Here is a 57,671-nt window from a genome sequence, read left to right as displayed (position 1 = left end):
CAGTGAACAATGAACAGTGCATAATTTAAATGCTCCCTGTTAGTTGTTCACTGTTAGTTATTAGTTGTTAGTTGTTAGTTGCTCCCTGTTCCCTGTTAGTTGTTCACTGCCCTATCTGCCTCTTCTCCACCATCTCCTTCAGCCCCTTCTTATAGCTGTCGCTTACGGGCAGGAAGATATTCCCGATCTGTACTTTCTCTTTGTCGAGGGCGTCAATAGCCTGCAGCGCCACAATGTAAGAATTGTGGATCCGCATAAAGCGGCTGGCAGGCAGTAGGGCCTCCAGCGACTTCATGGTCTGCAGGCTGACAATCTTTTTTCCTGAGGTGTGAATGGCCACATAATCTTTCAGTCCTTCGATATACCGGATATCCGCCAGGTCGACCCGGACATACCGGGTGCCGTCTTTTACAAAAATATAATCTTCCTTCGGCGCCTCTTCAGCAGGTGCTGCCGGGGCCGTTTTATTCAATCTCAGGGCGGCTTTTTCCACACTCTTCAGGAAACGTTCAAAGCTGATGGGCTTGATCAGGTAATCTACCACATCCAGGTCGTAGCCCTCAAGCGCATATTCGGAATAAGCCGTGGTAAAAATCACCAGGGGCAGGTTCTGCACGATCTTCAGGAGCGAAATGCCGGTGACCCCCGGCATCTGGATATCCGAGAACATCAGGTCTACCGTGTTTTCGCGCAAAAACGCTATGGCCTCGACCGGGTCAGAAAAGCTACCCCTGAGATCCAGGTAGGGTACCTTCCCCACGTGGTTTTGCATAAGGCTCATTCCCATGGGTTCATCTTCTACAATAATGCAGGTGATTTTCATGAAAGATCAAGGGTTAAGTGAACTTTATAGGTGTGCTTGTCTTCGGTAATGTCAAGTGTATGTTTCCCGGGATAGCTCAATTCCAGGCGTCTTTTAACGTTTTGCAGGCCTATCCCTGATTTTTCCTTTATATCCGGGCTTTCCGGCTTGCTGTTCTCTGCAACAAACGTAAGATGTTCCGGGTCAGCATGTATTTTCACCCGGATAAAGCCGTCTGAGCTGTGGTTGTTCAGGCCGTGCTTAAAGGCATTCTCCAGGAATGTGTTGAGAATCAGGGGTACAATATAAATGGAAGAAAGCGGGCCTTTGGTATCAAACGTGATGGGAACCGGCTTGCCGATCCGCATTTTTTCCAGCTCAATGAAATTCTGCATGTATTCAATCTCCTGCTGCAGGGTTACTTTTGCCCGGTTGGAGTCGTACAGCATGTACCGCATCATGCGTGAGAGCTTGACAATCACTTCCGGTGTATTGGGCGACTGGATGGTGGCCAGGTAATAAAGGCTGTTCAGGGTGTTGAAAAGGAAATGAGGGTTGATCTGCTCTTTCAGGAAACGGAGCTCGGTATTCAGCTTTTCATTCTCTATTTCCCGTTTCCGCGCTTCAATGCCGAACCACTCTTCCACAAACCGGAACATGCTGATAAACACTACAATGAAAAGAACCGTGAGCGAATAATGCACCATAAACCGTACAGACGTGAAGAGCTCGTGTATCCAGGTACCTTCTGTTTCCACCCTTTTGATAAAGATATAGGTACCCGTTACCAGGCAGAAGAAAAAGGCGAAAGACAGGATATACTTCACAAAGCGATGATCTTTCAGGAAGCGGGGAAGAAGAAAGCTGTAATTAATATATACAATGATGACTACAAACAGCACATGCACGAATGCTTCACGCAGCGAGTCTGCGGTAGGACGCTCCTTGTCGCCGCCGAAGCTGATCTGGTAAAAGAAGAAAGAGAAATAAACCGCCCAGAAGGCCAGGTGGATAATGGTGATCTTGTGTTTTTTAAAAAAATCCTGCATTGTTGTCATAAATTATATCGAAAGTAACACTTTTCGGGTAAAAATGTTTTTGATAATCAAGGTATTATTTACCGATGCCCGTAAACATTCGACAGATCCCCCTTTTTGATCTGCCGATGCCCCGAAAGGCGTAAAAAGCCCAACGGTAGAGAATTTCAGCCCGGAGGTCTAAAAGAAAATTCCGGCGTATTTTTTATGCTTTGTTTTGTGCTGAAATTAAAAAGGACCAAAAAAATGAAACGATTGATTCTATTCATGACACTGGCGTCACTGTCTGCATTTGCACAGGGACCTCCGATGGGAGGAATGCCCGCCGGCAGAAACAGGGAAAGTGTTCTGACTACACTCCAGGACAGCCAGCCAAAAGGAAATTCCAAGATTACAGGTACCGTAACCGACAGCCTGAGCGCTGAGGCGGTAGCCTATTCTACGGTGTCACTGATCAACCGGGAAACCGGGAAGGTGGTAGACGGCACCATGGCCAACGATAAAGGAGAATTCACACTGGCGCAGGTGGCCGCCGGAGAATACACCGTGCTGATTTCTTTTGTGGGATACCAGGACAAGCGGATCACGGATGTGAAAGTACAGAAAGGAAAAAATGTGGACCTGGGGAATATCCTGCTGCCGGTCAATGCCCGTGCGCTGGAAGAAGTGAAAATCACCGGGGTGAAAGCGCTGATCGAGGAAAAAGTAGACCGCCTGGTCTATAATGCCGAAGGAGACATCTCTGCCAAAGGGGGTGATGCATCTGACATCCTGAAGAAAGTGCCTATGCTGTCGGTCGATCTCGACGGTAACGTTTCGCTGCGGGGTTCCTCCAATATTAAGGTGCTGATCAATAACAAACCTTCTACCATAGTGGCCAGCAGCATTGCCGATGCGTTGAAGATGATCCCGGCTGACCTGATCAAGACCGTGGAGGTGATCACCTCACCCTCGGCCAAATACGATGCCGAAGGCAGCGGTGGTATCATTAATATTATCACCAAAAAATCAGATATACAGGGGCTCACGCTGAATGTTGACTCGGGAGCGGGCCTTCGGGCCTCTAACCTGGGCCTTAACGGAAGCTACCGGAACGGTAAGTTCGGGATGACCCTGGGTGGCTTTGGGCGGGTGTTTTATAACAAGTCGGGCGGTACACTGGACCAGACCACCTTCGGAAGCCCTTCGGTAAGTACCCGTCAGACCAACAGCGGTAACGACAACGGGATGTTTGGCCGGTATAACCTGGGATTTGATTACGACATCAGCCAGAACCAGTCGCTCTCGGCCGGGGTAGCCTTCGGTACGCGGAACCTCCGCCGTGACCTGGATTATACCACGAAGCTGTTTACCGACAATGCCCTTACCTCTACGTCGCTTCGTGAGGTAGACGGGAAAGACAATTCAAATAACGTAGACCTGAACCTGGACTATATCCGGATATTCAAGCCGCGGCAGGAGCTGTACGTATCTACCTACTATAGCCAGAATAACCTGATCAACAATTTTGATGCGAATATCCTGAATAATTCCGGGGAAATTTTCAGCCGGATGCAGAACCGGAACGATAACACCAATAAAGAATTTACGGTTCAGACCGATTTTGTAACCCCGGTAAGTACCAACCAGTCTTTTGAAGTAGGTCTGAAAGGCATTTTCAGGAACGTGAACAGTGACTACCGGTATCTTTCGGCTATCGGCTCGGGGGCCTTCTCGCTGGATCCGGCCAACCCGTCGGGATTCCTGGATTATTCCCAGAATATCGCTTCCGGCTATGCCTCGTATACCTATACTACGGCAGATAAGCTGACCCTGAAGCTGGGTGCCCGGTATGAATATACCACCATTGATGCACAGGATCAGATCAACCCCATTGCTATCCCGTCATACGGAAACCTGGTGCCCAGTGTGAATATCTCCAAGACGTTTGCCAACGGTTCTACCGTAAAATTAGCGTACAATAAGCGGATCCAGAGACCGGGGCTTCAGCAGCTGAACCCGAACTACAACGCATCGAACCCGCAGAATATCAGCATCGGTAATCCGAACCTGAGACCTGAGATCACCGATAACGTGGAACTGTCGCTGAGCACTTTTTCCGGGAAGAACTATTATAACTTCTCGCTGTTCGGACGCCAGACCAACAATGCCGTTACCCGGATCACCACGCCGTCAGACACCCTGGCCGGGGCCATGATCACTACCTTTGAGAACATCGGTACCCAGAAAGCCCTGGGCGGAAACCTCTTCGGAAACTTCTACCTCACCCCGAAATGGACGCTTAACGGCGGACTGGACCTTTACTACACCTATATGGAAGGACAGATTGCTGCGGCTGACGGAAGCTACCGGATGGCCGACAACTCGGGCATTGTGCTGGGGGGCAGGCTGCAGTCGCAACTGGTGCTGCCCAACAGCTGGACCGTACAGGCTTTCGGCGGATTCCGCGGCAAGCAGGTACAGCTGCAGGGAACCATGGGTAGCTTCTATATGTATTCGGTAGGCGTGAAAAAAGACTTCAACAACAAGAAAGGAAGCATCGGCCTGGCTGCTGAGAACTTCCTGGGCGGTATGAAGATGAACAGCACGGTTATTTCACCGCTGTATGAACAGTATAGCCGCAACAACATCTATAACCAGAACATCAAAGTAACTTTCAGCTACAAGATAGGCAAGATGGCCTTTGTGCAGAAAAAAACAAGGTCAGTGAAGAATGATGATGTGATCGGGGGCGGGAGTGAGAGCGGACAACAGCAATAGATAGTTAAAAACTAAAAGTGAAAAGTTGCGGTACAATTCTTTTATATAATGAATTATGTACCGCAACTTTTCACTTTTATCTTTTCACTTTTAACTTTTCACTTCCCTCACCGGTTCATCGTCGCCAGGAACTCCGCATTATCTCTGGTGCCTCTCATTTTGGAAAGCAGGAATTCCATGGTTTCCATCGGGTTCATGTCGGCCATATATTTTCTAAGCAGCCATACGCGCTGAAGCTCGTCTTTTTCCATCAGCAGATCTTCTTTCCGGGTACCGGAGGTCAGGATATCGATAGAAGGGAAAACCCGCTTGTTGGCCAGCCTCCGGTCCAGCTGGAGCTCCATGTTACCGGTACCTTTGAATTCTTCGAAGATCACCTCGTCCATTTTTGAACCGGTATCGATCAGGGCCGTAGCCACGATGGTCAGTGAGCCGCCGTTCTCGATCTTCCGGGCCGCACCAAAGAAGCGCTTGGGCTTGTGCAGGGCGTTGGCATCGACCCCACCCGAGAGAATCTTACCCGAAGAAGGCTGAGTGGTGTTATACGCCCGTGCCAGGCGGGTAATGGAGTCGAGCAGGATCACTACGTCGTGACCCGATTCTACCAGCCGTTTGGCTTTTTCAAGCACCATGCCCGAAACCTTCACGTGCTTTTCAGCCGTTTCATCAAAGGTAGAAGAAATCACTTCAGCCTTTACGCTGCGTTGCATGTCGGTTACCTCTTCCGGCCTTTCATCGATCAGCAGGATGATCAGGTAAATTTCGGGGTGATTGATGGTGATGGCATTGGCTATCTCTTTCAGGAGTACCGTTTTACCGGTTTTGGGCTGTGCCACGATCATCCCCCGCTGGCCTTTACCGATAGGGGAGAAGAGGTCAAGCACCCGGGTAGACATAATCTCGGGCCGCGTGCTGAGCCGGATCTTTTCCTGCGGGAACAGCGGCGTAAGGTATTCAAAAGGAATCCGGTCGCGGATTTCCTCGGTGGTTTTCCCGTTTACCGAGATCACTTTCAGCAGGGCGAAATATTTTTCCCCGTCTTTGGGCGGGCGGATGGTACCGTGAATGGTATCACCGGTTTTCAGTCCGAAAAGCTTGATCTGCGAAGGAGATACGTAAATATCGTCCGGACTGGCCAGGTAGTTGTAGTCGGCTGAACGGAGGAAACCGTAGCTTCCTTCACTCATGATCTCCAATACCCCGGTATTATCGATGAGTCCGTCAAACTCTTTGACCAGGCTATTGAACTGTTTTTTTATGTTTCTGCTGTAATCGTCTTTGCGTTTGGCATCCAGGGCCTGCTCTTTGGTTATCTCGTCTACAATTCCCAGGTCTTCGTCGGTGATGTCGGGCACCTCTTCCATGAGGTCAGACATGTCTATTTCTTCGTCGGATATCGCGGGTATAACTACTTCGTCTACAAAAGGTTCAGGTACCTGGATTTCCGGTTCAGGGAATGTTTCCTCAAAGGCGGGAACCGGGTTAAGATTGGGAGATTGCGTGGTATCGTCCGAAACTACTCGTGTAATTCTTTTCCTGACTCTGGGAGTCTTGGGAGCTTCTGTCGCAGGCTCAGCCTCAGAGGCTTTTGCTTTACTTCTGGTGGCTCTGGCCGGTTTTTTTTCTTCTTCCACTGAATTAAATTAATATTAGGTTTGTTCGAAAGTCTAAACCTTAAAGTCGGGCAATAGGCAGACAGTATCGGGTAAAGATTTGATATGAGATGTTCAGGATATACTCACCATCCACGGATATCACACTACAATTAAAGGTATATCTAAATTTCGAAAAAAATTGATTTGATGGATCGGGCGGATCTGGTTTTGCCGCCCGGATTTCCGGAAGTGACTTTGAAATCGGGTGCAAGATACAATACAAAAAGTATTTCCTCCAAAAAAATAAACGGCAAATTCTATATTTTACCGCTAAAAACCTGTTTTGCGGGGCCCGAAAGGACAATTCCGGAGATTTTAGGGCCGGTTTGGAAAGATACTTTCAGCTCGCCGCCCAGGGTGGTTACCCGGAGGTGATCACCGGCTGACCTGCGCAGGTGGCTTACAATGGCCGCTGCCGTTACGCCGGTTCCGCACGAGTAGGTCTCGTCTTCCACCCCTCTTTCGTAGGTGCGTACCTTCAGGGTACCCGCGTCAATGACCTGTACGAAATTCACATTCACTCCGCCGCGGCTTTTCCAGTAGTCGCTGTAGCGGATGGCCGCACCCAAAGTCTTCACATCCAGGCTGTCGGTATCGGTATGAAAGATGACCAGGTGGGGCGAACCCGTATTCAGGAAGTAGCCGTCCTGAACCTCTTCTATGCCATCCACGTCAATCATGTGCAGGAATACGTTGCCGTGCTCTATTTTCGATTCGTGCCCGCCGTCAACCGCCAGGAAACGGGTGCTGCCCTCAAAAATGCCCAGGTCTGCGGCAAACTGCACGGCACAGCGGCCCCCGTTGCCGCACATGCTGCCCTCGGCACCGTCAGCATTGAAATAACGCATCCGGAAGTCGTAGCCTTCGGCATTTTCAATGAGAATGAGGCCGTCAGCACCTACGCCGAAGCGGCGGTGGCAGATACGGGCAATGTTTGCCTGCGTGTCATCGAACTGCATGCCGCGGTTATCGATCATCACGAAATCATTTCCGGTTCCCTGGTACTTGAAGAATTCCATTGGTTGGAGTGTTTTGATCAACACACTCGAAATTTAACACATTTCGTCCTGAAAAAAAAAGTCATCTCAAAGAGATGACGTTTTTCTACAAATTATGAAAAAGCTATTACTTAAAATCTTTAAAGCAATCGCTGCTTATTTTTTCAATTCTTTGATTCTGGCGGCTTTACCGTGCTTACCTCTCAGGTAATACAATTTAGCTCTGCGCACCTTACCTCTCCTGATCACTTCAATTTTATCAATTGAAGGCGACAGTACAGGGAAAATTCTTTCTACACCCACACCGTTGGAGATTTTACGAACGGTAAATGATTCTCCCGGAGTTCCGTAGTTTTTTCTTTGGATCACTACACCCTGGTAAAGCTGTATACGCTCTTTGTTACCTTCGATAATCTTAACGTACACATTTACAGTGTCTCCAGCCTTAAAGTCAGGAAGGTTGGCATTGGTTCCGTTAACCTCTGACTCTACAAATTTAATTAAGTCCATTTAATAAAAAAAATTAATAGATAAATTTTATGTTTCAAAGAGGCTTCCTTTAGGCAAAAAGGAGGCGTTTGAGAAAAAGTGTGGCAAAGATAAGAAATATTTTTATAAATCCGTCAAGTTGTGTTTTTGTAAATTTGTTTTTCCGCTTTTCTAAAGGTCTGTGTCCTTGTTATTGCGAAAAACGACTTCACGAAAAAACGAAAAAACAAATTTATAAAAACACGAATTTACAAAAAAAACTAATTCACCTCGTCCTCACTTCACCTTCACCCGGCCCATTCCCAGGGCATTGATCATCCAGTTGGGCAAACGTTTGCCTGTTCCCCGTTCTTTCAGGTTAATGTACCAGCCCAGCTTTTTCAGTACGGGTACGCGGTGGGTTTCCACAAATTCCAGCAAAGTGCCGTCAGGGTCTTCAATATAGGTAAAACGGCCTGCCGCTTCGCCCATGTCAAACGAGTTGGCGCTATCTACCGTAAAGGGGTAGCCCTGTGCGTTTAAACGGGCCGCCAGGGCGTCCATGTTGAGGGTATCAAAACAGAGGTGTATGTACCCCAGGTCACCCCAGGTGCGTCCTTCCATAATTTTCCGGGGCGAAATATCCAGGGCCTGCACCAGCTCAATTTCGGTATTGCCGATCAGCCGGGTAAAGGCACCTTCCGGGCTTTCTTTTTTGCGGAGCAGAACGCGGCGGAACGTATTCCGGCTTTGCCCGGCATCGGGAAGATCTTCAAAGAAGCCCGTTTTGTCGTAAACTATTTCGTCCAGTCCGAGGGCTTCCGAATACAGGGGCAGCACTTTCTCGATATCGCTTACACCGATCACAGCACCGAGAACCCCGCCGGTGTTAGAGGCTTTGGGCTTGAACCAGGAGTCGTCTTCCACCACCACAATCGGGTTACGGTAGGGGTCTTTCAGCCATACCAGCGGTTTGCCGTCAGGGCCGGGCACGGCTTTCAGGTTGTTGGCATAGGCAAAATCGCCGAGATTCTGGCACTTGATCCGGGCAGCAAAAATGCCCAGGTCTCCGAAAGCCGGTTCAAAATCGGCGGCTAAGGGCAGCGGCCGTTTGGATTCCCAGATTTCTGCTCCGCCACCTCCGGCAATGTTTAACGCCATGATGGCCCGCCGCCGCCGGATGTTCCCGTTAGTGTACCTGACCATCAGCTTGGCGTCAGCCACATCATCAAAGAGCGGAATGTTCAGGTTGAAGGTCTTGTTGTACCATTGAAAGGCTTCCTCTGCGTTTACCACGCCTATTCCTATCTGCTGAATGCCGGTTATGAGATTTCCCATTGATTTGAAATATTGCTTGACTTCAAAGGTACAGAGGATTTTTAAAAGTGGCAACCGGAGCCGGCGCATTATCTTCAGATCCCGTCTGCCTTCCATTCATCAGGAATGGCTTTCAGCTGCTTCTTACCGGCCAGCATGATTTTCTGCATAGCGGCTATTTCCTGCGGGTTGGTGTAATCCACTTCCGGCACCAGCTTCTTAGCTTTTGCGAGGGCATCTGTGGTTTTTGATTTCAGCTCAAATTAAAATTAATTTACGGAGGAAACCCCACTCCTTGCATCGGTAGGAGATTTAGGCCTATTTTTGTTCCTGAAAGAAGATCAGCCGGGGCTGAAAAAGAATTGTTTATGTTAAAAGCAGTACATCATATTGCGGTCATTGTTTCGGATTACGGGCGCTCTAAAGATTTTTATACGAGGGTGCTGGGCCTGGAAGTGCTGCAGGAAGTATATCGGGCAGAACGCGGCTCATGGAAGCTCGACCTGGCCCTTAACGGACAGTATGTGATAGAGCTTTTTTCGTTTCCCGATCCGCCTGCGCGGGTCAGCCGGCCTGAAGCCTCGGGCCTGCGCCACCTGGCATTTGCGGTGGGAAACCTGGATGCCTGCGTGAAGGCCCTCGAAGAAAAAGGAGTAATTTGTGAGCCGGTACGTACCGATGAATATACCGGAAAACGTTTTACTTTTTTTGAAGATCCCGATAAATTACCGCTGGAATTGTATGAGCTGTGAATGTAAAAGAGAAACGTATATCGTGGCAAATGAACCCCGGAGCCAGGCGCCCGGATCTATATGCCCTGAACTAATTTATAACCCATGAACTACCGGAATCTTGACTCGCCCGCACTCGTTATTTTTAAGGACCGGGTGATTGAAAATATCGATGAGATGATCAGGGTGGCCGGAGGCACGGCCCGCCTGATGCCGCACGTGAAAACCCATAAGATGCCGGAGGTCATGCGCCTGATGATCAGCCGGGGCATAAGCCGTTTTAAGGCTTCTACCATTGCCGAGGCCGAGATGGCGGCTATGGCCGGAGCCTCTGCCGTGCTGATTGCGCATCAGCTGATAGGGCCAAAGATCGGCCGGCTGAAAGAGCTGACGGAGAAATACCCCGGAACCGCCTTCTCCACCCTGGTCGATTGCCGGGAAGTGGCCGGCGAGCTGGCGGCCGGAATGGACAAGGTATCGGTTTATCTGGATATCAATAACGGGATGAACCGTACCGGGCATGAGGTCAACGACGACCTGTGGCCGTTTTTTGAAGAGGTGCTGGCCCGGGAGAATATCACCATCAAAGGCCTCCATATTTATGACGGTCACATTACCGATGCCGACCTGGCCGAGCGGCAAAAACGGGTGAGCGCAGGCATGCAGCTCCTCGACGGGTTTGTCCGGAAGGCATCGGAAAAGGTGCCCGGCCTGGAGCTGGTATGCGGAGGCTCGCCGGCTTTTACGGCGCATGTGAGCGCTGAAAACCGAATACTTTCACCGGGTACCAGCGTTTTCTGGGACTGGGGCTATGGCGATAAGTTTACCGAGCAGCATTTTACACCGGCGGCCTTTGTGCTGACCCGGGTGATCTCCAGGCCTGCAGCGGGCATTATCACTACTGACATGGGCCATAAGGCAGTATCGGCTGAAAACCCGGTAGACTTCAGGATCCGTTTCCCGGAACATCCGGATCTGAAATTAAAAAGCCAGAGCGAAGAGCACGGTGTGCTGGAAACGGAACGTTATGACCGGTATACGGTAGGCGATGTGCTGCTGGGAATTCCGTATCATGTTTGCCCTACCGTGAATTTATACGACCAGGCGTATGTTTTTGATAAAGGAGAATATGCCGGAACCTGGGATATTACGGCGAGAAAAAGAAAGATTACAATATGATTTCAGTAACGAACGATAACAAGCTGAAGAAACTGCTGGTAGTGGGCGACAGGGTATTGATCAAGCCCAAAAATCCGGGTGAAAAAACCGGTTCGGGGCTGTATCTGCCGCCTACCGTTACCGAGAAAGAAGAAGTGCAGTCGGGCTACGTGCTCAAAGTAGGACCGGGTTACCCGCTGCCTGCTGCAGATGAAGACGAGGCCTGGAAAGCCAGACCCGTCAGGTATATGCCCCTGCAGGCGGAAGAAGGAGATGTGGCCATTTACCTGCAGCGCCACGCGGTGGAAATCCGCTACGGGGATGAAAAATATGTGATCCTGCCGCAGTCGGCCATCCTGCTGCTGGAACGGGCCGAAGATTTATTTTGAAATAGTCTAAACAAGTGTGGTAAGGCTTTAATTTTCTTCTTTTTAAGTCGTAACCGGCTTTTTAAAAGTATTTTTGTGGTTTATTAAATCAAATAAGCGGTAATGCTTCGTTCATATCTTGGGCAAATAGGCCATGCTTCGGCCATCCTGGCTTTTCTATCATCGGTTATTTCGGCTTATGTGTATGTGCTGGCCTCGCGGGAGGGGAGTGACAGTTACTGGAAAAAGCTGGCACCTAAAATTTTCATCGTACACGGGGTTTTCGTTATCGGGGTGGTGGCCACCCTGTTTTCCATCATCCTGAATAAATATTTTGAATACCATTATGCCTGGGACAACACCTCGCTGAGCCTCCCGGTGGGCTATGCCATTTCTACTTTCTGGCAGGACCAGGAAGGGAGCTTCCTGCTGTGGATGTTCTGGAACGTGCTGGTGGGCTTTGTGCTCATTTCCTGGTTCCGTAGCAAGGGAAAACGCTACGCCGGGTATGAGAACCCTATGATGGCTGTTTTTGCTGCCGTTCAGGCCTTTTTAACCAGCATGATCGTGGGGGCCGTGCTTTTCGCTGACTTTAAGCTGGGCAGTACACCGTTTCTGCTGCTGAAAGAATCTATGCCGAATGCCCCCATGTGGGCTACCAACCCTGATTTTATACCCAAAGACGGTAACGGGCTGAACCCGCTGCTGCAGAATTACTGGATGGTGATTCACCCGCCCACCACGTTTCTGGGCTTCTCCATGACTACCGTTCCGTTTGCCTTTGCGGTGGCTGCATTGTGGAAGCGCGACTATGAGGGCTGGATCAAAGTGGCTCAACCCTGGACCCTCGCCGCGGCTATCCTGTTGGGTACCGGCATCATGATGGGGGCCGTGTGGGCGTATGAAACCCTGAACTTTGAAAGCTACTGGAACTGGGATCCCGTAGAAAACTCGGTATACGTGCCATGGCTGGTGATGATAGGGGCCCTGCACACCATGATGATCTCCAACAAAAGCTCATCGGCGCTGAAAACCACCTTTGTGCTGACCATTGTGCAGTTTATCCTGGTATTGTACAGTACATTTTTAACCCGGAGCGGGGTACTGGGCTCGGCCTCTGTGCACTCGTTTACCGATCTCGGGCTTTCAGGACAGCTGCTGGTATACCTGTTTTTCTTTATCCTGGTATCGGCGGTGCTCCTGGCTGTTCGCTGGAAAGAACTGCCGCGGGACGAGAAAGAGGTTTCTACGTATTCATCCGATTTCTGGATATTCATCGGGGTTACCGTGCTGGTGCTGGCGGCTTTCCAGCTCACGGTTACCACGTCTATCCCGGTGTATAACAAAATAGGCGAGCTCTTCGGCCTTAAGCTGAATATGGCCATGCCTACTGATCCTGTAGCCCACTTTACGGTATTCCAGATGTGGCTGTTTGTGGGGGTAGTGATACTGACGGGCATTGCCCAGTATTTCTTCTGGAAAAACCGGGGGAAGCTCACCTGGAGCAAGCTGGTGAACCCGCTGGTGATCAGCCTGCTGCTGACGGCGGTTGTTATCTCGCTCACCGGCGTGAACAAGTGGCAGTACATTGTATTGCTGGCTGCGGGCATGTTTTGTATCACGGCCAATGTGAGCGTGCTTTTTCAGTTCAAAAAAGGAACCATCGCCGGGGGGGCGGTGTCGCACATGGGGGTAGCCCTGATGCTGGTAGGCATTATGTATTCTTCGGCCTATCAACGGGTGATATCGCTGAATTTTGACGGCAACCAGCTCTTCCGGAACGAAAAAGACAACCAGGAAAGTACCCTCCTGTATGTAAAGCGGCCTACGCGCATCCAGGACTTCAACCTGACCTACGGCGGCGAATTCCTGAAGATCCGCGGTATACCGGGCTATGTGGAAAAACGGTTTGTACAGCAGGTTATCAACAGCGACTACAAAGGGACCCTGCGTGCCGACCTGATGGACGGCGATAAGCTGCTGGCCAAAAAAGGCGATACTGTGGAATACAATGCCGAGAATACCTATTACCAGGTGAACTTTAAACGGGGAGAAAAAGAAGACTTTAACCTTTATCCCCGCTACCAGATCAACCGGCAGATGGGAAATGTGGTTTCTCCCGACATCAAGCACTACTGGAACAAAGATATATACTCGCACGTCAACTACGTGACCACTGGCGATGAAAAGCAGTGGACCCCCACGGAAGAATACTCCGTGGCGCTGAAAGATACCTTTTTCCTGAATGACCATATCGCTATTCTCGACGAAGTAAACCAGCTGAACGAGCTTGACGGCATGCCGCTCGGCGAGGGCGATGTAGCAGCCGAAGCCACCCTGCGCATCCTGGAGCGTGACGGCGAGCGTATCCTGAAGCCGGTATTTGCCATTAAAAACCGGGAGATATGGAGCATTCCGGTGGTCAGCAATGAGCTGGGGATACGGGCGCAGCTGCTCCGGATCGACCCGTCTACCGGCCTCTTTACTTTTGGAATCAACCGCGGAGAAAAAGAATACATTATCCTGAAAGCCATAGAAAAACCGTTTATCAACCTGTTGTGGACAGGTACGATCCTGGTGTTTACAGGCCTTGCGATCAGCTCCTTCCGGCGGTTTAAAATCATTTCATGAGAAAATGGATCACCATACTGTTTTATGCGGTGATTGCCGCTCTTCTTATCCTGATCTGGGAGAAGGTACGGTCTTTTAAGCTTTTTAAGGACAGGGAGGCCGTCACTACCCACAATATTGTACTGAAGGAAATCTCCGGGCTGGGCAACCTGGAACTGGTGAAATACGCCTACCGCGACGTGGTGGAGCAAAGTATTGCCCGTGATTTCCTGCCTGATCCGAAAGCCATTCTCATCATACAGGGAGAAGCCGTGGGCTGTATCGACCTCCGGAAAGTGACGGCCGATGACATTGTCGGCCGGGGTGATACCCTGGTAGTGAACCTGCCGAAACCGGAGATATGCTACCACAAGATTGACCACAGCCGCTCAAAAGTATACCACACCGAATACGCTTTTATGAACGAAGGGCTCCTCCTCGAAGAAGCCTATAAACGGGCGGAGCAACAAATCCTCCAGTCGGCGCTCGACTCGGATATCCTGGAGCAAACCCGTCAGAATGCCGACCTGGTGCTCAAACCCCTGCTGGAAAACACTACCGGTAAGAAAGTTGTGCTCAAATATCCTATGGAAGGAGAGCTCAGACGCCTGAAGTAATGCGGCTTTCCCGTTCTTTTTTTCCAGGTAAAAGATTATATTGCAGGTTAAAATTTAAACAAGCATACACGAATGAAAAAAACATTTTATGTATTTGCCCTGGCTTTGGCCATGGCAGCATGCAACCCCGGAAAAGAAAGCACGGAAACTACCGCTGAAGAGACGGTTCAGGCGGCAGGAACGGGCTTATTCGACAAGCAGTGGAACCTGGCCGAAATTAAGGGCAATGCGGTGGTATTAGACAGCAGCTTTCATGCCACTCCGCACCTTACTTTTACGGAATCAGACAGCAGCGTGGCCGGAAACGCCGGGTGCAACCAGATAGGTGGCGGCTTTATGTTGACCGGGAGTGACGGCATTACATTCACCAAAATGCGGTCTACACTCATGGCATGCCCCAACCTTGAAGTGGAGCAGCAGTTTGTGGCCGAGCTGGAAAACATTAAAAAATACCGGATCGAGGGAACTACGCTTTTACTGAACAATGAGAATAGCGAAACCCTGCTGAAGCTGGAAGGGATAGACAAGCCCTGAACCCGGGCAAACGTCACATAAAGACTTCCCGGATAGCCGGAGCTATTGAACGATTTGATAATCAGGGATAAAATGACCCAAAAGGAATTTGAAGATCTGGCCCTTTCATTCCCGGGAGCAGAATCACGCCCGCATTTTGACCGGACTGGCTTCCGGGTAACCGGTAAAAGAATGTTTGCCACCTACCTGGAACAGGACCATTCGGCCAATATATTTTTAACGCCCGGAGAACAGGCCGCCTTTTGCGCGGCGGCTCCGGGCATTTATCCTGTCCCGAACAAGTGGGGCGAAAAAGGCGCTACCACTTTTCTGCTAAGCCAAGTACCCCGCGAGATCGTCAGGGAGGCGCTTTTGTCGGCGTATGATAGTGTAGTAGGCTGATATCTTTTGCCCGGTTATGACCCCCTTCATATCCGCACCTGCCGCCCGTCATTTTCTGCTTCATGATATACGTTTAGCTTTAAACCATTAATCGCTGACAATTATGATAAAGAAAAGAACGCCGGTTGCTGCCATTATGAGCAGGGACCTCATTACCGCAGACGTCAACAGCAGTCTTCGCCACGTCAATACCCTGCTGAAAGAACATAATATACGCCATTTGCCTGTAGTTTCAGGTAAAAAGCTGGTGGGGATCATCAGCAAAACAGATATCCTGCGGCTGAGCTTCGGCGATATGTTTGAAGGACAGAAAGATGCCGATGAGGCTGTGTTTGACATGCTGAAGCTGGAGCAGGTGATGGTCAGCAGACCCATTGTAGTGGCCGAAGACCAGAGTATTAAAGAAGTGGCTGAAAAATTTACGCAGGTAGATTTCCATGCCATGCCTGTGGTCAGCGGGGAAGAGCTGACCGGGATGGTTTCTACAACGGACCTCATTAAATACCTGTTGGAACAGTATAATTAAGTTTCGAGTACCGAGTTCCGAGTACTTAGTTTCGGGTATTTAGTTTCGGGTATTTAGTTTCGGGTACTTAGTTCCGGGTGGTTGACTGTTGCTTTTACTCGGAACTCGGAACTCGGTATCCGGAACTAATCTGCCATTTTGTCCGTTTATCCCGATTTTTGTAATTACCGCATTATTATTGATAACCGAACGTTGTTATTAAATAAATTTGCAGTGTAATTAAAATACGACAGTACGTCATAAAAGTTTATGCTTAATTTTCTCACGAAAGGGGTTGCCAAGATATTTGGTACAAAATCGGAAAAAGATATTAAGGCCCTGAGTCCTTATGTAGCTGCTACCAACGAGGAGTATGCCAGGCTGGTTTCATTAAATAATGATGAATTCAGGCAGAAGACACAGGATCTGAAAGATTATATCCGTGAAAAGCTGGCCGATATCGACCAACAGATCGCCGAGCTGAAAGAACAGGCCGCCGGTGATTTGTCGATAGACCGCAAAGAAGAATTGTTTAAAAAGATCGATGAGCTTGGCCTCAAAAGAAATGAGGAGCTGGAAGTGGTGCTGCTGGAGATCCTGCCCAGGGCCTTTGCCATTGTGAAAGAAACGGCCCGCCGGTTCCTGGAAAATGACGAGCTGGAAGTAACCGCCACTCACCTCGACCGCGAGCTGGCCATGACCAAAAGCCATATCGAGATCAAAGGCGATAAGGCTGTCTGGAAGAACGAATGGTATGCGGCCGGTAACCTGCTGAAATGGGATATGCTGCATTACGATGTGCAGATCATCGGTGGTGCGGCCCTGCACAAAGGAAATATCGCCGAAATGGCCACGGGTGAAGGTAAAACCCTGGTGGCGACCTTCCCGGCATTCCTGAACGCCCTGGCCGGAAAAGGAGTACATATTGTAACGGTGAACGATTACCTGGCCCGTCGTGACTCTGAATGGATGGGACCCATCTTTGAATTTAACGGGGTTACCTGCGACTGTATCGATAAGCACCGGGCCAACTCACCGCAGCGGAAGAAAGCCTACAATGCCGACATTACCTACGGTACCAACAACGAGTTCGGCTTTGATTACCTCCGGGATAACATGGTAAGTGACCCGGAAGAGCTGGTACAACGCGAGCACCACTACGCTATGGTGGATGAGGTAGACTCCGTGCTGGTGGATGACGCCCGTACGCCCCTCATCATCTCCGGTCCGATGACCCGTAAAAACGACGATGAGCTGTACAACGCCCTGAAACCCCGCGTATCCCAGCTGGTAGAAATGCAGAAGCAGCTGGTGAGCGGCTACCTGGTAGAAGCCAAGAAGCTCATTGCCGAAGGCAATAAAAAAGACGGCGGACTTTCCCTGTTCCGGGCCTTCAGAGGTTTGCCGAAAAGCAAGCCCCTGATCAAGTTTCTTTCCGAAACCGGTATAAAGAAGCTCCTGCTGGATACCGAAGCCATTTACATTGCAGAAAACCAGAAGCTGATGCCTGAGGCTGATGCGCCCCTGTATTTTACCATTGATGAAAAAAACAACTCGGTTGAGCTGACCGATAAAGGGATCGACTACCTGTCGGCCCAGGGACAGGACCCGCAGTTCTTCATTATGCCTGACCTCAGCATTGAGATGACCGCTATTGAGCGTTCTGACCTGAATGCCGAAGAAAAAATCCTGAAAAACGATGAGCTGATCAGGGATTATTCGACCAAAGCAGAGCGTATTCATGCCGTTAACCAGCTGGTGAAAGCCTATACCCTGTTTGAGAAAGATGTAGACTATGTGCTGATAGAAGGCAAGGTGAAAATTGTGGATGAGCAGACCGGTCGTATCATGGACGGCCGCCGCTGGTCAGACGGGCTGCACCAGGCAGTAGAAGCCAAAGAAAACGTGAAAGTGGAAGACTCTACCCAGACCTACGCCACCATCACACTGCAGAATTACTTCCGGATGTACCACAAGCTGGCCGGTATGACCGGTACGGCCGAAACCGAAGCGGCGGAATTCTGGAAGATCTATAAGCTGGATGTAATCTCTATTCCTACCAATAAAACGATTATCCGGGAAGACCGGGAAGACAAGGTCTATAAAACCGTGCGTGAAAAATACAACGCCGTGGTAGACGAGATTAACGAAATGGTCAGCATAGGCCGCCCGGTGCTGGTGGGTACCACCTCGGTAGAAAATTCCGAGCTGCTGAGCCGTATGCTCACCCTGAAAAAAATACCTCACCAGGTACTGAATGCCAAGCAGCACGCCCGTGAGGCAGATATCGTGGCAGAAGCCGGTAAGCCGGGTACCGTGACCATCGCCACCAACATGGCGGGTAGGGGTACCGACATCAAGCTGACCCCGGATAGCCGGGAGTCGGGTGGACTGGCCATTATCGGTACCGAAAGACACGAATCAAGAAGGGTTGACCGTCAGCTGAGAGGCCGGTCGGGCCGGCAGGGAGACCCCGGTTCATCGCAATTCTTTGTCAGCCTGGAAGACGGCCTGATGCGGATGTTCGGCTCAGACCGGATTGCCAAGGTAATGGACCGCATGGGTATGGAAGAAGGAGAGGTGATCCAGAGCTCCATGATCACCAGCTCTATTGAGCGGGCCCAACGCAAGGTGGAAGAGAACAACTTCGGGATGCGGAAACGCCTCATTGAATACGATGACGTGATGAATATCCAGCGGGATACCATATACAAACGGAGAAAGAACGCCCTCTTCGGCGAGCGACTGGCCCTGGATATTGCCAACATCATCTACGATACCTGCGCTGACATTGTAAGACAAACGGCCGGTAATTACGAAGAGTTCGAGGTACGGTGCATGCAGCGGCTGGGCATGAAGCCTGAAATCTCTGAAGCAGACTTTGCCAAAGGCGGTGCCTCGCTGATCCATACCCTGTACGATATGGCTGAGGCCCATTATAATGCTAAAAACGATGCCATCCGGAAAAACATCGTGCCGGGTCTGCGGAATATCCTGAACGACCGGCAGGCCCTGGTAGACGAGCCGTATATGGCGGTCATCAGCGACGGAACCCGGCGCATGGCGGTTTACGCCGACCTGAAAAAATCAGTGGAGTCGGAGGGGAAAGAACTTATCCTGGCCATTGAAAAAGCCATATCCCTGGGCATTATAGACCAGGAATGGAAAGAGCACCTGCGCGATATGGATGACCTCAAGCAGTCGGTACAGAATGCTTCTTACGAACAGAAAGACCCGTTGCTGATCTATAAATTTGAAGGGGTGGAGCTCTTCCAGAGCTTCCTGAAAAAAGTGAACTCGGAAACGGTGGGCTTCCTGATGAAAGCAGGTGTGGAAGAGCTGCGGTTCCAGCAGATCGCTCCGCCGCCGAAACAGTCGAACCCGGCCCTGCAGACCAACCGGGCGGCAGACTCGGAAGATCGCCAGCCCGTAAAGCCTGTTAACGTACAGAAAGTGGCCAACCGTAACGACCGGGTGAATGTTCAATACCGGAACGGAACCGTAAAGCGGGATGTGAAGTTCAAAACGGTGGAAAACGACGTGCAGTCGGGTGAAGCCGTACTGATTGACTAACAGAGACGGGATGATAAGAAGGAGGGTTGCCAGGCATGGCAACCCTTTTTTTGTACCTTACAGACCGGTACAGATTTACACACATAATAAACAAAAAACCTATGAGAATTCTCTCTGACAGCTGCTTTTTCAGAATAAGGGTGCCCAAAAAGTCATAACATTGACCACGAAGTGGTCAAATTTTTGTAGGAAAGGTATATCATTTTTCCAGGGTCTTACCATCGGAGTGACCTGTGAGAGAGTAACACCCTTTGTGAGAAATGATAAATTAATTTAATAAAAGGTCTGTATATAATTAAATTTTTCTATAAATATAAAAAGAAATATTATGTATATTTGGGAAGGAATTAACCAAATATACTATGAGATCACTTTTTCTGGTCGTTCTGGCCGTTTTTGTAAGTACCGTTTTGCCGGCCCAGCAGCCGGTGAACATTATTCCCAAACCGAATAGTGTTCAGGCAAAAACCGGGGAATTTGTTATCAATTCTGCTACGCTGGTGTCGTATGATAATGCCGACAGCAAACGTATGGCAGACCTGTTCCAGGCTTACGTTAATGCGCAATACGGTATAAATCTCAAAACAGCGGAGAAGAAAAGCGGTAAAAATGTAATTCGTTTTGTATCTTCTGCCAAAGGCAATGAAGAAGCCTACCAGCTGGAAGTTTCTCCCCAGACCGTAGAGATCAGCGGGGTAAATGCCGGCCTTTTTTACGGGTACCAGTCGCTGATCCAGCTGCTGCCCCTGGCTGAAAAACCCGGTGAGCTCAGAATCGGTGCGGTATCTATCAAAGATGAGCCGCGTTTTGCTTACCGCGGGCTGCACCTGGATGTGGGCCGCCATATGTTTCCCCTGAGCTTTATCAAGAAATACATTGATATCCTGGCTACCTACAAAATGAACGTTTTCCACTGGCACCTGACCGATGACCAGGGCTGGAGGCTGGAAATTAAGAAATATCCCAAACTTACAGAGATAGGCGGCTTCAGAAAGCAGACCCTGATCGGTAACTATAAGAAAGACGGTGACTATGATGCTACACCTTACGGCGGTTTCTATACCCAGGATCAGGCCCGCGAAGTGGTGGCTTATGCCAAAGAAAGATTTATTACGGTTATCCCCGAAATTGAGATGCCGGGCCACGCCCTGGCGGCTTTGCAGGCCTATCCTGAGCTGGGCTGTTCAGGCGGACCGTACGAAGCAGCCCAGACCTGGGGTGTTTTTGACGATGTATTCTGTGCTGGCAAAGATCATACCTTTGAGTTTTTGCAGGATGTGCTGGATGAGGTGATCACCATCTTCCCGAGCAATTATATTCATATCGGCGGGGATGAATGCCCCAAGGCGGAATGGAAGAAATGTCCGCACTGCCAGAAAAGAATCAAAGACAACAACCTGAAAGACGAGCACGAGCTGCAGAGCTATTTTATCCAGCGGATGGAGAAATATGTGAACAGCAAAGGACGCCGGATCATTGGCTGGGATGAGATCCTGGAAGGCGGACTGGCACCGAATGCCACCGTCATGAGCTGGAGAGGCGACGCCGGCGGGATTGCCGCTGCCAACGAAGGGCACGACGTGATCATGACCCCCAACAGCTATGGCCTTTACCTTGACCACAAGCAGGGACCGGATAAAAACCGTGAGCCGCTGAGCATCGGCGGGTACTCTACCATGGAGAAAATATACGCTGCTGATCCTGTTCCTCAGAAACTGGAAGAAAGCAAGCGCAAGCATATCAAAGGCGTGCAGGGGAATGTATGGACGGAGTACATTGAAACCCCGAATAAAGTAGAATTTACCATACTGCCCCGTTTACTGGCGCTGTCAGAGATTGCCTGGACAGACCCGGCCGGCAAAAGCTGGAAGGAGTTCTCACAGCAACGGGCAGCCCATGAGCTGGCCCGGGTAGATAAATCGGGCACCCTGTACCGGGTACCCGAAGTATACGGGTTGAAAGATACGGTTATCTATGCTTCGGAATATATCGTAAGGGGCCTGGTGCCTTCAGTAGAAGGAGCCAGGATTTACTATACCCTCGATGACTACGACCCTTCCGAGCTGGATCTCGAATTTAAAGACCAGGTGAAAATTGTGGTTCCTCCGGGCAAAGCGCGTGTATTTAAGGCGGTGGTGATCACGCCGTCAGGCAGGAGAAGCAACTTTGTACGGACAGAGGTCATTAATACAAAAAAATAAGAGCAGATTCTGAAATGACGCTGACCCTGGGAACACCCGGTCAGCGTCATTTGCATTTACCCCGTTTACAGGCTGGTTTATATTAAAAAATGAAGAAAATGATAAAATACTTTTCCGGAATTGTTGCCGTTTTCCTGGGCATGACGGCGTGGGCCCAGGATGTCAGTCTTGATTTGCAGAAAGTGCCTGTCACCACCGAAGCAGAGCGTGCCCGGGTGTGGGAAAACATGTCTAAGGCCACGGCTGTCAGCTTCGCCACAAGCTCGCGGCGCTTTCAGAAAGAGCTGCCGCCGGCCATTGTGCAGCAGGACACCTGGGCCGTTAAAGCCTGGAAAAACGAGAAAGTGCATACCCAGGTGCTGACCTGGTCAAAGCAGGAGCTGAGCGGGGTAACCGTGACCGTCAGTGACCTGAAAGACCAGAAAGGAAACACCATAGAAAAGAAGCATATCACAACGGGTTTCCTGGAGTATGTGCTGACCGATGAGTTCCGCGACGGGTGCGGATACCGGAAATCTGCCGATTTTGATTCATCTTATGTGGCTGACCGCATCAACACAGACGTGGCGTCGGTGGCTGTTGCTGCCCGTACTACCCAGCCGCTCTGGCTGAGTATCCGTGTGCCTGAGCAGGCGGCTGCCGGCCGCTATACCGGTACAGTGACCGTTCATGCCGGGCGTAAATTTGTGCTGCAGGTGGTGCTGACCGTACTGGACAAAACACTGCCTTCGCCGGCCGACTGGAAATTTCACCTCGACTTCTGGCAACACCCCGCGGCGGTGGCCCGGGTGCACCGGGTGCCGCTCTGGAGCAAAGAGCACTTTGACCTGATGAGAAAATACTATACCCTGCTGGCTAACGCAGGTCAGAAGGTGATTACGGCCTCTGTTGTGGAAGAGCCCTGGGGCCATCAGACCTATGACGATTACCCCGGGCTGATCAGGTGGACCCGCCGGCAGGACGGGCAATGGAAATTTGACTACAGCCTCTTTGACCGGTATATTGAATTTGTGATGAGCTGCGGCATTAAACAGCGCATCAACTGCTACAGCATGGTGCCGTGGAAAATAGCATTCCCGTATTACGATGAAGGCCTGAAAAAGGAGGTTGTATTTACCGAAGCCATTGGTACACCGGCGTATAATGCCTTCTGGGGCACCATGCTGAAAGACTTTACCCTTCATTTAAAGCAGAAAGGCTGGTTTGAGATAACCACCATTGCCATGGACGAGCGCCCGATGGAAGCCATGCAGTCGGTGATTGCGTTGCTGAAGACAATAGATCCCGCCTGGAAAATCTCCCTGGCCGGCTCCTGGCACCCGGAAATTGAAAAGGATATCTTTGATTACTGTGTGGCCTCGAAATGGACCTTCCCCGATAAAGTACTGAACGAAAGAAAGCAACAGGGAAAAATCAGCACCTGGTATACCTGCTGTACAGAGAAATATCCGAATATGTTCACGTTCTCTCCCCCGGATGAATCGGTCTGGATGGGATGGTATACCGCAGCTACCCGTATGGACGGCTTCCTGCGCTGGGCGTATAACAGCTGGCCGAAAGATCCGCTGAACGACAGCCGGTTTACCGCCTGGCCCGCCGGTGATACGTATTTTGTATATCCCGGGCCGTTCTCTTCCATCCGGATGGAAAAAATCATAGAGGGTATACAGGATTTCGAAAAGATCAGCATGCTCCGGGAGCAATACAAAAACCAGCCGGGTAAATTGCAGCGGCTGGAGGCGGCGCTGAGCAATTTCCGGATTGAAAAGCTGGCGCAGTATTCGGCCGAAGAGACGCTTGGAAAAGTGAAAAACCGGCTAAATGAATAAAAAAGAAAGGGGTAAACCGGGATGAACGGGAAAGTTTTAACCCGTTTATTGAAAAAGTGAGTGTAAAAGTTTGTTTTTATTAAAATAGAACCTATTTTTAGCTCATTATTAATTATTTACACCCGATTCAGATCATGAACAGATTTTTAATCCCTTTAGTGATTTTGCTGGGGTCGTTTTTGTATAGTTTGTTCTGGAACCAGGTCAGAAGACCTTTCTGTGCAAACGGTACGGAGGAAGTAGCGACAGTAGAAGAAGTTGTGGTGGAGGCCCTTCCCCCTGTTACAGAAACTGACACCACCCGGTCAGATCTCACGCCTACGGAAAAAGCACTTTTTGAACCGCTGGATATTTACTTCCAGTCGGGTAGCCCGAACATCATCAGGACAAAGGAAATCAACGACTGGCTGGCACTGGCTAAAAAATACCTGGCAGAAAACCCGGGAGAAAAGCTGAGCCTGACAGGACATACCGACAGCGACGGCTCGGAAGAGCTGAACCAGCGCTTGTCTGAGTCACGGGCGGCCAGGGTTCGCGATATCCTGGTAGGAGAAGGCTTTACCGGTGCCAACCTGGAGGTTTCCGGAAAAGGAGAAACCCAACCGATTGCCGATAACGGCACTCCGGAAGGAAAACAAAAAAACAGGAGAGTTTCGATCAGACTTATTAAATAAAACTATGGAAAATGTAAAATGTTTACTCTGTAATTTCCCGTGGGATCTTTTCCTCTTTTTATTGGCCCTGGGACTTCTTTTATGGTGGCTGTTAAGCTGGCTGGTAGGTAACCGGCTGAAAAAACATACCGAAGAGCTTTATCACCGTATTTCCCTGCTGGAAAGCGAAAATGGCAAGCTAAAGCGTGAATTCAGTGACCGCACGGCTTTCCTGGAAGGAGAGCTCGAAGCCTGCCGCAAAAGCAAGGTAGCCGGAGGAGCGGCCGTTGCAGCGGTTGCCGCCGCAGCCCTGACCGAAAAGCCGAAAATTAAGAAAGATGACCTGAAGATCGTGGAAGGAATTGGTCCGAAGATCGAAGAGCTTTTCAACCAGGCAGGTATTTATTCATTTGATGACCTGGCCAACACCGAAGCTGACAGGCTGAAAGCGATACTGGACGGTGGCGGAAGCCGCTTCCAGATGCACGATCCCACCACCTGGCCTCAGCAGGGCGCACTGGCCCGCGACGGCAAGTGGGAAGAGCTTAAGAAATGGCAGGAAGAGCTTAATAAAGGCAGAGAAGAATAAAATTCTGCCGGGAAGACGGTGCCTGAAAAGGGCGGTTCGCCGCTTTTCAGGCACCGTCGGTATTTCAAACAGCAGCGCTTTTCTGGACAACCCTTCTGTATTCAGGGTACTTCATTTAACAACATTCTATGACAGACAGATTCAGGCAGATAACCACCCTGGTTTTTGATGTAGACGGCGTTTTTACTGACGCCACCCTGACGGTTACCCGCGATGACGTTACCCGTACCTTTAACGTACGTGACGGCTATGCGGTACAGATGGCGCTGAAGAGCGGGTACCGTATTGCGGTTATCTCCGGCGGTAAGCAGGAAAGCATTATTTCGCGAATGAACGCCCTGGGCGTTACCGATGTGTATATCGGGGTAGGCACGGCAGAAAAGCCCGGGGTGCTGGAGAGGTACCTTGCCGGGAAGGGAATTCCGGCCGAAGAAGTTTTATATATCGGGGATGATATTCCCGACCTGCTGATTATGAATGCTTTCCCGGTGCTGGCCTGCTGCCCCGCTGATGCCGTGGAAGAAGTAAAGCAGCGGGCGGATTACATCACCTCTGCACCCGGCGGCCGTGGCGCAGCCCGTGAAGTGATAGAGCAGGTGATGAAAGCGCAGGAGAAGTGGATGAAAGTATTCTGAAAGAGTTTCTCACAGTTTCTCAATCTTCTTCTTATCCTTATGCGACACCTTTACGAGCTCATTGATCCGGGCAATTTCGATGTCGTACCCGCGGGCCGAGCCGCTTACCTGGCGGATGGCATTTACGTTAACAATGATATCACCGCGGAAAACCTCGAACTGGGGATGCCCCTTCAGCTCATCCAGGATGGCCTGGCGCGGAATGTTCATGCTGCTTTTCTCAACACCCAGCATATTCTGGTAATAAAATTCGGAAATATCGCCCAGGCGGATATAGATCAGCTGATTCGGGATCAGGTTCAGCTTTTCTCCGTTGCCCCTGAACGCCAGTACATTTAACGGGTTTTCGGAATTCACCACGCCCTTGCGTTTCAGCTCCTCGTTCTTTTCAATAGCCAGCCGCTCAAACTTATTGTGCAGCATATTCTGCTGAATTACGGCCAGTATTCCCAGGGGAATAATGCTTAAGCCGAACAGGATGAAGGCATCCAGCGGGAAGGCGGCCAGCGATTTGGAATGCAGGTAATAAACGGTGGCCAGGCAGATCAGCGCCGACATGATCAGCAGCTGGGTCAGCTGCTTGCCGGTGGTCCATTTTTCTTCGTTATAGAAATCTTTGATCAGGAGCGGGAAGAGAAACTGGGCCAGGATCATCATGATAAAGGTGATGCCGCCCGAGGTGAAGACCACGTTGTTCAGCTCGGCTGCTTCCAGGTGCTTCAGGCCGAAAGGCCGGAGCAGGAAAGCCAGCGAGGTCACCACCAGGGTTACCAGGAGCGAATGCAGGAAACCCCTGACACTGAGTGTGGAAGAATGGTGGGGCTTCTCAAATACCCGCAATGGTTTCTTAAATACCTTTAAAAAAGACATAAACAAGATGTAAATATTTATACAAAGGAAAATGGCGGCTCTTAATTAAAAAAATAATTAGGGCTTTTATTCTTCGGGTAAATCAAATATTATATCGGCGGATATCAATGTTTTTGTTAATTTTGATGTTAATAAAAAACGAAATTTAACGTTATCAGTCGTTTACCTGTTATACTTTTAATTGATTTATTGATTTTAATGAAACTGACACCCCAATTGCTTATTGCTCCCCTGCTGCTGGCCGGCAGCCTGAACGTTCAGGGCCAGGAGCTTAAAACAACCAACGATTCCCTCAGCTATGCCATCGGCGTGGATGTGGCCACTACCTTTAAAAAACAGAACCTGGCGATCAACGCAGAGGTATTTGCCCGGGCCATACAGGCGACCCTGGCCGATAAGCCGGCCATGAACCCGGAGCAATGCAATGATTTCATCCGGAATTACTTCATGAATGAGAGCATGCGCTCGGCCAAAGAAAATAAAGATAAGGGCCAGGCGTTCCTAAATAAGAACAAAGAAGTTGCCGGGGTGGTTACCCTTCCTTCGGGTCTTCAATACCAGGTTATTAAAGAGGGTACCGGTGCCAGGCCTACGCTTGACGACCAGGTGAAGGTACATTATTCAGGGGAAACACTGGACGGGAACGAATTTGACAGCTCTGTTAAGCGGGGAGAACCCGTGGTATTCGGGCTGACCCAGGTCATCAAAGGCTGGACCGAAGTGCTGCAGCTGATGCCCGTTGGTTCCAAGTGGAAGGTGTTTATCCCGGAAGACCTGGCCTACGGGCTTCAGGCACCGCCGGTGATTGGACCTAACCAGACACTCGTTTTTGAAATAGAGCTGCTGAATATCGTTAAAGAGTGAAAAATGATCAATGCTGAAAACCTGAAGGTGGAAGGCTAAATTTTATACGCATGAAAAGAGCTGGAATTCTTATAATTATACTGGGCCTGGTTAGCTCCCTTAGCCGGGCACAGGCTCCGCACTACGGCTATGAGGCTTTGGCACCCGACTCGGTGCAATACGAAATTCAAACCCGGGTAACCCAGTTTCTGAGCGATTACCATTTCAATAAGTTTGACCTGGACGACTCGCTGTCTTCGCATGTGTGGGACAATTACCTCAACAACATTGACGGCGGAAAGCTCTATTTTACCAAACCTGAGATTGATAGCTTTGAGAAGTACCGGTTTACCCTGGATGAGGCCATGAAAAACGGTAATCTGGAGGCGGCGTTTGCCGTATTCAATAAATACCGTACCAAATACAAGGCCCGTGCAGAATACATTGAGCAGTTCCTGGATAAGCCCATCGACTACAACACCAACCTGGTGATCGAGGCCGACAGGGAGAAAGCGCCGTGGGCCGGATCAGATGCCGAGCTGGATAAGGAATGGGATAAGATACTGATCAACCAGGCGCTGAGCCTGAAGCTGAGCGGCAAAACCGACTCAGCCGTGGTGGCAACCCTGAAAAACCGCTACAGCGTAATGGAGAAACGTACTTCTGCCTATAAATCGGAGAATGTATTTCATTTCTTCATGAATTCGTTCACCGAATACCTCGATCCGCATACTTCCTATATGATCCCGGCGGCGGCCGACCAGTTCAATATTTCGATGTCGCAATCTATTGAGGGCATCGGGGCATCGCTGCTGAACGAAGGAGACTACGTGGTGATCAAGAGCATTGTGCCGGGCGGGCCTCTCTTTAAAAGCGGGGAGGGAAATGTGGACGATTACATTGTGGCCGTAGCGCAGGGCGATGACGGCGAATTCCAGGATATCATCGGGTGGCTTACTGACGATGCCATTAAGCTGATCCGGGGCAAGAAAGGTTCTGTGGTGCGTTTAAAGCTGCTGGCTTCTTCTGCGCCAATGGGGTCAACGCCCCGTACCGTTCGCCTGGTAAGAGACAAGATCAATCTTGAAGAGGCTGTAGCAAAGGGAAGCGTGGTAGATATGAAGCACGGTAACCGGAACTACAAGCTGGGTATTATTGACATTCCCATGTTCTACCGCGACTTTGAATATGCCAATCGCGGGGGCGAGTTCCAGAGTACCACGGCCGATGTGAAAAAGATACTGGAAGATTTCAACCGCCAGAAAGTAGACGGCGTGCTGGTAGACCTCCGCAATAACGGGGGAGGCTCGCTGATAGAAGCCATAGACCTGACCGGCCTGTTTATTAAATCGGGCCCGGTGGTGCAGCGCAAAAGCTCGATAGGGCAGGGAAGTGTGGAATCAGACGAAGACAAATCCATTTCATTTGACGGGCCATTGGTGATTTTGCAGAACCGTTTCAGTGCCTCTGCCTCAGAGATTTTTGCCGGGGCTATCCAGGATTACCAGCGTGGCCTGATCGTGGGCGAAAACTCGTTCGGTAAAGGTACGGTACAGCAGCTGGTCAACCTTGACAGCTATTTTGCCCGCCTGAACGGCCGGAGACCCACTGCGGTGGCCGGTGTAGGGAACGGGAATTCAGTGGCCGGCCTGGGGAACGGAAGTTCAGCCATGAGCGGCTACGGTCAGCTGAAATTTACGTCAGAAAAATTCTACCGGATCACCGGTAACAGCACCCAGATCAAAGGTGTGGCGCCCGATATCACGCTGCCGTCTCCTTTTGATGCCGATGAAATGGGAGAAAAAGCCTATAGCCGGGCGCTTCCCTATGACCAGGTACGCCCTACTTCTTACCAGAAGCTGGGACTTATCAACCCGGAAGTGGTGCAGAAGCTGAATGAAAAATACCAGAAAAGACTGGCTACGGATGAGGACCTCAAAGAGCTGGTAGCCGATATAGAAGACTACCGGAAGAACCGTGATGTGAAAGAATTTTCACTGAATTACGAGGTCAGGAAGAAAGAAATGGAAGAGGCCGACAAAAACAGGAAGTCTATTAAAAAACTGAATAAATCAATTAAGGAAGAAGACAAGGAAAACGATGTCTACCTCCTGGAAGGAGAGAAGATTCTCGGCGACCTTGTGGCGCTGCGGAAGAGTTAACACGGGCTTCTTTAGATGGAAAACGGCAAGAACCAGCTACTGAAGCTACTGGGAATAGGCTTCGGGATTGCGGTAACGGTAGGGGGTACAATTGGTACCGGGATATTGCGCAAGCCCGGCCCTATAGCGGCCGTTATCGGTGACCCTGTCATCATCATGCTGGTATGGGTGGCCGTCAGCATCTATGCATTCCTGGGCGTATTGTGTGCAATTGAGCTGGGTGTCTCCATGCCTGAGGCCGGCTCATGGTACGTATATGCCCGCCGGGCCTTCGGTAAATTCTTTGGTTTTTTTACGGGTATTTCCAACTGGCTGGGTACGGTTTCGGCGCTGGCCTTCGGGGCGTATACCGTAAGTGAATATATGGTGCTGCTGGCTCCCGGGCTGGAGCCTTACATCCGCCTGCTTTCTATAGGCCTGCTGGCTGTGCTGGTGCTGTTTCACCTGACGGGTACCCGGTCAGCCGGTAAATCACAGGAGATCATGTCTTTTCTCAAAGCCCTGGGTTTGCTGACCTTTGTGCTGGTGTGCTTTCTCTTTGGCGGAGATGTAAACTATGAAGCGCTGGCCGTGACCGCAGAGAAGGTAGAACGCCCGGCGTTGTTTCTTGGCGTGATCACCGCGCTGCAGGCTATCTTTTATACATTTGACGGCTGGCATACCGCTTCTTACTTTTCGGAAGAAAATGTAGACCCTGTGAAAAGCCTGCCCAAATCTATGATTTACGGTATCCTGCTCATCATCGTGATTTATCTCCTGGTTAACGCGGCTATCCTGTATGTGATCCCGGTAGACATCCTGGCCGGCTCCAAGCTGGCGGCCTCTGATGCCATCCGTTATATTTTTGGCGACAGCTCGGCCCGGGTGGTGACCTTTTTCCTGATGATCTCCATCCTGGGCCTGATGAACGCCCAGGTGATGTTCTCTCCCCGTGTCATTTTTTCCATGAGCCGCGACGGGCTTTTTCCCCGCTTTGCCCAACGGGTAAGCGCTTCGGGTACGCCCTCACTGGCGATGATGTTTACCGTATTTCTTTCTGTTTTGCTTATTCTCACCGGGAAAGAAGTATGCGAAATCCTTTCGGATATAGCGGTTTTCTTTTTTGTGATCAGCTATATCTCCGGTTTCCTATCGCTTATCCGGCTTCGCCGGACAGAGCCCGGACTCTCCCGGCCTTTTAAGGTACCCGGTTATCCTTTTGTGCCTTATTTCCTGGTGGTCTGTTCGGCCCTGTTCCTGACCGGGGCTATTCTGCAGGATGTCAGAAGCTCTGCTTTTGCCCTGGTGTTTGTGGTGATCAGCTATCCGTTATACCGGATCATAACCCGTACATCACAGAAATAGATTATTTTTACATAAAAAAAGGTTTAATGTCTTTAGAGAAGTTCAGCCATGCGCTGGAAAATGCTTTCGGGAGCTATGTTTACGGCGAATCACCGGAAGAATTGTATGAGCCCATTCGTTATATTATGTCGCTGGGAGGAAAGCGCATCCGCCCTTTGCTGACACTGATCACCGCTAATTTATTTACTGAAAACTGGCAAAATGCGCTTTCAGCGGCCATGTCGGTAGAAGTTTTTCATAATTTCACGCTGATGCATGACGATATCATGGATCAGGCACCTTTGCGCCGTGGAAAACCCACCGTGCACAGTAAATGGGATGTCAACCGGGCCATTTTATCGGGCGATGTAATGCTGGTAGCTGCTTACGGGCTTCTGAGCAATATGGAGCCGGAATACCTGAAAACAGCGCTGAAGCGCTTTAACCGGATTGCGGCAGAGGTGTGTGAAGGCCAGCAGCTGGACATGCTTTTTGCAGAAAGGACCGCCGTAACCAAAGAAGACTACCTGGAGATGATCCGTCTGAAAACTTCGGTGCTGGTAGGCTTTGCCATGGAGCTGGGCGGAATTGCCGCCGGAGCCGGTGAAGCTACCTGCCGGGAATTATACGCTATCGGGGAGAACCTCGGCCTGGGATTCCAGCAGACCGATGACATCCTTGACGTATACGCTGACCCGGATGTGTTCGGCAAGCAGGTGGGCGGTGATATCATTGAAAATAAAAAAACCTGGCTGTTGCTGCGGGCAGTGGAAAAATCGGCAGGAACCCCGCTGGAGAAAGAGCTCTCCGGCTGGTTGCCGGTGACAGACACCGGGGCAAAAGTAGAAGGAATAAGAGGCATTTACGATACCCTCGGCATACGCTCAGAGGCCACGGCCCTTGCCGAAGAATACTTTGAAAAGGCAGAAAGGGGCCTGGCCGCCCTGGAAGTTTCGCGGCCCGCTCAGAAAGAGCATTTACAGGCTATTATTCACCAGATCAGAACCCGTAACAAATGAATTTAACTACCGTCATCATTCTTATTACCGTAATTATGAGCATCTACGGATTCAATAATTACAGCTTTCTTCATCGGCTTATAGATAACCCGTATACCGTAAACCGGCGGAAAGAGTACTACCGGCTGCTGACCTCGGGTTTTATCCATGCCGATTACCTTCACCTGCTGCTGAATATGTATGTGCTGTATATGTTCGGATCGAACATGGAAAGTGTTTTTGCGGCGTCTTTCGGGCAGCAGGGCGGCCTGTATTTTATGGGTCTCTACATCCTGGGAATCCTGGTGGCCAATATCCCGGACCAGGTAAGGCACCGGAATAACCCGGGGTACAATTCGCTCGGAGCATCGGGCGGAGTATCGGCCGTGGTGTTTGCCTTTATTATTTTAGTGCCTTTGTCCAAGCTGATGATCTTCCCGATCCCGGTACAGATCCCGGCCTGGATTTTTGCCATTATCTATGTGGCGTATTCGGTGTATATGGACAGGCGGCAGGCCGATCGGGTCAATCACCTTGCCCACCTCTGGGGAGCGCTTTGGGGAGTGGTATTTATTGTATGGACTTACCCGGGAGCTTTGCCCTATTTCTTTCAGCAGATTGCAGGTTCGCTGCGGTTCTGATGCCGGTTTCAGGGAAGACAGACATATAAATTATTGCGAAAAAAAGTTGCTGATTGATTGTTGAGGAAGAAAATTTTAGTATTTTTGCAGTCCCAAAACGGAGGTTATAGCTCAGCCGGTTAGAGCGTCGGATTGTGGTTCCGAAGGTCGTGGGTTCGAACCCCATTAGCCTCCCCAGGAAAGCGAGTCATATGGACTCGCTTTTTTTATGGTTTTTTTTACCTGGCGGGGGGGGGGGGGCTGTATCAGGGTAATTTTCCTGCCGGCCGCCGGTTCTTTCCTTCTATCTTCTGAAGATCATCACCCAGGTCCTGCCGGATGAGGTCTGCCTGTGCTTCCAGCTCTTTTTTGATTTCCGGGTAAGCCGCTGAGACATCGTAGCGCTCACCGGGATCGCGGCGCAGATCGTAGAGCCCGCCCGGAAATACGAAGTGCTCATTCACTTTTCCGGGTTTGCCTTCATCGCCCGGTGTAAAACCCTCGTATTGGCGCCCTTCGTGCTCAAAGACCAGCTTCCAGCGATCGTTACGAATGGCCTCCAGGTTATTTTTGCGGTAGTAGTAAACAAAGTTCTTTCGGGGTTCCTGTGAAAAATCACCTTTCAGGAGGGGAATCAGGCTGACGCCGTCGATTTTACTTTTGGGGTATTTTGCCCCCGTAACCTCTACTATGGTAGGCAGGATATCAATGGCAGAGGCAAGATTCGGGCTAACCCGGCCTGCCGGAATTTTGTTTTTCCAGACCATCAGGCACGGTACCCGTTGCCCGCCCTCCCAGGTATTGCCTTTGCCGCCCCGCAGGCCGCCGGTACTCCCGGCGTGGTTTCCGTAATTCAGCCAGGGGCCGTTATCGGAAGTCACGATAAGGAGCGTGTTGTCTTCAAGGCCGGTTTCTTTCAGCGCCCGGCGTATCTCGCCTACTGACCAGTCCAGCTCCATGATGACATCGCCGTAAAGTCCGAGTTTTGATTTTCCCCTGAATTTATCAGAAACAGCCAGCGGCACATGAGGCATGGGATGAGCCAGGTATACAAAAAACGGCTTGTTTTTATTCTTCCGGATGAAGCTCACCGCCCGGTTGGTAAATTCAGTGGTAAACCGGCTTTGGTCGGGATTGAGCCCGATCACTTTTTCATTTTCGATGAGGGGCAGCTCCGGGTAATAATTTTTGGTTACCGGGTGATTGGGCCACATGTCGTTTGAGTAGGGGATACCGAAAAACTCATCGAACCCGTGACGTGTGGGTAAGAATTCGGCCTGGTGACCCAGGTGCCATTTGCCGTAAGCTGCGGTCACATAGCTTTGTTGTTTCAGCAGCTCGGCAATGGTTTCTTCGGCCGGGTTAAGACCCATACGCGAGGTGTGATCAATAGCACCGCTGAAGCCTACGCGGTTAGGATAGCAGCCGGTAAGCAGCCCGGCCCGTGATGCGGTGCACACGGCCTGCGGGGAATAAAACTGGGAGAAATACATGCCATCGCGGGCCATCTGGTCAAAGTTAGGAGTATCATACCCTACGGCCCCGTTACGGGCGATATCGCCGTTGCCCATGTCGTCAAAATAGATAACAATAATGTTGGTTCGCGGCTCTTTTGTGGCGGAGACCAGGAGCAGTGAGCAAAAAAGGATCAGGATACGGGATAAATAGAACATAGGCAGCAGTATATTTGATTTAAAGGTAAGCGGTTAGCCCCTGGAATCCAAGCCGGGTGCTCAGTGGGGCGGTGTTTTTTTGATTTTTACATTTTAGATCCGTATCTTCCGGTGTTTTATCCCTGATCTATGAAATATCTCAACCTTTTCTTCTGGCTTTTTATCGGTATAGCCAGCACGTTTGCCCAGACAGATGAAGAAAGAATCCGGAAAATAGCGCCTGAGCTGGACAAGCGTTTCCGGGAGTTCGGAGCAAAGAATCATTTATCGAGCGTTTCGTATGCGCTGGTGCTGGATGGCAGGATCATCCATGAGAGCTATGAAGGCTTGATCAACCAGGCCACCCAACAGAAGCCTGACCGCCGTTCGGTTTACCGGATTGCCTCTATGTCCAAGAGCTTTGCCGCAGTGGCGGTATTGCAGCTGCGGGACGCCGGAAAATTAAGGCTGGACGATGAGATAATCAAGTATATTCCCGAGCTGAAGGGACAAAAATATGCCCCTGATTCACCCGAAATTACCATCCGCCACCTGCTCACCCATTCGGCGGGTTTCCCGGAAGATAATCCCTGGGGTGACCGCCAGCTGGGTATTTCTACCGGGAAAATGCTGGCCATGTTCCGGCAGGGGATTTCATTTTCTACCGAGCCGGGCGTGCAGTATGAATACAGCAACATGGCATTTGCCATGCTGGGCTATATTATTACGAAGGTCAGCGGACAGCCCTACCAGGCCTATATTGCAGAGCATGTCTGGAAACCGCTGGGTATGAAAGATACGTATTGGGATTATACATTGGTGCCCGAGAAGCAACTGGTGAAAGGGTACCGCTGGCTGCGGGGCAAATTCATAGAGCAACCCATTGAGGGCAACGGCGCCTATGGCGTTATGGGCGGCATTCTTACTTCAACAGAAGATTTCTGCCGGTACATGGCCTTTCATCAGCAGGCCTACGACACGGATACCCCGGGATCGCCGGTGCTGAAGAAAAGCTCGCTGAAAGAAATGCATTATCCCTGGAATTTTAACAGCCTGAACCGCCGCGGATTTACCGGCAAGGGAGAGGCCTGTGTGAATGTTTCTCATTACGGCTACGGGCTTCGGCTTGACCGGAACTGCGATGATATCAGCATGGTGGGCCATTCGGGCGGCTTACCGGGATACGGATCCGACTGGAAAATACTGCCGCAATACGGCCTGGGTATTGTTACCCTTACGAACGGTACATACGGAAGCGCGGCCCTGCTGAATAACGAAATTTTACCGTATATCGTAGCCGCAGCAGGTCTGAAGCCCAGGGCGTTCCCTGCTTCGCCGATACTGAAGCAGCGCAGCAAAGAGCTGGCAGCCCTTCTGCCCTCCTGGGAGAAGGCAGAAGCCTCAGGCATCTTTGCCGAGAACTTTTTCAGTGATTATTTTACCGATTTGTTGAAGGAGGAAGCTGAAGCTGCCTTTGCGAAAGCCGGCCCCATCAGGAAAGTGCATGAGATAGTGGCGGAGAACGCTCTGCGCGGTTCGTTTATCCTGGAAGGAGAAAAAGCCAATCTGAAGGTTCATTTTACGTTATCTCCTGAAAATCCGCCACTCATTCAGGCCTACAGCATCCGGGTGGAATAAAAAAAAACAGCTTATGTACTACATCCTGTTTTATAAAACCGTAGAAGACTACGTGGAAAAACGGATTTCTTACCGGGAAGAGCATCTGCAATATGCCCGGACTTTTCAGAAAAAAGGCAGCCTGGTGCTGGCCGGTGCACTGGCCGATCCCGTTGACGGTGCCTTGCTGGTATTCCGGGGAGAAAGTCCTGAGATTGCCCGGGAGTTTGCCCGGAACGACCCCTATGTGAAAAACGGGCTTATCACCGGGTGGGAGGTGCGGGAGTGGACCGTAGTTATCGGGAATGAATAGCAGAGCCCTGTTCAGGGCTTTTCAGCCCTGAAGAAATTGGCAAAATACAGGACCTGGTAGTCGACTGCGTTTTTCCAGTAAGCACCGTTATGAATTCCGGGCCGCTCAATGTAGTCATGAGCAATATTCATGTACAGCAGCTTTTCGTGCAGGGCTTTATTCACAGAGTAGAAGAAGTCTCCTGTGCCACAATCAATGATGATCTGCAGCTTGCCGGAGTGTACCCGGTGCAGCTGGTTAATGACGGTAAAGTCTTCCCAGTTTGATTTGTTGAGGGCATAATCACCCAGCTGTTTTTTCATTTCCCAGTTTTCCGGGAAGGGCCGGATATCCACGCCGCCGCTCATGGAGCCGCAGGCGCCGAAGACCTCCTGGTGGCGGATGCCGAGCCACAGGCCGCCGTGCCCGCCCATGCTCAGGCCGGTGATGGCGCGACCGGCCGGCTCGCGCCGGGTGCTGTAATTTTGGTCTATATAGCTGACCAGCTCCGTGCTTACATAGGTTTCAAAGCGTACAGAAGGCTCTTTGGGGCTGTCCCAGTACCAGCTGTTCTGTCCGTCAGGACACACAATGATCATACCGGCCAGGGAAGCTATTTCGGGCAGCTCAGGCTTAATTTTGATCCAGCTGGCGTAATTTCCGTTATAACCGTGAAGAAGATAGAGCACAGGGTAGGCTTTGCCGGCCGTATACTCTTTGGGAAGTATGATGACATTCCTGATCTCTTTTTTCATGGAGGGGCTGTAAACCGACAGGGTGTCTACTTTTTGCGCATAGAGAACCGGTGCAACAAATAAAAGGAGAAGAATAAAAAACTTTTTCATTTGTTCAAATTTATACAAATAAAGAGCATAGTGCCTGTATACGCTATAAGCTTTCCAGTTTTTTTTCCAATGCTTCCAGGGTAGTAGGAGTGAGGCGAAGATTTATGGTCTGGTTTTCCCGGACCGTGATTTCCTCAAAATGCAGGTACGGAGTTTCATCGTCTGAAAATGCAAAAGCAATAACAAAAGCCTTTACGCCTACCGGAATGTCCTCTGCTTTTTCTTTATAAACCTGCATAATCGATTTGATATCCGGAAAATAGAGGAATTTGCAAACGTATTTCAGATCCACATCCGATACAAAGCTCAGGGAGGTGGTGGGGCCGTAGTCGGCAAATTTGTCAATGTTTATCCAGCCCAGTTGGTAGGGGAACAGCACATAATCCCAACCGGAGGCGCCGGTTGCAGAGATATTCTGGCAATAGAAGCGTCCTTTCTCCACAAAACAGGTGGAAGAATCTACCTGCCAGTTGAAACGGCCTTCGGTTTCTTTCCCCAGGAAGAGCAGCATATCGGGATCGCCCTGGCCGGGGAATATTCCGTTCATGTTGATCTGCAGCGCTCCCTGGAACACCTGCAGCTCATCGCGATCCTTAAAAGCCTGAACTTTGATCTGGCCGTCGGTGGTGAGAAGCTTCCCGTCTGAAACGGTCGGCTTCTGGTGAAGAATGATGTCCTTGACAGAGAGCAGCTCGGTGATTTCCAGCCGCACAGGAAAGTCTACCGTGCTAAAGTTTTTGGTGCGGTAAAAGCCGTCAATAGAAAAGTCTATCGAATTTCCTGCGGCGGTAATGAACGGCAGGTCATTTTTGGAATTCAGTGTAACCACCTGGGGCACCTTCTGAAGGCTTTCCGGTATTTTTACGGCAAAGGCAGAATTCTCCATTTGAAACAGGCGTTCTTTGGAGCAGGAGGTGAGGCTTATGATACTTAACAGGAGAAGTGTTCTGGTTAGGGACATGTCAGTAATTTTTTTGAGCGTTTATTAAAAGGATAGAACAGGAGGCCGGCTTCTGCGTAGGATTCATTCCACAAAATATTCCAATGGGCTTCTGCAAATCCTTTTAGCCTGTTCCCACCGGAAAGAATTCCCAGGCCCGCCTCGGGAAGTATGTTATTTTGACGGGCTTTGGTATTGCTGCTCGGGTAATAGTTCAGCCAGCGGTTATAGAGTACGCCGGTACTCACATACAGCACCGGCCCGGAGCTGCCGCCCCGCCGGGTAGCATCCCAAAGATCAAACTGGGCATTGGCACCGGCTTCCACTTCCTCGATCTGATTGAATTTCGGGGCGTATTTGAGCCGGGGTACAACAGACAGGCGATCCGTGACAGGAATATTTGCCCGGATCCCGGCCCCGAGGGTTTTCACGGGAAAATTATAGGTACCCGAAAGCCCGAAGGCAATGGTTTTCTGCGCTGAAGCCGTCACTGACAGGACGAAAAACAGCATTCCGTATTTTAAAAGGTTCATAAGGTTTAGCGGCTCTGCCTTTATACCCCCTGAAGCTTGAACTCCGAGGTGGTATGAAATTCGATGTCCGGATTATTCTCTTTGTTCATCCGCAGAATCCAGTCGGTTTCTGCCAGGAAAACAGGGTTTTCGTCTTTGTCGTAAGCAATATAATTGGATTTCAGGCGCATGAACTCGGCCAGCTTGGCAGGGTCTTCAGCGGTGATCCAGCAGGCCTTGCTGTAAGGGCGGGCCTCAAAGCGGCAGGAGGCACCGTATTCATTGAGTAAACGGTACTGGATCACTTCAAACTGGAGTTCGCCTACGGTACCGATCACTTTGCGGTTACCCGGCTGAAGCGTAAAGAGCTGGGCCACTCCTTCTTCCGCCAGCTGGGTGATTCCTTTGTCGAGCTGCTTGGCTTTCATCGGATCGGTATTGACCACCTCGCGGAAGAGCTCAGGCGAGAAGCTCGGAATGCCGGTAAAGTAAAGCTGCTCCCCTTCGGTCAGGGTATCCCCGATTTTGAAATTACCGGTGTCGTAAAGCCCTACTACGTCACCGGGGTAGCCTTCTTCCACCACTTCTTTGGCGTCAGCCATGAACATATAGGGGTTGGAGAAACGGAGCTCTTTTCCCAGCCTGACGTGCTTATAGAATTTTCCCCGCTCAAAGGTACCCGAGCAAATTCTCAGGAAGGCGATCCTGTCGCGGTGGCGCGGGTCGATATTGGCGTGAATTTTAAATACAAAGCCGGTAAATTTCTTCTCGGAAGGTTCTACCTGCCGTACGTTGGTCATCCGGGCTATAGGGGCCGGGCTGATCTTACAGAACGTATCCAGGAGCTCTTTGATACCAAAGCTGTTGACGGCGCTTCCGAAAAATACAGGAGCCACTTTCGCGTCGAGGTAGTCACGGGTGTTGAAAGCATCGTAAACGGTGTCAATCATCTCCACATCTTCTCTCAGCTGCCCGGCATCTTGGGTACCCACACTCTGTTCCAGCTCGGGAGAGTCAAGGGCAATTGCCTTTACGTCATCTTCAAGCCGGGTTTTGTTCACTTTGAAATAATTCATCTGCTGATCCAGCAGGTGGTATACCCCCTTCAGGCTGCTACCGCCGTTGACCGGCCAGGTGATAGGCCGTACCTTAATGCCCAGCTTTTGCTCGAGCTCGTCGAGGAGGTCAAACGGGTCTTTTCCTTCCCGGTCCATTTTGTTCACGAAAACAATCACCGGCGTATCCCGCATGCGGCATACTTCCATCAGCTTTTCTGTCTGCTCTTCCACCCCTTTAACACAGTCGATGACCAGGATAACGCTGTCTACGGCCGTTAGGGTCCGGTAGGTATCTTCGGCAAAGTCTTTGTGACCGGGTGTATCGAGGATATTGATCTTACGACCTCCGTATTCAAAGGTCATGACCGAGGTGGCTACGGAAATCCCTCTCTGCTTTTCAATTTCCATGAAGTCAGATGTAGCGGTCTTTTTTATCTTGTTCGATTTGACGGCTCCGGCAGACTGAATGGCTCCTCCGAAAAGCAGAAGCTTTTCGGTAAGTGTGGTTTTTCCGGCGTCGGGGTGGGCAATAATCGCAAAGGTGCGTCTTTGCTCCAGCTCTGAAATAAATGTCACGTATACAGAATTTTTGAAACCGCAAATTTACGAAAAACTTTAGTTCGGGAGAGGGAAAGGGTTTAAAACAAATTGGCAGCCCTTGCTGAAGGCATTTGACGGGTAAAACTGAAATTTAAGGTGAATTTAATGTGTGTTAAAATTCCGCTGTTTTGTTTGGCTGAAATGATGAATTTTTAGTATATATTTTATTGATTATAAGTGATTTATGTGTATTATTTGGTGATTAATATCCTGCGTGGCGGAGTGGCTGTATTCCTGTCTTTTTAAGTTGAATTTAATTCCGTGTTAAGGTAATTTTAATGCAATAGGTTCAATATCAGTATTTTGTATGTCGTTTTCTTCCTGAAAACTAATTGTTCATTTAAACTTTTAATATCATGAAAAGAGTATCAGTTTTAATGGCGTTGTTAGTGATGGGAACTGCCGTTTTTGCAGAAGTCACGACGCAACCGGAAAAAAGATCATCTGTAATGGTGGTAGTTAATGATGATTATGTGGGTGAGTACCAGTTTGCAGAGAGTTCTCCCATTAAAAATCTGAAAGTGGAGAAGAGCGGCGATGTTTTGATCGGGAAAACAGAAACAGGGCAATCTGAACTGGTTGCAACAGATAAAAAGGACACATTTTCTCTGAAGGATTATGGTGGTACTCTTGAATTTAAGAGAGATGAGTCCGGCGCGGTTAAGGGAGTTACATTAACGGTAGAGAACAATTCATTTGAAGGAACGAAAAAGTAACCGGCTCCCTTAGATAAAGCCTTCCCGGCATATAACCGGGAAGGCTTTTTAATTGTCTGCCCGGCTGTTTTCTATAATGTATTTTATAATTCCCGCCTCATCTTCGGGATGAAACCATTCAAAGGTATCCTGGTTCTTAAACCAGGTCATCTGCCGTTTGGCGTAGCGGCGGGTATTTCTTTTCAGGAGTTCGGTCATGGCAGCGCGATCGTATTCTCCCCGCAGGTAGCCGAAGACCTCCTTATATCCCACGGTCTGAAGGGCATTTTTATTTTCGAAGGGCATAAGTGACCGTACTTCTTCTACCAGACCCTGCTCCAGCATGAGATCTACCCGGCGGTTAATCCGGTCATACAATTCTTCGCGCGGTCTTTCCAGGCCAATTTTGATCAGCTTGTAATCATGGTTTTTTGCACTTTTTACCCAAAATTCAGAAAAAGGCTTTCCTGTACTCAGGCATACTTCCAGTGCCCGTACCACCCGTTGCGGGTTTTGGAGGTCGATCTCCCGGCCGGCAGCCGGATCAAGGGCAGTCAGTTCTTTTTGCAGGGCCTCCAGGCCTTCGTTTGCCAGGCGCTGCATCAGTTCTGCCCGCAGTGCTTCGGGGGCGGAGGGCATGTTGTCTAAACCGTGGGTTACGGCACGCACAAACAGCCCGGTGCCACCGGCAAGGATGGCTATTTCTTTTTTTTGAAAGTATTCCCCAAGCAAACGGTCCACATCCCGTTCGAAGTCACCGGCGCTGTAAAGATCCTGTACGGAATGTGAGTTGATAAAATGATGCCGTACGTCGTGCATTTCCCGGAGCGTGGGTTTGGCTGTGCCGATCTGCATTTCCCGGTAAAGCTGCCGGGAGTCAGAAGAGATCACTTCAGCATCAAAGTATTGGGCCAGACGAATGCAGAGATCGGTCTTTCCTACGGCCGTGGGCCCCACTATAACTACTAGATTACCTTTCAATTCTTCCGCATTTTCCAACAAAATTATATAAGTTTGTATTAATTATATACGTAAATCCTATGATGGACTTCGGAATTTTCGTAATTGCCTTGGGAGTAGGTACTATAGCGGCCTGGCAGGTTTTCAACTGGGTCTACGGGAAAAAGCTGAAAGGCAACAAGCAGGAGAGCATACGGGTAGAGGCGAACATCCTCCTGGAGAAAATCGAACAGGTGTTTAAAGTAGTGCTGGCAGAAGGGTATTTTACAGAGATTTACGATCACAATTCAAAAAAAGATTTCTGGGGACTTTTCAAAACAACCAATAAGGCGTTGATCATTGTTAAGGCTAAAGTTTCTGTAGGGTATGATTTTGCTAAGATGCGGTTTAGCCGGCTCCCTGACAACCGCCGCCTGGTGATTGAAGAATTTGCCCCGGCAGAGGTGCTTTCCATAGATACCGATTATAAGTTTTATGATATTAACCAGGGCTTCGTTAATCCCATGAAGCAGGAAGAATATACGGCCATTTTATCGGAAGCAAAAGGTATGATCAAGGTAAAAGCTGAAAACAGCGAATTGCCGGCCATTGCGGCCAACCAGCTGCAGCTGATGATGAAACAGATGGCTTCCAGCATGAACTGGGAACTGGAAATGTTGCCCGGCAGGGCAAAAATAGAGATTCCTGCCGTTGACAGCGAAAAAGAAGAAGATATATGAGATCTGCAATTGATTTATGGATGACCCGCCTGACCTATTTTTATATAGGATTGCCTTTCATCCTCTTTGCATTGTTGTGGCTGAACTGGATTGCCGCTGCCGCTTTTGCCGGTACGGTTACCGTAAGCCTGGTGCTGGCCTGCCGGCTGATAGAACCCATGCAGTTTGTGAGGCTTAGCCGGAAAATGGTTTTCTGGAGTGTGATCGTTGTGGCGGTGATTGTTTTTTTCTCCGGGATAGGGTCTTACACTTACCAGAACGAGGATTTCCCCTACCGGAACGCCCTGTTCAATGACCTGGTTAACCTGGAGTGGCCTGTCATGTATAAGGTGCAGGGTTTCGAGGGGCATTTCCTGAACGGCAAGCAGACCATCATGACCTATTACCTGGGCTATTACCTCCCGGCCGCCCTGTTTGGTAAGTTTTTCGGGCTTGCCGCCGGCCGGTTTTTCCTGTATTTCTGGACCGTGCTGGGTTGCCTGATCGTTTTGTACCAGACCGGCAAATACCTGAACCGGTTCTCGTGGAGTGTTTTGCTGATGTTTTTTGCCTGGGGAACCCTGTTTTTTATCGGGGCGCTCATCAAATATCCCCTGGATAAATTCGGAACGGAAGGCTATTACCTTTGGGCAGGCATGCGCCTGTATGCCAACAGCAACCTGGGGTCGGTATACTGGATCTTTAACCAGTCGCTGACGGCCTGGCCCGTTATGCTCCTGATCCTGAACGGGGCATCGGCCAGGAATATGTTTTTTATATACAGCTTTGCGCTGTTTCTCAGCCCGTTCTGCTTTGTGGGCTTTTTCCCGTTTATCCTGTATTTTATGTTCCGTGATTACGGGAAGTTCAGGGATGCAGGCGAGTTTATCCGTTCGTATATCAGCTTTCAGAATATCTTCGGGGCTGCTGCGGTGGTACTGCTGACCTATCTCTACCTGCAAAGTAATCAGGCGGGCCATAAATTTCAATATATCCCGTTTTCAGGTGTGAAGGTTTTCGTGGCTTTTATGCTGTTGTCGTGGGGCATTGTAGCGCTTATCCTGCTCCCCAAATACCGCAATGAACCCCTTTACTGGATATCGGTGCTGGTGCTGATCCCCCTGCCTTTTTTCCAGCAGGGCAACGGGATGGACTTCCCCGGCCGGGTTTCCATGCCTGCTTTTTTTATTTTGATGCTGCTGGCTATCCGGCTGGTGATTGAAGAGAAGAGGGGAGTAACCCGCTGGGCAATGGTGGTGTATTTCCTGGTGGCGGGTCTGGCCCATTTTACGTTTGAAACCGGGATGTCGATGTTTAAGACAGGATATGCCAACCTGAGCTACCGTACCCACCTTGATGCTGTACTGCTGGAGTCTGACAATGCAAAATTCAGGGAGCTGGGTGAAGATCTGAAGCGGATCAAGCATAAGGATGTACTTACCCGGGACCCGTTTAAGACGGTTACCAACCCGGCGAATCCCGTGATTTGGAATTATATGGCGGACACGGAAGGGTCGTTGTTTTATATGTATTTAGCCAAAAAGAGGGAATAAGTTCCAGCTACCGGGTTCCGAGTTTCAGCAGCTGCTGCACCCGGAACCCGGTCAGAACCCGGAACTATCAATACCTGAGCCCCCACGGCATCTGCCGGGCCTCTTCCATATCTTTTATGTATTTGGCTACTGCCGTCTGGTACTCTTTCCGGCTATAACGTTTTCCTTTTACTTTTTTCGGTAGCGGAGGCAGGACCTCGTTTTCATTCAGCTTTACCGATGTGGCGGTAAGCACCACCACCCCGTCATTGATGTTTACTTCGAGAATGGCGCCGGGTAAGCCCATAAACTCTTCCGGGCCTATGCTCAGGGGGATATCCGTAGTGAACCAGGCTTCCACCATGTAGTTTCTCAGGGAATCGTAGGTGGTAGCCAGCATACAGATATGGCCGGCTATTTCTTTGATCTCACTTTTGATCTTCCAGGGGAAAGTGTAGAGTGAATCTTCCACAATATATACCTTGCCGGCGATCATTTGGGTTTCCAATACTTTATTGCCCGTAAAATCACGCCTGACCCAGTATTCGGTTTTCTGCCAGGAGTTGCCGCGCTCATCAGCAGCCGTACCGTAGTAAGACCCCTCGTTGTTGAAGGTCAGCTGGGTTCCGGTTTTGTATACTTCGTCGTTTTTCCAGGTCTGGAGGGCCCGCTGCTTTTGCTCATTGTTCATGAACTTGTTTTTCTCGATATATTTGAGCCAGTCCTGCCCGTAGTCGTACCGGATGGTTCCAGCCGTCTTTTGCGCCTGCAGGCCCGTAGTGATCATTAAAAATGCAACCAGTAGTTTTTTCATTGATATAAAATATTTTTAGGTGTAGAGGCGCAATATATTGCACCTTTTCTGTAATTCGGGGGCAGAGGCGTAAAATTTTACGCCTCTGAAAATTTTGCTTCCCTGTTTATTCCCACCTGTTTCTTTTAATTTCTGTTTTCATTCCCCGCATGTTGAAAGAGTAGCTCAGCATGATGTACCTCGACAGCGTAACGGTATTGGTATAGGAAACTTCGTTGCTGGAAGCCGACTGGTTTATGCCGACGTTCCGGTTGAAGAGGTCGTTGCCGGTAAGCCTGATCTCGTGCTGGTTCTTCTTCCCGAAGATTTTATAAACGTTCAGTCCCAGGATAGGCAGGTACTGATCGAAGTTGATCCGCTCGTTAACCTGGTGCGAATAGTTGAAACGCGAAGTGATAAAGAACTTGTTCGGCAACTGGATATTCAGGTCAGAGCTCAGCGTCTGCCGTTTGTAGGTCTGGTTCTGCTGCTTGAAAATCGAATATTCGGTATAGTTGTTCCAGATGTTTCCCGAAAGGAACCACGACAGCCAGGAAACCGGTGTAACATTCAGCGAGAGATTGGCTCCCACGTATTTGGAATTATTGTTATTCAGGATCTCGTTGATGTAAAGCGGGGTGTTTGAAATACCGCCGTTAATGCCCACATCAGCCATTACCTTGTTCTTTTTTATCGGGAAGCCCACGCCGATGTTACCGCTGAAAGAATCGCCGCCATCCCTGATGTTTTCAGGAGAGGAGAAGGTAATGAGGTCTTCGCTGATCTGCCGGTTGTACACTATTTTATCGCGGAAAGACCGGTAGAAAACGCTGGTCCAGATGCTGAAGAATGTAGCCGGATCATATACATTGTAGAAGGCGTTGACCGTGCTGGTGCGCGATGGCTTCAGATCCGGGTTACCGCTGGTCAGGAACATCGGGTTAGCGTTATCGGTGAACGGCTGCAGCTGGTTAATGGTTGGAGCCGATTCTTTAATATCTGCTGAAATATGAATACGCGAGGTGTTGGAGAAGCTGTACCGGAAAGTAGCTATCGGCAGCAGGGCCGGGTAACGGCTGGCGATCGATGAACGCTCCGACCCGCCGCGGTCGTTCAGCACCTGTCCGTCAAGGCTGATGCCCTGCGCCGCCAGGCCCAGCATGGCAAAGGTACCCTTATTGGCGTACCGCATAGAAGACCCGAGCCTTTTGTAATTGATGGTATTGTCATAGAACACGCTCAGCCGGTCGTTCCGGTTGGCACCGGTTTCTACGGGCGGACTGAACACATCACGGTCAATGCTTTGCAGGGTCTGGCTGATGTTGGCAAAGATATCCCAGGTAAGCTTTTTCCCTATTGGCTCCACGTACATGGCGCTCGATTTCAGCACCGAGGCCCTGCTGATTCCCAGAGCCAGCTGGTTGATGTTGACCGCAGAAGAGTCGGTAATAGGGAAGCTTTCTCCGCCTACAATCAGCTCCTGGATATCAGACCGCTGCAAGGCATCGGTATTGTTGTTGTTGAACGTATACGTGCCTGATAACAGGAAAGAGCGGCCTTTTTTCTTAAACTTGTTCCTGAAGAGTACCGAGCTTTCGAGGTTGGCAGTGAATCCGTCACCGGTAGAAAATGGGTTCTGGTTACGGAAATGCTCGTTTGACAGGTTGAAATACTGCTGTTTTACATCCGAAAACTGGTCGCGATCGGCCAGGCGCCCGTTCACATAACCGATAAGGGTACGGAGCGAATCGAGCTCGCGTTCATACCGCAGGCTTCCCCGGTGGTTGCCGATGGTATTTTCGTATCTTTCCTGGCTGCGGATGTTGTACTGGGTACCGGGCAGGAATATATTTCTGTACTGTTCCTGCTGCAGCTGCTGCGCGGTTCTGTTGTAGAAATAGTTGGAGCTTATTTTATTCTTTTTGGTGTCGTAATTGTAGTTCAACCCGCCGGCAATGTTCTGGCTTTTACCCCGGTCAGGCCCCCAGGAGGTAGGTATGCTCAGGCTTTCCCCGTTATTGTCATCCCCGAAGATAACGATATAGCCGCCCGAGTCAAAGCCAAAGTCTACGTTGTCGCCCCAGTTGTACGACTGGCTGCCCCGGAAATCCTGATAGTCGTCGTTCGAAAGCCCAGACTGGTTGATATTGTTTCCGAAGCCGATGATGGAGAGCTGGTTTTTGTCGTCAAAGCGGTTGTAGTTCCCTTTGGCCAGTATCCGGTCTTCCGTACCTGCCCCGGCCGTGAGCTTTCCGAAAGCCCCTTTTTTGAATTCGTCTTTGAGTTCGAGGTTCAGTGTTTTTTCCGTGGTACCGTCGCTTACACCGGTTACCTTAGACTGCTCCGTGGCGTCATTGAATACCTGGACCTTGCTGATGGCTTCAGACGGGAGGTTTTTGGTAGCCGCTTTCGGATCGCTTCCGAAAAACCGTTTACCGCCTACCAGTACCTTGGTGATATTTTCGCCCTGGGCTTTAATGTTACCGTCGCCGTCTACCTGGAAACCGGGCAATCTTCGCAGCAGGTCTTCTACCGTTGACCCCGGCGGCACCTTGAATTTACTGGCGTCATACTCTACGGTATCGCCTTTAAAAGACATGGGGGCTTTAGCGGTTTTGATGACCACCTCGTACAGCTCCTGGTCAATGGGCTTCATACGAATGGCCCCCAGGTCACGCGATGTCACGGCCGGATCATATTTGACCAGCTGCTTGTAGGGAAGGTACCCCACAAAGGTGGCCTGCAATACCACATCTGCCTTTTTTACGCCTTTGAATTCAAATCTGCCTTCGCCGTCTGTCCGGCCAAAGGTAAGCATGGTGGAGTCAGAAGGGTTAAGCAGGAACATCGTGGCAAATTCAAGCGGAGCACCTGTGGTGTCTACCAATGAGCCTTTAAGGGTGTAGCTCTGGGAAAGAGCCGGGAATGAAATAATAAGTAATAGCAAAATTTTTTTCATATATGCATCAATAGTTTATTACGGTTTTGAATGATTAACTATAAATTTAGGTTGATATTGTATCCCGCTCAGACAAAATTATTTTTTATACCGGTATACGGTTTTGAAATGTGATGAAAGACCATTTTTTTGGTATTAAACCGCAGCATGCGGCCTTCTCCTGTTAAAACTCCGGATAAGGGAAAAGGTTACAGGAACGGGAGGTTTTTTTCGGGAAACGGCTGTTCAGCTCAGCTTCAGAAACGATTTAAAGTTGAGCACCGGGTAGAGGAAGGCCACCAGCAGGCCGGTATTGAGGTAAACCGACACCATACCCACCAGCTTCTCTATTTTGAGCGAATTTTCTACCTGGGGAGTAAGAATATAAAAATAATATACCGGCAGCATCAGGATCAGGAAGGTCAGCAGAACACGGTAGGCGGTTTTACTTTTCAGTGAAAGGGCAATACCAACGGCCGAGAGTACGGGGATGAGCACCTGGGCCGTAAAGAGGGCATTGCGTATTTCCGATTGCGACGCGGGTATTTTCAGGATGCCCGTTACCAGCTCAACTACAGCATACCCTGTCAGCAGGAAGCACACCAGCAGCACCAGGCGCTCTTTGGTATACCCCGCTTCAAAAAAGGTTTTGATATGCCGCGGAGGCAGGATCAGCAGGATGGCCATGGCTGCCACATCGGCAAAAGGCAGGAAAAAGAAAGGATAAAGCCAGTTGGAATGCCCGCATTTATCGTAAAAATACATGGTCATGTATTTCCTGAAATAGAGTGTGCAGATCATGAGATAACCCAGGAAACCCACCGTATTCAGGAACAGCCCGACCTTGTTGGTAAAGAGCGGGAGCGTGTTATTGCCCAGGAGCGCAATGATGAGCGAGCCCACAAACCAGTATATGAGGGTTTTGAATACAATGAAAACCAGCAGCAGGCAGGCTTTTTTAAGGGGCATCTCCACGGTAAGCCGCCATGACCTGAGAGCAAAAAACTGGTGGCTGATCTCGAAAAACAGGATGGCAAACCCTGCCCAGAACAAGGCTTTTACCAGGGCAAGGCCTGTGTCGAGGTAAACTTTCCCGTCGAGCTCCACCAGCCAGAAATCCTTGTTAAAAAAGGTCTTCAGTAAAGAGAGGTTCCCGCTGAAGCCGTTGGCTATTTCCATGTTAACCAGCGGAATAAAAGCCATCATCACCGGCAGAAAGATCTGCGCCGGAGAGCGTTTGAGAAACAGGAAGATCAGGAAAGGTACGAAATACAGCAGCGATTTGACAACCAGGTTGTCGTAATCCAGGGGTATCAGCGGGCGCTGGATAAAGTCGGGAATGGTGGTGAAAACCACGGTAATAACGAACATCAGGAGGATCTTCCAGAGAGAATCGAGTGATTTCCGGAAGAAGATCCAGAACAAAAGCCAGTCGAAGGTTTCAAAAGAAGCCAGGAAAAGCCCGTTTCGGGAAGGTTCCCATGTGGCGACGTCCCAGATCTGGTAAAGATAATCCTGAAGAATATTTTTCAGGAATATAAGAAAAACAATAATTATAAATTTTACCAGTTCTCCAAACCTTTTGCTGAAGGCCATTGAAATCGATATATTTTGGCACAAACCTACAAAAAAAGCGGGAGTTATCCCATTGTACCCTTTTAATTGGAGCGCAGGCGGTAGATTTCCTGTTTACGGGGTCATTTTTTTGTCAAAAGGTTTTTGCTATATTTCCCGTATTAATCAACAGTTCTGTTATGAAAAAATTAGCAGTTTTATTATGGTTTGCCGTTCCGGTCCTGGTATTCGGGCAGGATAAAGACAAGTTTATCAACGACCTGATGCGTAAGATGACCCTGGAAGAAAAGATAGGCCAGCTTAACCTGGTCACCGGAGGAGAAGCTACTACGGGTTCTGCGGTAAGTACAGATGTGGAAAAGAAGATCCGTTCCGGGCAGGTAGGCGGAATTTTCAGCCTTTCAGGCCCCGCAAAGGTGCGCAGGGCACAGGAGCTGGCCATGCAGAGCCGGCTTAAAATACCGCTTTTGTTTGGCATGGATGTGATTCACGGCTACCGCACGGTCTTCCCGGTTCCGCTGGGACTGGCGGCTTCATGGGACATGAACCTGATAGAAAGGTCAGCTGCCATTGCGGCTGAGGAGGCCACGGCAGACGGTATTGCATGGACTTTTTCTCCCATGGTCGATATTTGCCGGGATCCCCGCTGGGGGCGGATCGCAGAGTCGTCGGGAGAAGACCCCTACCTGGGCGCTAAGATCGGGGCGGCCATGGTGCGCGGATACCAGGGCGACGGCTCATTTAAAGAGAACAGTACCATGATGGCCTGCGTTAAGCACTTTGCCCTGTACGGAGCTTCTGAAGGCGGCCGGGATTACAATACCACAGACATGAGCCGGATACGCATGTACAATGAATACCTGCCCCCCTATAAGGCGGCGATTGATGCGGGGGCAGGCTCGGTGATGGCCTCTTTTAATGAAATTGACGGTATCCCGGCTACGGCGAACCGTTGGCTCCTGACCGACCTGCTTCGTAAGGAATGGGGCTTCAAAGGCCTCACGGTCTCAGATTATACCGGTGTAAACGAGATGATTGCGCACGGCCTGGGCGACCTGCAGGCGGTATCGGCCAAAGCTATCCGTGCCGGCACCGATATGGATATGGTAGGCGAGGGGTACCTGAATACCCTGGGGAAATCAGTGAAGGAAGGCAAAGTGACGGTGGCGGAAATTGATGCTGCCTGCCGGCGGGTTCTTGCGGCCAAATATGACCTGGGACTCTTTAAAGATCCGTTTAAATATTGCAGTGAAGAGCGTGCGGCAAGCCGGATCTACACCGAAAAGACCCGTGCTTTTGCCCGTGAAGCCGCTGCAAAATCGTTTGTACTGTTAAAAAACAAGAATCGTGTTTTGCCGCTTAAGCCGAACCAGAAGGTGGCGGTGATAGGCCCGTTGGTCAACAATAAGGAGAACATGGGCGGTACCTGGGCCGTATCGGAAGACCGCAACAACAGCGTTACCCTGCTGGAGGGTTTAAGGAACGGCCCGGCAAAGGCTGAGATTTTTACTGCCCGGGGAGCCAACATTTATTCTGATCCGCAGATGGACGCCAACGCGGCGCTTTTCGGGAAAACCACAGGCAGGGATAGCCGTTCAGACCGGGAAATGCTGGATGAGGCTGTGGCCGTGGCCCGGAAGGCTGATGTGATTGTTGCCGCCCTGGGAGAATCTGCCGAGATGACCGGGGAGGCCTCGAGCCGCACTCAAATCAACATTCCGGATAACCAGGTTGAGCTGCTGAAAGCGCTGGTGGCCACCGGGAAGCCGGTAGTGCTGGTGCTGTTTACAGGCAGACCCCTCACCCTGACCTGGGAGAACGATAACGTGGATGCCCTGCTCAATATCTGGTTTGCAGGCAGTGAGGCCGGAAATGCCGTAGCCGATGTGCTTTACGGCAAGGTCAATCCTTCGGGTAAATTACCGGTGACTTTCCCCCGGAACGAAGGCCAGATACCGCTTTATTACGCGATGAAAAATACCGGCCGGCCTCACAGCGGCAACCCGGGCTTTGAGAAATTCAGGTCGAACTACCTCGATGCCCCGAATACCCCGCTGTATCCTTTCGGGTACGGGCTGAGCTATACCACGTTCCGGTATTCAGCCCCTGTGACAGACCGTGCGGTTATCACGGCGAAAGAACCGGTAACGGTAACGGTCAATGTTTCCAATACGGGAGATTATGACGGCGAGGAGATCGTGCAGCTGTATATCCGTGATGTGGAAGGAAGCGTGACCCGGCCGGTCAAAGAGCTGAAAGATTTTAAAAAGGTGTTTATCCGGAAAGGAGAAACCGTGAAAGTGAGCTTTACGTTAGATGTTTCTGATCTGTCGTATTACTATTCCGACCTGAAGCTGCAGGCCGAAAAAGGAATATACGAGATCATGACAGGGCCTGATTCGGCCGAGACGGAGATGGTGAAGCTGGAGCTGAGGTGATGTGGTTCTCGGCTACGCCCGAACTGACAAAAGGCCGTCGCTCCTGTCAGTTCGGGCGTAGCCGAGAACCAGGTCTGGTAGGGAACCCGATGAGGACACCCAGCCCGGCTAAAATTTACAGAAAGACGGCGTACTAAGTATCTTTAAAGGATATACTGGCTTAAATCTTTATTTTTGACCAGGTTGCCCAGCTTTTCCTTCACCATATCGCGGGTGATTTCCAGGGAAGTGCCCGCGGCGATTCGTTCCGGAACGTCAAACAGGATATCGTTCAGGAGCAATGACATTACAGTCTGCAGCCTTCTCGCCCCGATATTCTCCATTTCGGTATTGGCCTGGTATGCAATGGCAGCCATTTCTTTCAGGGCGTCTTCGTGGAAAGCGAGTGTCACGTCTTCGGCTTCCAGCATGGCTTTGTATTGCTTGGTCAGCGCATTTTTCGGGGTCTGGAGAATCTGCAGGAAGTTGGCTTCGGTCAGGGATTCCAGCTCTACCCGGATAGGGAACCGCCCCTGGAGCTCGGGGATCAGATCAGAGGGCTTGGATACATGAAACGCCCCGGCTGCAATAAAAAGGATGTGATCGGTTTTGATCGAGCCGTGCTTGGTATTGACCGTGCTGCCTTCAACAATCGGCAGGAGGTCGCGCTGAACACCTTCCCGGCTAACGTCAGGACCCGATTTGCCTCCTGATGAAGCCACCTTGTCGATTTCATCAATGAAGATGATCCCCAGGTTTTCGGCTTTCCAAATGGCTTCTTCTTTTACTTCGTCCATGTCGATCAGCTTGGCCGACTCTTCTTCCAGCAGGATTTTCCGGGCTTCTTCAATAGTAACCTTCCGTTTTTTCTTGTTTTTGGGCATCATTCCGCCGATCATTTCCTGGATATTCATCATAGACACCTCATCAATGGGTCCGCCCATTACGCCGATAGGTGCCGCAGAGACCTGCGCTATGTCAATTTCTATCTTCCGGTGGTCGAGATCACCTTTCCGCAGCTTCTCACGGAAGGCCTCACGGGTTTCCTGGTTAATTTCAGATTCGGTCTTTCCATCCTGCAGCAGGTCCGGGTTCTTTTGGGTAACCGGTGGAATGAGAATATTCAGGATCTTATCTTCCACGGCCTCCTGGGCCCTGAGCTTCACTTCTTCTTTTTTGGTAGATTTGACCATGTTGATGCTCTGCTCCACGAGGTCGCGTACCATGCTTTCCACATCGCGGCCCACGTAGCCCACTTCGGTAAATTTGGAGGCTTCTACCTTGGTGAATGGTGCTTCGGCTATTTTGGCCAGTCTTCGGGCAATCTCCGTTTTACCTACTCCGGTAGAGCCGATCATCAGGATGTTGTTGGGGATGATCTCCTGCTGGATATCGGCCGGGGCGTTCATCCGGCGCCAACGGTTCCGGAGGGCAATGGCCACATTCTTTTTGGCTTCGGTCTGACCGATGATGTATTTATCCAGTTCGGCCACGATCTGGCCGGGGGTGAGGTTTTCTATTTTCTTTGTCATGTTACTGCTTAATCCCTGCAAAAATACACCGAATATTGTTACCGCGCTAATTTTGAACCGAGTGATGAGGCGTATGAAATACAGATGATCAGGACAGGCGACCCGCTTTACCCGGATGACCGGCAGTACTCCGTACAGCGTAAACCGGCCTGATCTGTGTCTTGTGTATGAACTGTATTCCAAAAGTGATATATTTCTTTTATTTCCCTTAAAAAATTGCGAAATTTGCGGCGTTTAATATCTTCATTACTCATGCCTATCCTTGCGCCGTCGGTTTTGGCGGCAGATTTTGCTAATCTTCAGCGTGACATTGAATTGATCAATGATTCGGATGCCGACTGGTTCCATATTGATATTATGGACGGCGTGTTTGTACCGAATATCAGTTTTGGCGTACCCGTGACCGAGGCCATTGCAAAGCATGCCAGGAAGCCGCTGGACGTGCACCTGATGATTGTACAGCCCGAAAAATATGTGGAAACATTTGCCAGGGCGGGTGCAGAGACCATCTCGGTGCATTGGGAGGCCTGCCCGCATATTCACCGTACGATCTACCAGATCAGGGAGGCCGGTTGCCGTGCAGGAGTAGTGCTGAACCCCGGAACGCCCGTTTCGGTGCTGGAAGATGTAATACAGGATGCCGGCCTGGTTTTGCTTATGTCGGTGAACCCCGGTTTTGGCGGGCAGAAGTTTATAGAAAATGCGGTAGAAAAAACAGCCCGGCTGAAAGAGCTGATCCTCCGGAAAAATGCCTCTGCCCTGATCGAGATTGACGGCGGAGTGAACCTGGAGACCGGTGCAAGGCTGGTCAGTGCCGGTGCTGATGTGCTGGTAGCCGGCAGCTTTGTTTTCAGTGCGGCCGATCCGCGGAAGATAATATCAGAATTAAAAGCGTTATAATTTAAAATAGTTTTCCAAATATGGCATCAGATATCTTTGAGAAAGTAGTGAAAAACATGGGGCCTATCGGCTCTCATGCCCATTATTCACATCATTATTATTCTTTTCCCAAGCTTTCAGGTGAGCTGGGTCCCTACATGTATTTCAACGGCAAGAAAATGCTGAACTGGTCGCTGAACAACTACCTGGGCCTGGCCAACCATCCTGAAGTACGGGAAGCTGACGCCCAGGCGGCTGCCGAATACGGCCTGGCGTACCCTATGGGTGCCCGGATGATGACGGGTAATACCGATCTGCACGAAGAATTTGAGCAGCAGCTGGCGCAGTTTGTAGGAAAAGAAGATGCTTTTCTTCTGAATTACGGCTACCAGGGCTTTATGTCAGCCATTGAGGCACTGGTGGATATTCATGATGTGATTGTATACGATGCCGAATCGCATGCCTGCCTTATTGATGGTATCCGGCTTCACCGGGCCAAAGGCGGAAAAACCTATACTTTCAGGCACAACGATATGGAAAGCCTGGAGAAAAACCTGATCCGGGCGGCCAAAGCGGCAGAAGAGAACAACGGCGGCATACTGGTGATTACCGAAGGTGTGTTCGGTATGTCAGGCGCGGTGGGTGCACTGGACCGGATTGTGGAGCTGAAGAAGAAATTTCATTTCCGTTTGCTAGTAGATGACGCCCACGGCTTTGGTACTATGGGAAAAACCGGGGCGGGTGTTCCCGAGCATTTTGGTGTTCAGGATGAAGTGGATATCCATTTCTGTACTTTTGCCAAGTCTATGGCGGCTATCGGTGCATTTGTGGCGGCTAAAAAAGAAGTGATCATGTACCTGAAGTACAACATGCGTTCACAGACCTACGCCAAAGCGCTGCCAATGCCTTTTGTAAAAGCCGGTATGAAACGGCTGGAGCTGATCAAAAAGCATCCGGAATATAAAGATAAGCTTTGGGAAATTGTAAATGCGCTTCAGAACGGTTTCCGGGAGCGGGGTTTTGATATCGGTGTGACCACCTCGCCGGTAACTCCCGTATTCCTTCAGGGTGAGTATGATCTGCCGGTAGTGACCAACCTTATCCGTGACCTCCGGGAGAATATGGGAATCTTCTGCTCCATCATTGTTTACCCTGTGGTACCTAAGGGTGTTATCCTGCTGCGGGTGATTCCTACGGCTGCACATACCCTGGAAGACGTGGAATATACCATGAAGCATTTTGAGATCGTGAAGCAGAAACTGACCGATGGCCAGTACAGAAATGCGTAGATTGAGGATAATAGCCTCCTGAAGTATACTGAAATCATAGATTTTGCGCAAAAAAACCTGCTTTAAGTACAGATATTATAAGAATAGTAGTATTTTAGCGATGTGAATCAAATAATTGTTAAATTACAAACTCCGCGAAACAATGAATAAGTATTCAGAACTTTTAAGTCTGGTGACTGATCTTAAAGACGACTTTGAGAAATTTTATGACAAAGGTAACGGTGCTGCCGGTACCCGCATAAGAAAAGGCCTGCAGGATATAGCAGCTTTTGCTAAAGCCACGAGGGTCGAAGTACAGGAGATCAAGAACAACAAGTAAGGAGATGTCCGGGCCGGATTCTTTCAGGGAATCCGGCCTTTTTCATTAATAGTGGGTTTCGTTCATCAGCGTTCCAATTCCACGGATCGTCACTTTCCCTGTTTCTTTATTTTTTATCTGGGTAGATATTCTGGCAATATGCCTTACAGGATCTACCTCTGCTACCTCAAAAATCACTATATAGTCTGTATCCACGTACATGGGCCTCAGGTATTCGGTTTCCTGCTTCATGTAGATAGAGCCGGGCCCTCCGGGTTCTCCCATGCCTAAAAAGCGGGTAAACACACTACTGCTTAAATGCCCGTGAATGATAGGGGATTTAAATTTGGTGGTAGCGGCATAGGCGGCGTCCAGGTGAATGGGATTGTGATCACCGGTGAGGTTGGCAAATGCCACTACATCGTCTTGTGAAAACCTGAATTCATGTTCGTACCGGGTGCCTACCGCAATTTTTTTGCTCATTTGATCTGTAAAATTTTATATGGTTAGCTGGTGTGGTCACTTACAATGACCCACCTGTTCTCTATTTTTTTGAAAATAAGGGTGAAATATCCGCCGGTGTCTCCCTTTTCGGGCCGTTTTAGCGCCCATTTTCCCAATACCCAGGCCGCCCGGTCGGAATGGAAATCAACCTCCTGGATGTCAAAAGACAGGGTGCCCATGGTGGCGCGGTCGGGATAGGTGCGCAGGTAGCGCTCTTTGGTCGCCTCCCAGCCTTTGGTTACTCCGTTTTTCCCGATAAATTTCAGCTCGGGCGATTTCCAGTAATCTTCCATAAAACCCTCTATATTGCCGCTGTTCCATTGGTTTTCCTGGCGTTTCAGGACGTCCAGTATCGCTGACTTATCCTGGGCCGCCAATGTAAAAGTTAGCGTCAGAGCAGCAAATATTAGAAATAGTTTCCTCATTTTTGTATCCGGAAAAATGAATTTCAAATATATCGATTTAAATTGAACAAGCCAACGATCGTATTTATATTAAATCCTGTGGCGGGAGGAGGAGCAAAAAGAGTCAGTAAGAGGGCCATTCTGAAGAAATGGGAAGATCATGAGGTGGTTTTCCTGGAAAATCTGGAGGGTAGGAATGAACAGGTGAAAAAATACCTTGCAGAGGGCGTTCAGGATTTTGTGGTGGCCGGTGGCGACGGCACGGTAAACGATATAGCTTCACTGCTGACCGGTACGGCGGCCCGGCTGGGTATTGTTCCGTCAGGCTCGGGAAACGGCCTGGCCCGCGACCTGGGACTACCGCTGCAGCCGGAAAGGGCGCTGGAAGTGATCCGGAAAGGAAAAGTACGGACCATAGATGTAGGTCTGCTCAATAACAAACTGTTTTTCTGCACGGCCGGGATCGGCTTTGATGCCCTCTGCGCATATGATTTTGCGAAAGGGGAACATTCCCGGGGCCTGTGGAATTACGTGAAGATTATCTTCCGGAATTATTTTTCGTATCAACCCGTCAGCCTGGAAAAGGAAGGACAGCGGCTGGAGTTTTTCTCCGTCACTTTTGCCAATGCGGGCCAGTTCGGGAACGATGCATACATTGCCCCGGAGGCTACTCCTGACGACGGCTACCTCGATTGTGCCATGATCCTGCCGCATCCCCGCTCGCGCTTTGCTGCGTTGGGGTGGAGGCTGATCCGGAAAAAGCTGGGCACATTCCCGTATTTCAGAACCTACCGTTTCAAAGAGTGCGTATTTACCGGTATTTCCGATAACCGGATCCATATTGACGGTGAATCGCATACGTTGGATACCTCTACGGTAGAAGTAAAAATTTTAGAAAAAGCATTGCATGTAATAACGGTATAAATCGGTAAGGGCATGAAAAAAAATAAAGGCGGAGTGGTATACTCCACGAACCCCGATTACGTATTTGACTCTTTTGAAGAGGAGACCGAAACCCCGGAAAACAGCCGCCAGGAGCTGAAAATATGGCTCGACCGCAAGGGTGGCGGGAAGGTGGTCAGCCGGGTGACCGGCTTTACAGGAAAAGACGAGGACCTGCAGGCTTTAAAGAAGAAGCTTCAGAATGCCTGCGGCAGCGGTGGCAGCGCCAAAGATGCTGAAATTCTTATCCAGGGAGACCACAGGGACAAGCTGCTGGCCTTTTTGCTGAAGGAAGGGTACAAGGCGAAGAAGGCAGGAGGGTGAGGGGGATGGAGTTAAAAGATAAAAGTTAAAAGTGAAAAGATAAAAGTTATGGAACATTAGTAAAAGATAATGTTCCGCAACTTTTAACTTTTCGTTTTTATCTTTTCACTTACTTCACTTCTCCCATCAGTTTTCGCA

The 57,671-nt window shown here is 50.0% G+C and carries 51 protein-coding genes and 1 tRNA gene (1 of these 52 only partly in view); 32 read left to right on the top strand and 20 right to left on the bottom strand.

Going from position 1 to position 57,671, the window contains the following annotated elements; translation table 11 throughout:
- Positions 1-103 precede the first annotated feature (103 nt).
- Both AB2U10_RS03590 and AB2U10_RS03585 read right to left on the bottom strand, forming a co-directional pair.
- Positions 104-823, bottom strand: a complete 720-nt coding sequence (locus AB2U10_RS03590; RefSeq protein ID WP_367914225.1) for a LytR/AlgR family response regulator transcription factor — start codon at positions 821-823, stop codon at positions 104-106.
- Entirely contained in the window at positions 820-1,860 is a 1,041-nt protein-coding gene (locus AB2U10_RS03585) for a sensor histidine kinase (RefSeq protein WP_493820174.1), read from the bottom strand. Before AB2U10_RS03585 ends, AB2U10_RS03590 begins: the two co-directional genes overlap by 4 nt.
- 225 nt (positions 1,861-2,085) lie before the next feature.
- Here AB2U10_RS03585 and AB2U10_RS03580 point away from each other — a divergent pair, with 225 nt between their 5' ends.
- A complete protein-coding gene (locus AB2U10_RS03580) occupies positions 2,086-4,599 on the top strand; it encodes a TonB-dependent receptor (protein WP_367914223.1) in 2,514 nt (837 codons plus the stop codon).
- A 107-nt stretch (positions 4,600-4,706) separates the two neighbouring features.
- Here the strand turns inward: AB2U10_RS03580 and rho are convergent, their stop codons facing one another.
- From rho to AB2U10_RS03560, 4 genes are all read right to left on the bottom strand, one after another.
- Positions 4,707-6,233 (bottom strand): transcription termination factor Rho, encoded by a 1,527-nt coding sequence (gene rho / locus AB2U10_RS03575; RefSeq protein ID WP_367914222.1) that lies wholly within the window; start codon positions 6,231-6,233, stop codon positions 4,707-4,709.
- Between the two features lie 278 nt (positions 6,234-6,511).
- Positions 6,512-7,273, bottom strand: coding sequence for a diaminopimelate epimerase (dapF, locus tag AB2U10_RS03570; protein WP_367914221.1), 762 nt, complete (start codon positions 7,271-7,273; stop codon positions 6,512-6,514).
- Between the two features lie 135 nt (positions 7,274-7,408).
- The gene (gene rplS / locus AB2U10_RS03565) at positions 7,409-7,762 is read right to left on the bottom strand and encodes a 50S ribosomal protein L19 (RefSeq protein WP_367914220.1); all 354 of its coding nucleotides are present in this window, start codon (positions 7,760-7,762) and stop codon (positions 7,409-7,411) included.
- Between the two features lie 255 nt (positions 7,763-8,017).
- Positions 8,018-9,058 carry a VOC family protein gene (locus tag AB2U10_RS03560; RefSeq protein ID WP_367914219.1) on the bottom strand — a complete coding sequence of 347 codons (1,041 nt, stop codon included), beginning with the start codon at positions 9,056-9,058 and terminating at the stop codon, positions 8,018-8,020.
- A 341-nt stretch (positions 9,059-9,399) separates the two neighbouring features.
- On the opposite strand from AB2U10_RS03560, the gene AB2U10_RS03555 reads away from it, so the two are divergent.
- The 14 genes from AB2U10_RS03555 to AB2U10_RS03490 all read left to right on the top strand — a co-directional run bounded on the left by AB2U10_RS03555 (position 9,400) and on the right by AB2U10_RS03490 (position 25,421).
- The gene (locus AB2U10_RS03555; protein ID WP_367914218.1) at positions 9,400-9,789 is read left to right on the top strand and encodes a VOC family protein; all 390 of its coding nucleotides are present in this window, start codon (positions 9,400-9,402) and stop codon (positions 9,787-9,789) included.
- 84 nt (positions 9,790-9,873) lie between these two features.
- Positions 9,874-10,947 carry a D-TA family PLP-dependent enzyme gene (locus AB2U10_RS03550; protein ID WP_367914217.1) on the top strand — a complete coding sequence of 358 codons (1,074 nt, stop codon included), beginning with the start codon at positions 9,874-9,876 and terminating at the stop codon, positions 10,945-10,947.
- Complete coding sequence (locus AB2U10_RS03545) at positions 10,944-11,315, top strand: co-chaperone GroES (RefSeq protein WP_367914216.1); 372 nt, start codon at positions 10,944-10,946, stop codon at positions 11,313-11,315. The genes AB2U10_RS03550 and AB2U10_RS03545 overlap by 4 nt, the downstream gene beginning before the upstream one ends.
- Positions 11,316-11,417: 102 nt before the next feature.
- Positions 11,418-13,925 carry a cytochrome c biogenesis protein CcsA gene (ccsA, locus tag AB2U10_RS03540; protein ID WP_367914215.1) on the top strand — a complete coding sequence of 836 codons (2,508 nt, stop codon included), beginning with the start codon at positions 11,418-11,420 and terminating at the stop codon, positions 13,923-13,925.
- Positions 13,922-14,521 carry a DUF4230 domain-containing protein gene (locus tag AB2U10_RS03535; protein WP_367914214.1) on the top strand — a complete coding sequence of 200 codons (600 nt, stop codon included), beginning with the start codon at positions 13,922-13,924 and terminating at the stop codon, positions 14,519-14,521. The genes ccsA and AB2U10_RS03535 overlap by 4 nt, the downstream gene beginning before the upstream one ends.
- 72 nt (positions 14,522-14,593) lie before the next feature.
- Positions 14,594-15,055 (top strand): META domain-containing protein, encoded by a 462-nt coding sequence (locus AB2U10_RS03530; RefSeq protein ID WP_367914213.1) that lies wholly within the window; start codon positions 14,594-14,596, stop codon positions 15,053-15,055.
- Between the two features lie 72 nt (positions 15,056-15,127).
- Positions 15,128-15,436: an MmcQ/YjbR family DNA-binding protein gene (locus AB2U10_RS03525; RefSeq protein ID WP_367914212.1), complete on the top strand. Its 309-nt coding sequence runs from the start codon at positions 15,128-15,130 to the stop codon at positions 15,434-15,436.
- Between the two features lie 103 nt (positions 15,437-15,539).
- Positions 15,540-15,962 carry a CBS domain-containing protein gene (locus AB2U10_RS03520; protein ID WP_367914211.1) on the top strand — a complete coding sequence of 141 codons (423 nt, stop codon included), beginning with the start codon at positions 15,540-15,542 and terminating at the stop codon, positions 15,960-15,962.
- Positions 15,963-16,211: 249 nt separating this feature from the next.
- Positions 16,212-19,514 carry a preprotein translocase subunit SecA gene (secA, locus tag AB2U10_RS03515; RefSeq protein ID WP_367914210.1) on the top strand — a complete coding sequence of 1,101 codons (3,303 nt, stop codon included), beginning with the start codon at positions 16,212-16,214 and terminating at the stop codon, positions 19,512-19,514.
- A 362-nt stretch (positions 19,515-19,876) separates the two neighbouring features.
- Complete coding sequence (locus AB2U10_RS03510) at positions 19,877-21,715, top strand: beta-N-acetylhexosaminidase (RefSeq protein ID WP_367914209.1); 1,839 nt, start codon at positions 19,877-19,879, stop codon at positions 21,713-21,715.
- A 98-nt stretch (positions 21,716-21,813) separates the two neighbouring features.
- Positions 21,814-23,544 (top strand): DUF4091 domain-containing protein, encoded by a 1,731-nt coding sequence (locus AB2U10_RS03505; protein ID WP_367914208.1) that lies wholly within the window; start codon positions 21,814-21,816, stop codon positions 23,542-23,544.
- 134 nt (positions 23,545-23,678) lie between these two features.
- Positions 23,679-24,218: an OmpA family protein gene (locus tag AB2U10_RS03500; protein WP_367914207.1), complete on the top strand. Its 540-nt coding sequence runs from the start codon at positions 23,679-23,681 to the stop codon at positions 24,216-24,218.
- Positions 24,219-24,222: 4 nt separating this feature from the next.
- Positions 24,223-24,786 (top strand): helix-hairpin-helix domain-containing protein, encoded by a 564-nt coding sequence (locus AB2U10_RS03495; RefSeq protein WP_367914206.1) that lies wholly within the window; start codon positions 24,223-24,225, stop codon positions 24,784-24,786.
- Between the two features lie 128 nt (positions 24,787-24,914).
- Positions 24,915-25,421, top strand: coding sequence for a KdsC family phosphatase (locus AB2U10_RS03490; protein ID WP_367914205.1), 507 nt, complete (start codon positions 24,915-24,917; stop codon positions 25,419-25,421).
- A 9-nt stretch (positions 25,422-25,430) separates the two neighbouring features.
- On the opposite strand, the gene AB2U10_RS03485 is transcribed toward AB2U10_RS03490, so the two are convergent.
- Positions 25,431-26,291, bottom strand: a complete 861-nt coding sequence (locus tag AB2U10_RS03485) for a hypothetical protein (RefSeq protein WP_367914204.1) — start codon at positions 26,289-26,291, stop codon at positions 25,431-25,433.
- 198 nt (positions 26,292-26,489) lie between these two features.
- Between AB2U10_RS03485 and bamJ the strand changes: the two genes are divergently transcribed.
- The 6 genes from bamJ to AB2U10_RS03455 all read left to right on the top strand — a co-directional run bounded on the left by bamJ (position 26,490) and on the right by AB2U10_RS03455 (position 32,435).
- Complete coding sequence (bamJ, locus tag AB2U10_RS03480) at positions 26,490-27,155, top strand: BamJ family beta-barrel-assembly machinery protein (RefSeq protein ID WP_367914203.1); 666 nt, start codon at positions 26,490-26,492, stop codon at positions 27,153-27,155.
- 50 nt (positions 27,156-27,205) lie between these two features.
- Positions 27,206-29,296: a carboxy terminal-processing peptidase gene (locus AB2U10_RS03475; protein ID WP_367914202.1), complete on the top strand. Its 2,091-nt coding sequence runs from the start codon at positions 27,206-27,208 to the stop codon at positions 29,294-29,296.
- A 15-nt stretch (positions 29,297-29,311) separates the two neighbouring features.
- Positions 29,312-30,640, top strand: coding sequence for an APC family permease (locus AB2U10_RS03470; RefSeq protein ID WP_367914201.1), 1,329 nt, complete (start codon positions 29,312-29,314; stop codon positions 30,638-30,640).
- Positions 30,641-30,666: 26 nt separating this feature from the next.
- Positions 30,667-31,638 carry a polyprenyl synthetase family protein gene (locus AB2U10_RS03465; protein WP_367914200.1) on the top strand — a complete coding sequence of 324 codons (972 nt, stop codon included), beginning with the start codon at positions 30,667-30,669 and terminating at the stop codon, positions 31,636-31,638.
- A complete protein-coding gene (locus AB2U10_RS03460; RefSeq protein WP_367914199.1) occupies positions 31,635-32,258 on the top strand; it encodes a rhomboid family intramembrane serine protease in 624 nt (207 codons plus the stop codon). Before AB2U10_RS03465 ends, AB2U10_RS03460 begins: the two co-directional genes overlap by 4 nt.
- 100 nt (positions 32,259-32,358) lie before the next feature.
- A tRNA-His gene (locus AB2U10_RS03455) sits at positions 32,359-32,435 on the top strand.
- Between the two features lie 68 nt (positions 32,436-32,503).
- Here AB2U10_RS03455 and AB2U10_RS03450 read toward each other — a convergent pair.
- The gene (locus AB2U10_RS03450; RefSeq protein WP_367914198.1) at positions 32,504-33,910 is read right to left on the bottom strand and encodes a sulfatase family protein; all 1,407 of its coding nucleotides are present in this window, start codon (positions 33,908-33,910) and stop codon (positions 32,504-32,506) included.
- Between the two features lie 129 nt (positions 33,911-34,039).
- Between AB2U10_RS03450 and AB2U10_RS03445 the strand changes: the two genes are divergently transcribed.
- Positions 34,040-35,527 (top strand): serine hydrolase domain-containing protein, encoded by a 1,488-nt coding sequence (locus AB2U10_RS03445; protein ID WP_367914197.1) that lies wholly within the window; start codon positions 34,040-34,042, stop codon positions 35,525-35,527.
- 13 nt (positions 35,528-35,540) lie between these two features.
- The gene (locus AB2U10_RS03440) at positions 35,541-35,819 is read left to right on the top strand and encodes a YciI-like protein (protein WP_367914196.1); all 279 of its coding nucleotides are present in this window, start codon (positions 35,541-35,543) and stop codon (positions 35,817-35,819) included.
- Positions 35,820-35,830: 11 nt separating this feature from the next.
- On the opposite strand, the gene AB2U10_RS03435 is transcribed toward AB2U10_RS03440, so the two are convergent.
- Genes AB2U10_RS03435 through AB2U10_RS03420 form a run of 4 tightly spaced genes read right to left on the bottom strand, consistent with a single transcriptional unit; the run spans position 35,831 to position 39,729 of the window.
- Positions 35,831-36,643 carry an alpha/beta hydrolase gene (locus AB2U10_RS03435; protein ID WP_367914195.1) on the bottom strand — a complete coding sequence of 271 codons (813 nt, stop codon included), beginning with the start codon at positions 36,641-36,643 and terminating at the stop codon, positions 35,831-35,833.
- 43 nt (positions 36,644-36,686) lie between these two features.
- Positions 36,687-37,604 (bottom strand): hypothetical protein, encoded by a 918-nt coding sequence (locus AB2U10_RS03430; RefSeq protein WP_367914194.1) that lies wholly within the window; start codon positions 37,602-37,604, stop codon positions 36,687-36,689.
- Positions 37,595-38,116: a hypothetical protein gene (locus AB2U10_RS03425; RefSeq protein WP_367914193.1), complete on the bottom strand. Its 522-nt coding sequence runs from the start codon at positions 38,114-38,116 to the stop codon at positions 37,595-37,597. Before AB2U10_RS03425 ends, AB2U10_RS03430 begins: the two co-directional genes overlap by 10 nt.
- A gap of 20 nt (positions 38,117-38,136) precedes the next feature.
- Positions 38,137-39,729 carry a peptide chain release factor 3 gene (locus tag AB2U10_RS03420; protein ID WP_367914192.1) on the bottom strand — a complete coding sequence of 531 codons (1,593 nt, stop codon included), beginning with the start codon at positions 39,727-39,729 and terminating at the stop codon, positions 38,137-38,139.
- A 380-nt stretch (positions 39,730-40,109) separates the two neighbouring features.
- Between AB2U10_RS03420 and AB2U10_RS03415 the strand changes: the two genes are divergently transcribed.
- A complete protein-coding gene (locus tag AB2U10_RS03415) occupies positions 40,110-40,469 on the top strand; it encodes a hypothetical protein (protein ID WP_367914191.1) in 360 nt (119 codons plus the stop codon).
- A 48-nt stretch (positions 40,470-40,517) separates the two neighbouring features.
- Here the strand turns inward: AB2U10_RS03415 and miaA are convergent, their stop codons facing one another.
- On the bottom strand, positions 40,518-41,429 hold the full coding sequence (miaA, locus tag AB2U10_RS03410) for a tRNA (adenosine(37)-N6)-dimethylallyltransferase MiaA (protein WP_367914190.1): 912 nt from the start codon (positions 41,427-41,429) through the stop codon (positions 40,518-40,520).
- A gap of 59 nt (positions 41,430-41,488) precedes the next feature.
- Here miaA and AB2U10_RS03405 point away from each other — a divergent pair, with 59 nt between their 5' ends.
- Together AB2U10_RS03405 and AB2U10_RS03400 are read left to right on the top strand one after the other, a co-directional pair.
- Complete coding sequence (locus AB2U10_RS03405; RefSeq protein ID WP_367914189.1) at positions 41,489-42,127, top strand: DUF4230 domain-containing protein; 639 nt, start codon at positions 41,489-41,491, stop codon at positions 42,125-42,127.
- Positions 42,124-43,659, top strand: a complete 1,536-nt coding sequence (locus tag AB2U10_RS03400; RefSeq protein ID WP_367914188.1) for a hypothetical protein — start codon at positions 42,124-42,126, stop codon at positions 43,657-43,659. Before AB2U10_RS03405 ends, AB2U10_RS03400 begins: the two co-directional genes overlap by 4 nt.
- A 67-nt stretch (positions 43,660-43,726) precedes the next feature.
- Here AB2U10_RS03400 and AB2U10_RS03395 read toward each other — a convergent pair whose 3' ends face one another.
- From AB2U10_RS03395 to AB2U10_RS03385, 3 genes are all read right to left on the bottom strand, one after another.
- The gene (locus AB2U10_RS03395) at positions 43,727-44,452 is read right to left on the bottom strand and encodes a GLPGLI family protein (RefSeq protein ID WP_367914187.1); all 726 of its coding nucleotides are present in this window, start codon (positions 44,450-44,452) and stop codon (positions 43,727-43,729) included.
- 106 nt (positions 44,453-44,558) lie between these two features.
- Complete coding sequence (locus AB2U10_RS03390) at positions 44,559-47,390, bottom strand: outer membrane beta-barrel protein (RefSeq protein ID WP_367914186.1); 2,832 nt, start codon at positions 47,388-47,390, stop codon at positions 44,559-44,561.
- A gap of 225 nt (positions 47,391-47,615) precedes the next feature.
- Positions 47,616-48,965, bottom strand: coding sequence for a hypothetical protein (locus tag AB2U10_RS03385; protein ID WP_367914185.1), 1,350 nt, complete (start codon positions 48,963-48,965; stop codon positions 47,616-47,618).
- Positions 48,966-49,123: 158 nt separating this feature from the next.
- Between AB2U10_RS03385 and bglX the strand changes: the two genes are divergently transcribed.
- Positions 49,124-51,382: a beta-glucosidase BglX gene (bglX, locus tag AB2U10_RS03380; protein WP_367914184.1), complete on the top strand. Its 2,259-nt coding sequence runs from the start codon at positions 49,124-49,126 to the stop codon at positions 51,380-51,382.
- 143 nt (positions 51,383-51,525) lie between these two features.
- On the opposite strand, the gene hslU is transcribed toward bglX, so the two are convergent.
- The gene (gene hslU / locus AB2U10_RS03375; RefSeq protein ID WP_367914183.1) at positions 51,526-52,893 is read right to left on the bottom strand and encodes an ATP-dependent protease ATPase subunit HslU; all 1,368 of its coding nucleotides are present in this window, start codon (positions 52,891-52,893) and stop codon (positions 51,526-51,528) included.
- A gap of 252 nt (positions 52,894-53,145) precedes the next feature.
- Here hslU and rpe point away from each other — a divergent pair, with 252 nt between their 5' ends.
- From rpe to AB2U10_RS03360, 3 genes are all read left to right on the top strand, one after another.
- Positions 53,146-53,793: a ribulose-phosphate 3-epimerase gene (gene rpe / locus AB2U10_RS03370; protein ID WP_367914182.1), complete on the top strand. Its 648-nt coding sequence runs from the start codon at positions 53,146-53,148 to the stop codon at positions 53,791-53,793.
- A gap of 20 nt (positions 53,794-53,813) precedes the next feature.
- A complete protein-coding gene (locus tag AB2U10_RS03365) occupies positions 53,814-55,061 on the top strand; it encodes an aminotransferase class I/II-fold pyridoxal phosphate-dependent enzyme (protein WP_367914181.1) in 1,248 nt (415 codons plus the stop codon).
- A 142-nt stretch (positions 55,062-55,203) separates the two neighbouring features.
- Positions 55,204-55,380, top strand: coding sequence for a BF3379 family histone-like protein (locus AB2U10_RS03360; RefSeq protein WP_367914180.1), 177 nt, complete (start codon positions 55,204-55,206; stop codon positions 55,378-55,380).
- Between the two features lie 45 nt (positions 55,381-55,425).
- Here AB2U10_RS03360 and AB2U10_RS03355 read toward each other — a convergent pair whose 3' ends face one another.
- Both AB2U10_RS03355 and AB2U10_RS03350 read right to left on the bottom strand, forming a co-directional pair.
- The gene (locus AB2U10_RS03355) at positions 55,426-55,842 is read right to left on the bottom strand and encodes a MaoC family dehydratase (protein WP_367914179.1); all 417 of its coding nucleotides are present in this window, start codon (positions 55,840-55,842) and stop codon (positions 55,426-55,428) included.
- 23 nt (positions 55,843-55,865) lie between these two features.
- Positions 55,866-56,288, bottom strand: coding sequence for a YybH family protein (locus AB2U10_RS03350; RefSeq protein ID WP_367914178.1), 423 nt, complete (start codon positions 56,286-56,288; stop codon positions 55,866-55,868).
- A gap of 42 nt (positions 56,289-56,330) precedes the next feature.
- Between AB2U10_RS03350 and AB2U10_RS03345 the strand changes: the two genes are divergently transcribed.
- Both AB2U10_RS03345 and AB2U10_RS03340 read left to right on the top strand, forming a co-directional pair.
- Entirely contained in the window at positions 56,331-57,191 is an 861-nt protein-coding gene (locus AB2U10_RS03345) for a diacylglycerol/lipid kinase family protein (protein ID WP_367914177.1), read from the top strand.
- A gap of 12 nt (positions 57,192-57,203) precedes the next feature.
- Positions 57,204-57,533: a translation initiation factor gene (locus tag AB2U10_RS03340; RefSeq protein ID WP_367914176.1), complete on the top strand. Its 330-nt coding sequence runs from the start codon at positions 57,204-57,206 to the stop codon at positions 57,531-57,533.
- A 109-nt stretch (positions 57,534-57,642) separates the two neighbouring features.
- Here AB2U10_RS03340 and AB2U10_RS03335 read toward each other — a convergent pair whose 3' ends face one another.
- On the bottom strand, positions 57,643-57,671 hold the end of the coding sequence (locus tag AB2U10_RS03335; RefSeq protein WP_367914175.1) for a peptide MFS transporter. Its footprint extends 1,486 nt past the window's final position; only the last 29 of its 1,515 coding nucleotides appear in the window; its start codon lies beyond the right edge, outside the window; its stop codon occupies positions 57,643-57,645.

It is taken from the genome of Leadbetterella sp. DM7 (assembly GCF_040829825.2).
In the GTDB taxonomy this organism is placed as follows: domain Bacteria; phylum Bacteroidota; class Bacteroidia; order Cytophagales; family Spirosomataceae; genus Leadbetterella.
This window is presented reverse-complemented; position numbering and strand designations above follow the sequence as displayed.

Coding starts and splice junctions, on each gene's coding strand:
- AB2U10_RS03435 (WP_367914195.1), bottom strand. CDS start 36,643: ATGAAAAAGTTTTTTATTCTTCTCCTTTTATTTGTTGCACCGGTTCTC.
- AB2U10_RS03425 (WP_367914193.1), bottom strand. CDS start 38,116: ATGAACCTTTTAAAATACGGAATGCTGTTTTTCGTCCTGTCAGTGACG.
- rplS (WP_367914220.1), bottom strand. CDS start 7,762: ATGGACTTAATTAAATTTGTAGAGTCAGAGGTTAACGGAACCAATGCC.
- AB2U10_RS03360 (WP_367914180.1), top strand. CDS start 55,204: ATGAATAAGTATTCAGAACTTTTAAGTCTGGTGACTGATCTTAAAGAC.
- AB2U10_RS03350 (WP_367914178.1), bottom strand. CDS start 56,288: ATGAGGAAACTATTTCTAATATTTGCTGCTCTGACGCTAACTTTTACA.
- AB2U10_RS03340 (WP_367914176.1), top strand. CDS start 57,204: ATGAAAAAAAATAAAGGCGGAGTGGTATACTCCACGAACCCCGATTAC.
- AB2U10_RS03500 (WP_367914207.1), top strand. CDS start 23,679: ATGAACAGATTTTTAATCCCTTTAGTGATTTTGCTGGGGTCGTTTTTG.
- AB2U10_RS03365 (WP_367914181.1), top strand. CDS start 53,814: ATGGCATCAGATATCTTTGAGAAAGTAGTGAAAAACATGGGGCCTATC.
- AB2U10_RS03560 (WP_367914219.1), bottom strand. CDS start 9,058: ATGGGAAATCTCATAACCGGCATTCAGCAGATAGGAATAGGCGTGGTA.
- AB2U10_RS03505 (WP_367914208.1), top strand. CDS start 21,814: ATGATAAAATACTTTTCCGGAATTGTTGCCGTTTTCCTGGGCATGACG.
- AB2U10_RS03545 (WP_367914216.1), top strand. CDS start 10,944: ATGATTTCAGTAACGAACGATAACAAGCTGAAGAAACTGCTGGTAGTG.
- AB2U10_RS03415 (WP_367914191.1), top strand. CDS start 40,110: ATGAAAAGAGTATCAGTTTTAATGGCGTTGTTAGTGATGGGAACTGCC.
- AB2U10_RS03450 (WP_367914198.1), bottom strand. CDS start 33,910: ATGTTCTATTTATCCCGTATCCTGATCCTTTTTTGCTCACTGCTCCTG.
- AB2U10_RS03525 (WP_367914212.1), top strand. CDS start 15,128: ATGACCCAAAAGGAATTTGAAGATCTGGCCCTTTCATTCCCGGGAGCA.
- AB2U10_RS03465 (WP_367914200.1), top strand. CDS start 30,667: ATGTCTTTAGAGAAGTTCAGCCATGCGCTGGAAAATGCTTTCGGGAGC.
- AB2U10_RS03400 (WP_367914188.1), top strand. CDS start 42,124: ATGAGATCTGCAATTGATTTATGGATGACCCGCCTGACCTATTTTTAT.
- AB2U10_RS03495 (WP_367914206.1), top strand. CDS start 24,223: ATGGAAAATGTAAAATGTTTACTCTGTAATTTCCCGTGGGATCTTTTC.
- AB2U10_RS03590 (WP_367914225.1), bottom strand. CDS start 823: ATGAAAATCACCTGCATTATTGTAGAAGATGAACCCATGGGAATGAGC.
- AB2U10_RS03550 (WP_367914217.1), top strand. CDS start 9,874: ATGAACTACCGGAATCTTGACTCGCCCGCACTCGTTATTTTTAAGGAC.
- AB2U10_RS03490 (WP_367914205.1), top strand. CDS start 24,915: ATGACAGACAGATTCAGGCAGATAACCACCCTGGTTTTTGATGTAGAC.
- AB2U10_RS03520 (WP_367914211.1), top strand. CDS start 15,540: ATGATAAAGAAAAGAACGCCGGTTGCTGCCATTATGAGCAGGGACCTC.
- AB2U10_RS03390 (WP_367914186.1), bottom strand. CDS start 47,390: ATGAAAAAAATTTTGCTATTACTTATTATTTCATTCCCGGCTCTTTCC.
- AB2U10_RS03580 (WP_367914223.1), top strand. CDS start 2,086: ATGAAACGATTGATTCTATTCATGACACTGGCGTCACTGTCTGCATTT.
- AB2U10_RS03460 (WP_367914199.1), top strand. CDS start 31,635: ATGAATTTAACTACCGTCATCATTCTTATTACCGTAATTATGAGCATC.
- AB2U10_RS03385 (WP_367914185.1), bottom strand. CDS start 48,965: ATGGCCTTCAGCAAAAGGTTTGGAGAACTGGTAAAATTTATAATTATT.
- dapF (WP_367914221.1), bottom strand. CDS start 7,273: ATGGAATTCTTCAAGTACCAGGGAACCGGAAATGATTTCGTGATGATC.
- AB2U10_RS03445 (WP_367914197.1), top strand. CDS start 34,040: ATGAAATATCTCAACCTTTTCTTCTGGCTTTTTATCGGTATAGCCAGC.
- AB2U10_RS03485 (WP_367914204.1), bottom strand. CDS start 26,291: ATGTCTTTTTTAAAGGTATTTAAGAAACCATTGCGGGTATTTGAGAAG.
- AB2U10_RS03585 (WP_493820174.1), bottom strand. CDS start 1,860: ATGACAACAATGCAGGATTTTTTTAAAAAACACAAGATCACCATTATC.
- ccsA (WP_367914215.1), top strand. CDS start 11,418: ATGCTTCGTTCATATCTTGGGCAAATAGGCCATGCTTCGGCCATCCTG.
- AB2U10_RS03430 (WP_367914194.1), bottom strand. CDS start 37,604: ATGTCCCTAACCAGAACACTTCTCCTGTTAAGTATCATAAGCCTCACC.
- AB2U10_RS03355 (WP_367914179.1), bottom strand. CDS start 55,842: ATGAGCAAAAAAATTGCGGTAGGCACCCGGTACGAACATGAATTCAGG.
- AB2U10_RS03530 (WP_367914213.1), top strand. CDS start 14,594: ATGAAAAAAACATTTTATGTATTTGCCCTGGCTTTGGCCATGGCAGCA.
- bglX (WP_367914184.1), top strand. CDS start 49,124: ATGAAAAAATTAGCAGTTTTATTATGGTTTGCCGTTCCGGTCCTGGTA.
- AB2U10_RS03395 (WP_367914187.1), bottom strand. CDS start 44,452: ATGAAAAAACTACTGGTTGCATTTTTAATGATCACTACGGGCCTGCAG.
- hslU (WP_367914183.1), bottom strand. CDS start 52,893: ATGACAAAGAAAATAGAAAACCTCACCCCCGGCCAGATCGTGGCCGAA.
- AB2U10_RS03405 (WP_367914189.1), top strand. CDS start 41,489: ATGATGGACTTCGGAATTTTCGTAATTGCCTTGGGAGTAGGTACTATA.
- AB2U10_RS03440 (WP_367914196.1), top strand. CDS start 35,541: ATGTACTACATCCTGTTTTATAAAACCGTAGAAGACTACGTGGAAAAA.
- AB2U10_RS03535 (WP_367914214.1), top strand. CDS start 13,922: ATGAGAAAATGGATCACCATACTGTTTTATGCGGTGATTGCCGCTCTT.
- secA (WP_367914210.1), top strand. CDS start 16,212: ATGCTTAATTTTCTCACGAAAGGGGTTGCCAAGATATTTGGTACAAAA.
- rpe (WP_367914182.1), top strand. CDS start 53,146: ATGCCTATCCTTGCGCCGTCGGTTTTGGCGGCAGATTTTGCTAATCTT.
- AB2U10_RS03475 (WP_367914202.1), top strand. CDS start 27,206: ATGAAAAGAGCTGGAATTCTTATAATTATACTGGGCCTGGTTAGCTCC.
- AB2U10_RS03470 (WP_367914201.1), top strand. CDS start 29,312: ATGGAAAACGGCAAGAACCAGCTACTGAAGCTACTGGGAATAGGCTTC.
- bamJ (WP_367914203.1), top strand. CDS start 26,490: ATGAAACTGACACCCCAATTGCTTATTGCTCCCCTGCTGCTGGCCGGC.
- AB2U10_RS03510 (WP_367914209.1), top strand. CDS start 19,877: ATGAGATCACTTTTTCTGGTCGTTCTGGCCGTTTTTGTAAGTACCGTT.